At 57.1% G+C, this 57,332-nt stretch carries 54 protein-coding genes and 1 pseudogene (1 of these 55 running past the window's edge); 25 read left to right on the top strand and 30 right to left on the bottom strand.

The features are described 5' to 3' along the window. Positions 1-385, bottom strand: partial view of a hypothetical protein gene (locus HY298_10565; protein MBI3850697.1) — the 5' portion only. The gene continues 155 nt to the left of window position 1, outside the view; 385 of the gene's 540 nt are visible here — the first part of the coding sequence; the start codon lies at positions 383-385; the stop codon falls past the left edge of the window. Between the two features lie 20 nt (positions 386-405). Further along, complete coding sequence (locus tag HY298_10560; protein MBI3850696.1) at positions 406-888, bottom strand: hypothetical protein; 483 nt, start codon at positions 886-888, stop codon at positions 406-408. Positions 889-1,218: 330 nt separating this feature from the next. On the opposite strand from HY298_10560, the gene HY298_10555 reads away from it, so the two are divergent. From HY298_10555 to HY298_10530, 6 genes are all read left to right on the top strand, one after another. Continuing rightward, positions 1,219-1,788: a hypothetical protein gene (locus HY298_10555; GenBank protein ID MBI3850695.1), complete on the top strand. Its 570-nt coding sequence runs from the start codon at positions 1,219-1,221 to the stop codon at positions 1,786-1,788. A gap of 44 nt (positions 1,789-1,832) precedes the next feature. Beyond that, positions 1,833-3,368: a flotillin family protein gene (locus HY298_10550; GenBank protein ID MBI3850694.1), complete on the top strand. Its 1,536-nt coding sequence runs from the start codon at positions 1,833-1,835 to the stop codon at positions 3,366-3,368. Between the two features lie 21 nt (positions 3,369-3,389). Beyond that, on the top strand, positions 3,390-3,626 hold the full coding sequence (locus HY298_10545) for a PLDc N-terminal domain-containing protein (protein MBI3850693.1): 237 nt from the start codon (positions 3,390-3,392) through the stop codon (positions 3,624-3,626). A 687-nt stretch (positions 3,627-4,313) separates the two neighbouring features. Continuing rightward, the gene (locus tag HY298_10540) at positions 4,314-4,544 is read left to right on the top strand and encodes a hypothetical protein (GenBank protein ID MBI3850692.1); all 231 of its coding nucleotides are present in this window, start codon (positions 4,314-4,316) and stop codon (positions 4,542-4,544) included. Beyond that, positions 4,534-4,953 carry a type II toxin-antitoxin system VapC family toxin gene (locus HY298_10535; protein MBI3850691.1) on the top strand — a complete coding sequence of 140 codons (420 nt, stop codon included), beginning with the start codon at positions 4,534-4,536 and terminating at the stop codon, positions 4,951-4,953. Before HY298_10540 ends, HY298_10535 begins: the two co-directional genes overlap by 11 nt. A 4-nt stretch (positions 4,954-4,957) precedes the next feature. Beyond that, positions 4,958-5,191: a hypothetical protein gene (locus HY298_10530; protein ID MBI3850690.1), complete on the top strand. Its 234-nt coding sequence runs from the start codon at positions 4,958-4,960 to the stop codon at positions 5,189-5,191. Positions 5,192-5,240: 49 nt separating this feature from the next. On the opposite strand, the gene HY298_10525 is transcribed toward HY298_10530, so the two are convergent. The 10 genes from HY298_10525 to HY298_10480 form a co-directional block, all read right to left on the bottom strand. Further along, positions 5,241-5,465 carry a hypothetical protein gene (locus HY298_10525; protein ID MBI3850689.1) on the bottom strand — a complete coding sequence of 75 codons (225 nt, stop codon included), beginning with the start codon at positions 5,463-5,465 and terminating at the stop codon, positions 5,241-5,243. Between the two features lie 96 nt (positions 5,466-5,561). Then, positions 5,562-6,425: an S-methyl-5'-thioadenosine phosphorylase gene (gene mtnP / locus HY298_10520; protein MBI3850688.1), complete on the bottom strand. Its 864-nt coding sequence runs from the start codon at positions 6,423-6,425 to the stop codon at positions 5,562-5,564. A gap of 189 nt (positions 6,426-6,614) precedes the next feature. Beyond that, entirely contained in the window at positions 6,615-7,358 is a 744-nt protein-coding gene (locus HY298_10515; GenBank protein MBI3850687.1) for a hypothetical protein, read from the bottom strand. Then, positions 7,355-9,208: a BatD family protein gene (locus HY298_10510; GenBank protein MBI3850686.1), complete on the bottom strand. Its 1,854-nt coding sequence runs from the start codon at positions 9,206-9,208 to the stop codon at positions 7,355-7,357. The genes HY298_10515 and HY298_10510 overlap by 4 nt, the downstream gene beginning before the upstream one ends. 16 nt (positions 9,209-9,224) lie before the next feature. Next, the gene (locus HY298_10505) at positions 9,225-11,243 is read right to left on the bottom strand and encodes a VWA domain-containing protein (protein MBI3850685.1); all 2,019 of its coding nucleotides are present in this window, start codon (positions 11,241-11,243) and stop codon (positions 9,225-9,227) included. 154 nt (positions 11,244-11,397) lie between these two features. Then, positions 11,398-12,438 (bottom strand): VWA domain-containing protein, encoded by a 1,041-nt coding sequence (locus HY298_10500; protein MBI3850684.1) that lies wholly within the window; start codon positions 12,436-12,438, stop codon positions 11,398-11,400. Between the two features lie 48 nt (positions 12,439-12,486). Next, on the bottom strand, positions 12,487-13,026 hold the full coding sequence (locus tag HY298_10495) for a hypothetical protein (GenBank protein MBI3850683.1): 540 nt from the start codon (positions 13,024-13,026) through the stop codon (positions 12,487-12,489). Positions 13,027-13,097: 71 nt separating this feature from the next. Then, positions 13,098-14,057 (bottom strand): DUF58 domain-containing protein, encoded by a 960-nt coding sequence (locus tag HY298_10490; GenBank protein ID MBI3850682.1) that lies wholly within the window; start codon positions 14,055-14,057, stop codon positions 13,098-13,100. A 548-nt stretch (positions 14,058-14,605) separates the two neighbouring features. Then, a complete protein-coding gene (locus HY298_10485) occupies positions 14,606-15,586 on the bottom strand; it encodes a MoxR family ATPase (GenBank protein MBI3850681.1) in 981 nt (326 codons plus the stop codon). A 201-nt stretch (positions 15,587-15,787) separates the two neighbouring features. Further along, complete coding sequence (locus tag HY298_10480; protein ID MBI3850680.1) at positions 15,788-17,017, bottom strand: hypothetical protein; 1,230 nt, start codon at positions 17,015-17,017, stop codon at positions 15,788-15,790. Between the two features lie 141 nt (positions 17,018-17,158). Here HY298_10480 and HY298_10475 point away from each other — a divergent pair, with 141 nt between their 5' ends. Then, positions 17,159-18,403, top strand: a complete 1,245-nt coding sequence (locus HY298_10475) for an MFS transporter (protein MBI3850679.1) — start codon at positions 17,159-17,161, stop codon at positions 18,401-18,403. Positions 18,404-18,407: 4 nt separating this feature from the next. Here the strand turns inward: HY298_10475 and HY298_10470 are convergent, their stop codons facing one another. After that, entirely contained in the window at positions 18,408-19,172 is a 765-nt protein-coding gene (locus HY298_10470; GenBank protein ID MBI3850678.1) for a sugar phosphate isomerase/epimerase, read from the bottom strand. A gap of 257 nt (positions 19,173-19,429) precedes the next feature. Between HY298_10470 and HY298_10465 the strand changes: the two genes are divergently transcribed. The 5 genes and pseudogenes from HY298_10465 (at position 19,430) to HY298_10445 (ending at position 22,236) form a co-directional block, all read left to right on the top strand. Further along, entirely contained in the window at positions 19,430-20,497 is a 1,068-nt protein-coding gene (locus tag HY298_10465) for a phosphoribosylformylglycinamidine cyclo-ligase (GenBank protein MBI3850677.1), read from the top strand. Positions 20,498-20,510: 13 nt separating this feature from the next. Further along, complete coding sequence (locus HY298_10460; protein ID MBI3850676.1) at positions 20,511-21,158, top strand: hypothetical protein; 648 nt, start codon at positions 20,511-20,513, stop codon at positions 21,156-21,158. Positions 21,159-21,238: 80 nt separating this feature from the next. After that, a pseudogene (locus HY298_10455) lies at positions 21,239-21,331 on the top strand (hypothetical protein). A gap of 198 nt (positions 21,332-21,529) precedes the next feature. Next, positions 21,530-21,772: a hypothetical protein gene (locus HY298_10450; GenBank protein ID MBI3850675.1), complete on the top strand. Its 243-nt coding sequence runs from the start codon at positions 21,530-21,532 to the stop codon at positions 21,770-21,772. Beyond that, positions 21,769-22,236, top strand: a complete 468-nt coding sequence (locus tag HY298_10445; protein ID MBI3850674.1) for a type II toxin-antitoxin system VapC family toxin — start codon at positions 21,769-21,771, stop codon at positions 22,234-22,236. The genes HY298_10450 and HY298_10445 overlap by 4 nt, the downstream gene beginning before the upstream one ends. Before the next feature lie 193 nt (positions 22,237-22,429). On the opposite strand, the gene HY298_10440 is transcribed toward HY298_10445, so the two are convergent. Next, entirely contained in the window at positions 22,430-23,278 is an 849-nt protein-coding gene (locus HY298_10440; protein ID MBI3850673.1) for an FKBP-type peptidyl-prolyl cis-trans isomerase, read from the bottom strand. Between the two features lie 128 nt (positions 23,279-23,406). Further along, positions 23,407-25,272: a glutamine--fructose-6-phosphate transaminase (isomerizing) gene (gene glmS, locus HY298_10435; GenBank protein ID MBI3850672.1), complete on the bottom strand. Its 1,866-nt coding sequence runs from the start codon at positions 25,270-25,272 to the stop codon at positions 23,407-23,409. An 87-nt stretch (positions 25,273-25,359) separates the two neighbouring features. Here glmS and HY298_10430 point away from each other — a divergent pair, with 87 nt between their 5' ends. From HY298_10430 to HY298_10375, 12 genes are all read left to right on the top strand, one after another. Then, positions 25,360-26,667, top strand: a complete 1,308-nt coding sequence (locus HY298_10430) for a glucose-1-phosphate adenylyltransferase (GenBank protein MBI3850671.1) — start codon at positions 25,360-25,362, stop codon at positions 26,665-26,667. A 124-nt stretch (positions 26,668-26,791) separates the two neighbouring features. Then, entirely contained in the window at positions 26,792-27,898 is a 1,107-nt protein-coding gene (locus HY298_10425) for a response regulator (GenBank protein ID MBI3850670.1), read from the top strand. A 12-nt stretch (positions 27,899-27,910) separates the two neighbouring features. Continuing rightward, positions 27,911-28,567: a response regulator transcription factor gene (locus tag HY298_10420; GenBank protein MBI3850669.1), complete on the top strand. Its 657-nt coding sequence runs from the start codon at positions 27,911-27,913 to the stop codon at positions 28,565-28,567. A gap of 252 nt (positions 28,568-28,819) precedes the next feature. Further along, positions 28,820-29,404 (top strand): hypothetical protein, encoded by a 585-nt coding sequence (locus HY298_10415; GenBank protein MBI3850668.1) that lies wholly within the window; start codon positions 28,820-28,822, stop codon positions 29,402-29,404. Between the two features lie 533 nt (positions 29,405-29,937). Continuing rightward, positions 29,938-31,983: a hypothetical protein gene (locus HY298_10410; GenBank protein MBI3850667.1), complete on the top strand. Its 2,046-nt coding sequence runs from the start codon at positions 29,938-29,940 to the stop codon at positions 31,981-31,983. Positions 31,984-32,009: 26 nt separating this feature from the next. Next, positions 32,010-32,786: an LPS export ABC transporter ATP-binding protein gene (gene lptB / locus HY298_10405; GenBank protein ID MBI3850666.1), complete on the top strand. Its 777-nt coding sequence runs from the start codon at positions 32,010-32,012 to the stop codon at positions 32,784-32,786. 109 nt (positions 32,787-32,895) lie between these two features. Then, positions 32,896-33,843, top strand: a complete 948-nt coding sequence (gene hprK, locus HY298_10400; GenBank protein MBI3850665.1) for an HPr(Ser) kinase/phosphatase — start codon at positions 32,896-32,898, stop codon at positions 33,841-33,843. Positions 33,844-33,896: 53 nt separating this feature from the next. Further along, on the top strand, positions 33,897-34,190 hold the full coding sequence (locus HY298_10395) for an HPr family phosphocarrier protein (protein ID MBI3850664.1): 294 nt from the start codon (positions 33,897-33,899) through the stop codon (positions 34,188-34,190). A 300-nt stretch (positions 34,191-34,490) separates the two neighbouring features. Further along, positions 34,491-34,778 carry an Asp-tRNA(Asn)/Glu-tRNA(Gln) amidotransferase subunit GatC gene (gene gatC / locus HY298_10390; GenBank protein ID MBI3850663.1) on the top strand — a complete coding sequence of 96 codons (288 nt, stop codon included), beginning with the start codon at positions 34,491-34,493 and terminating at the stop codon, positions 34,776-34,778. Between the two features lie 77 nt (positions 34,779-34,855). Then, on the top strand, positions 34,856-36,316 hold the full coding sequence (gatA, locus tag HY298_10385; protein MBI3850662.1) for an Asp-tRNA(Asn)/Glu-tRNA(Gln) amidotransferase subunit GatA: 1,461 nt from the start codon (positions 34,856-34,858) through the stop codon (positions 36,314-36,316). 135 nt (positions 36,317-36,451) lie between these two features. Further along, positions 36,452-37,063 (top strand): redoxin family protein, encoded by a 612-nt coding sequence (locus HY298_10380; protein ID MBI3850661.1) that lies wholly within the window; start codon positions 36,452-36,454, stop codon positions 37,061-37,063. 42 nt (positions 37,064-37,105) lie between these two features. Then, positions 37,106-38,680, top strand: coding sequence for a cytochrome c (locus HY298_10375; protein MBI3850660.1), 1,575 nt, complete (start codon positions 37,106-37,108; stop codon positions 38,678-38,680). 7 nt (positions 38,681-38,687) lie between these two features. On the opposite strand, the gene HY298_10370 is transcribed toward HY298_10375, so the two are convergent. The 5 genes from HY298_10370 to ilvE all read right to left on the bottom strand — a co-directional run bounded on the left by HY298_10370 (position 38,688) and on the right by ilvE (position 45,405). Beyond that, complete coding sequence (locus HY298_10370) at positions 38,688-40,040, bottom strand: DUF1552 domain-containing protein (protein MBI3850659.1); 1,353 nt, start codon at positions 40,038-40,040, stop codon at positions 38,688-38,690. 100 nt (positions 40,041-40,140) lie between these two features. After that, positions 40,141-42,618, bottom strand: a complete 2,478-nt coding sequence (locus HY298_10365) for an ATP-dependent Clp protease ATP-binding subunit (protein ID MBI3850658.1) — start codon at positions 42,616-42,618, stop codon at positions 40,141-40,143. 283 nt (positions 42,619-42,901) lie between these two features. After that, a complete protein-coding gene (locus HY298_10360; GenBank protein MBI3850657.1) occupies positions 42,902-44,014 on the bottom strand; it encodes a protein arginine kinase in 1,113 nt (370 codons plus the stop codon). A gap of 4 nt (positions 44,015-44,018) precedes the next feature. Continuing rightward, complete coding sequence (locus tag HY298_10355; GenBank protein MBI3850656.1) at positions 44,019-44,528, bottom strand: UvrB/UvrC motif-containing protein; 510 nt, start codon at positions 44,526-44,528, stop codon at positions 44,019-44,021. A gap of 4 nt (positions 44,529-44,532) precedes the next feature. Then, positions 44,533-45,405 carry a branched-chain-amino-acid transaminase gene (gene ilvE, locus HY298_10350; protein ID MBI3850655.1) on the bottom strand — a complete coding sequence of 291 codons (873 nt, stop codon included), beginning with the start codon at positions 45,403-45,405 and terminating at the stop codon, positions 44,533-44,535. Positions 45,406-45,604: 199 nt separating this feature from the next. On the opposite strand from ilvE, the gene HY298_10345 reads away from it, so the two are divergent. Continuing rightward, entirely contained in the window at positions 45,605-47,173 is a 1,569-nt protein-coding gene (locus tag HY298_10345; GenBank protein MBI3850654.1) for an AAA family ATPase, read from the top strand. Positions 47,174-47,477: 304 nt separating this feature from the next. On the opposite strand, the gene HY298_10340 is transcribed toward HY298_10345, so the two are convergent. The 10 genes from HY298_10340 to HY298_10295 all read right to left on the bottom strand — a co-directional run bounded on the left by HY298_10340 (position 47,478) and on the right by HY298_10295 (position 57,142). Beyond that, positions 47,478-48,239 (bottom strand): 2-phosphosulfolactate phosphatase, encoded by a 762-nt coding sequence (locus tag HY298_10340; protein ID MBI3850653.1) that lies wholly within the window; start codon positions 48,237-48,239, stop codon positions 47,478-47,480. Between the two features lie 68 nt (positions 48,240-48,307). Then, on the bottom strand, positions 48,308-49,138 hold the full coding sequence (locus tag HY298_10335) for a hypothetical protein (protein ID MBI3850652.1): 831 nt from the start codon (positions 49,136-49,138) through the stop codon (positions 48,308-48,310). A gap of 76 nt (positions 49,139-49,214) precedes the next feature. Further along, on the bottom strand, positions 49,215-49,763 hold the full coding sequence (locus tag HY298_10330) for an adenine phosphoribosyltransferase (GenBank protein MBI3850651.1): 549 nt from the start codon (positions 49,761-49,763) through the stop codon (positions 49,215-49,217). A 14-nt stretch (positions 49,764-49,777) separates the two neighbouring features. After that, a complete protein-coding gene (locus tag HY298_10325) occupies positions 49,778-50,791 on the bottom strand; it encodes a sigma-70 family RNA polymerase sigma factor (protein ID MBI3850650.1) in 1,014 nt (337 codons plus the stop codon). Between the two features lie 108 nt (positions 50,792-50,899). Beyond that, positions 50,900-51,595, bottom strand: coding sequence for a zinc metallopeptidase (locus tag HY298_10320; GenBank protein MBI3850649.1), 696 nt, complete (start codon positions 51,593-51,595; stop codon positions 50,900-50,902). A gap of 255 nt (positions 51,596-51,850) precedes the next feature. Beyond that, positions 51,851-52,981: a M24 family metallopeptidase gene (locus tag HY298_10315; GenBank protein ID MBI3850648.1), complete on the bottom strand. Its 1,131-nt coding sequence runs from the start codon at positions 52,979-52,981 to the stop codon at positions 51,851-51,853. A 69-nt stretch (positions 52,982-53,050) separates the two neighbouring features. Beyond that, the gene (gene upp / locus HY298_10310; GenBank protein ID MBI3850647.1) at positions 53,051-53,674 is read right to left on the bottom strand and encodes a uracil phosphoribosyltransferase; all 624 of its coding nucleotides are present in this window, start codon (positions 53,672-53,674) and stop codon (positions 53,051-53,053) included. Between the two features lie 2 nt (positions 53,675-53,676). Next, positions 53,677-54,813, bottom strand: coding sequence for a signal peptide peptidase SppA (gene sppA, locus HY298_10305; GenBank protein MBI3850646.1), 1,137 nt, complete (start codon positions 54,811-54,813; stop codon positions 53,677-53,679). Positions 54,814-55,039: 226 nt separating this feature from the next. After that, complete coding sequence (locus HY298_10300; protein ID MBI3850645.1) at positions 55,040-55,888, bottom strand: SMP-30/gluconolactonase/LRE family protein; 849 nt, start codon at positions 55,886-55,888, stop codon at positions 55,040-55,042. A 375-nt stretch (positions 55,889-56,263) separates the two neighbouring features. Then, positions 56,264-57,142, bottom strand: a complete 879-nt coding sequence (locus HY298_10295) for an esterase family protein (GenBank protein MBI3850644.1) — start codon at positions 57,140-57,142, stop codon at positions 56,264-56,266. Positions 57,143-57,332: the final 190 nt, after the last annotated feature.

The raw sequence follows: 57,332 nt of genomic DNA, 5'->3' as shown, positions 1-57,332 counted from the left end.
TGGCCTTGGTGCGTTGGTCAACCGAAAGTGTGACCCTGGCAAGGTTCTGGACGGCGATTGTGACAGGGACATTGCGGGCACGATTTTCATGCGGCGGAGAAATCAGTATGATTTCGTAGTCGCCATTTTCAGGAATGTCCGGTGTGTAAACGAGGCTCACCTCGCCTTTGTTCGCATCGTTGTCTTGCAAAAAGCCAACGCCGAGATGTCGGACATCGTTTGTGGAAACCTCAACCCACGGGCCTCTCCTTTCTCCTTGAGTGTCGTCGAGCACGATGCCTTTCAACCTTTGGGGATCGATGGACGGGCCGGTGACACAGGCGGTGAAGGCGACCAGGCACAAGATTAACCCCGCGAAAAATGTTCTCGCATGAAACCGTCGCATGGCGTCCGCGTCCGAAGCTCTTACCTTGAGTTAAGCGACGGTTGTTTTTCCCGCAGCGGCGCGAAGTTTCCCTGTTCGCAGCAAACAACAAATCCTTCCGTCACGGTTTTCAAGTCCTCCCAGCGTGCGCGGATTTTTTCGGCTTCACTGTTGTTGATCTCATTGTCCGAGGCGGCGGCGGCGATCACGGCCAGCAAATCCGCGAATTCCTGAACGATCTTGTTCGTGGCGGGAATCAGGAACGTGGCGTGCGGCCGACCGGTCTTGGGATTCACGATGAAAAAACCGCCAGCCCGCTGGCAAATCCACTGCACAATCCGCTGATCGTTGCAGGAACGCAGCAGCGCCTCGATGCGGTCAAGCGGGTTGGCCGTGCCGCTGCCGCCGCTCTCGTCCGGCTCGGCCCATTTGTAAATCATCGAGAGCGAAAGGCCCAGGTCGGCGGCAACCTGTTTGGCGCTGCACTGTTGAAAAACTTCGCGCAGGAGTTCATGGGATTGCATGAGCGCGAGGGTAGAACAGGCATTTGGCCTGTCAACAGAATGCTTGTTGATCGCCTCCAGTAACTATTGCGTGTTGTTCAACTGCTACAAACACACGGCCAAATTATAAATGAAACCCGCGCGCGGATGTAGTTTGCTACTCGTGAAGTATGAACCGTCGGGCAACATCCAAATTGTATTCAGATCACTCCGGAGGTTCACAACTATCTTGGTGGTGGGACGTCGGCTGCGGCGTTGTGGAGTTGTTGTTTGACGGCCTGGACGCGCTTTCGGGCTTGCTAGACTTGGCGGATGTCTTTTAACTAACGAGCAACTAACACCGGAGAACTTATGGACCTTTTCTTCATCTACCTCATCTGTTTCGGCGTCGGGTTGCTGTTTACCATCGTTAGCGCTTTCGTGGGTCACGCGTTTGGCGGGCATGATGTCCACGCGGATATGGGCGGTGGCGCGGAGGGTCACGCCGAGGCGGGCTTTGACAGCCAGGACATGCCAGGCTTTTCACCGATCAGCCCGACGACGATTGCAGCGTTCATCACCGCATTTGGCGGTTTCGGTATGATCTTCTCCAAGTTTGGCGCGACCCAGAGTCCGTGGATCAGCGCGCCGCTCGCGACGCTCGGCGGTTTCGGAATTGCGCTTGCGGTGTTTTGGTTGTTTCGCGCGGTGTTCAGCAAAACTCAGAGCAGCAGTGAGTCGCGCGTGGCCACTTTGGTCGGACTTGATGCGACCATTATTTCGCCCATTCCGCAAAATGGCGTGGGGGAAATCGCCTACATCCAGAGTGGGAGCCGGTACACCGCCCCCGCCCGAACCGAAAGCGGCAACGCTGTCCCCAATGGCAAAGTCGTCAAAATCAGCCGCATTGTAGGCACACAATTTTATGTGACGGTCGCCTGATGGATTTGTTTCAACTCACAACCCTGAACCTTCAACTCTAAATCATGATGAATACACTTCCGCTACTCGCTCAACTCAACATCCCCGGTGGCTGGGGCGTCGCCGCAGTTGCCATCGTCGGCATCGTCATTGTCATTTTCATTTTCATCATGGTCTGGGCCAGCCGCTACACGAAGGTCGGCCCGAACGAAGTCCTCGTTGTCTCCGGGCGCAAACACAAGTTCACCGATCCGGACGGTACGGTAAGCGTGCGCGGTTTCCGTATCGTCAAAGGCGGCGGCACGTTTGTGGTCCCGGTCATTGAGAAGGTGGACATCCTTTCACTGGAACTGCTGACCATCGATGTGCAAACGCCGGAAGTTTATACGAGCAAGGGCGTGCCTGTGAAAGTCGATGGAGTGGCGCAGATCAAGGTCAAGGGCGATGACATTTCCATCGCCACCGCGGCCGAGCAATTTCTCAGCAAGGGTGTTGAGGAGATCAAGAACATCGCCATGCAAACGCTCGAAGGCCATTTGCGCGCGATTCTCGGCACGATGACCGTCGAGGAGATTTACCAGAACCGCGACGCCTTCGCCTCCAAGGTCCAGGAAGTCGCCGCCGGCGACATGGCCAACATGGGTCTTGGCATTGTCAGCTTCACGATTCGCGACATCCGCGACACGCAGGGCTATCTCGAAGCGCTCGGCAAACCGCGCATCGCCCAGGTCAAACGCGACGCCCAGATTGGTCAGGCTGAGGCGGACCGTGATTCCATGATCCGTTCAGCCCAGGCGGCGCAGGCCGGGCAGGAAGCCAAGTTTCTGGCGGATACCAAAATTGCCGAAGCGCAACGCGATTATCAATCGAACGTGGCGCAATATCAGGCGACGGTGAACGTGCAAAAGGCGCAAGCCGACCTTGCGTATGATTTGCAGAAGTTCAAGACCGGCCAGCTCGTCAAGGCGGAAGAGGTGCAGGTACAGATCATCGAGAAGCAAAAGCAAATCGAGTTGCAACAACAGGAAATCCTCCGCAAACAACGCGAGCTCGAAGCGATGGTGCAAAAACCCGCCGATGCGGAACGTTACAAAGTCGAGACGCTGGCCAACGCGCGGAAATTCCAACTCGAAACCGAGGCGGCTGGCGCGGCATCGGCGACGAAGGCCACGGGTTTTGCAAGCGCCGACGTGGTCAAAGCGACCGGCATTGCGGAAGCCGACGCGAACAAGGCGCGCGGCTTGGCTGAGGCTGCCGTCATCGAAGCGCAAGGCAAGGCAACCGGCGAAGCCATGCGTGTCAAAGCGGAATCGTTCAAGCAATACAACGAAGCGGCGGTCATCGAGATGATTGTGCGCGTGCTGCCGGAGGTCGCGGGTCGGATCAGCGAACCGCTGTCGAAGACGGAGAAGATGGTCATCATCAATGCCGGCCCCGGCCCTGGCGGTGGCGCGAGCAAGCTGACCGGCGACGTGACCACGATCATCAGCCAATTGCCACCGGTGCTGGAGAGCTTGACCGGTGTGAAATTTGAAAAGCTGTTGGAGCAAGTCCCCGCGCTCAGGAAGGCCATGGGGAAGGGTGAGAAGAGCGACGAATAAACTCTAAACGAAAGGAATAATATGATTGCGGGATTCATGGGTGGATGGGAATTGCTGCTATTGTTTCCGATATTTGTGATTGGTTTGCTCACCACCATTTTTTGGATCTGGATGTTGATTCATGCGTTGACGAACAAAGGTTTGCGAGACATGGAGAAACTGATCTGGGTGGTGGTCATCATCTTCACGCATTTTTTGGGCGCGTTGATTTATTTCTTTGTTGGGAGACCAAAAAAGAGCGACGCGGTCACAACCTAGAGGCGAGCTGAACTCTCCGATTCGACCAGCGCGAGTGTGACGGTACTCTCAGTGTATGGACTTGCAGCTAGAAACTAAAATCTGTCCGATGTGCGCAGAAGTGATTCGCGCTGCAGCCAAGGTTTGTCCTCATTGTCGCCATGTGCAACGTCGGCCGTTACTAACGCCAACACTACAGATGTGGCTGGCTTTCCTACCGCTCTTGCTGATGATCTTTGGCGGGCTGTTTTGGTTGGAAAGTCTTTTCGGGCATGGTCGAGACTTCAGGATTTACCAAAACCAACTCGTGGTGGTGGATTCAAAGATCCATTTTAGTACCTCTACCAACGGCAACTTCATTTCAACAATCGGAACACTCCGAAACGACAGTCCTTACGGTTGGAAGGACGTTCAGTTAGAAGTTCAATACTTCGACCGAGGGGGAAACCTTATTGACACACGGACCGAAAGCCGAGTAAGCGAAGAGTTGCCCGCTGGGGCCGTTCACGCCTTTCGGCTTCGAACACAAGCGGACAGATCTGAATCTGAATATATCAGCCATAAGGTTTTTGTTCGTTCTGCCAAGGACTCGCGGAAATGGCCTTAATTCTTTGATAGGTTCATGCGCCTCTTTGAAGCCATCATTGACACCAATCAACGCTGCGCTGGCTATTTCAGGTTGTCGGAGGTAACCTGTGGCCGAAGTTTATGAGCACCACGGAAGCCATTCGGGAAAAAGTCGCCGCGCTCCCGCCGAAGAAGCAGGAGGAAGTGCTGCATTACGTCGAGTCGCTCAGCGCATCGGCAACGGAAGTTAAAAAGACCGGCGAGCCTTATGAGTGGATGAAAATCGCCATGTCAATGAACTTGGATGGGCCGCCTGACTTGTCGGAGCATCTCGACGACTATCTCTACGGAGATAAAAAGAATGCCTGGTAATCCTTTCTTCCTCGATTCCTCCTACGTGATTGCGCTGGCCCAAGCGAACGATGGACATCACCGCCGGGCGACGGAATTGGCGGTCTCGGTCGAGCATGGGAAGATTGGGGTGGTGACAACACGGGCCGTGTTGCTGGAGGTTGGCAGTGCGCTCGCAAAGACCAGAGTAAGGCGCGACGCCATCCGGTTGATTGATTCGCTTCAGAATTCCACGCGGGTGGAAATAGTGCCGGTGACGGAGGAGATCGCAGCCCAAGGTTGGAGTTTGTTTCGCGAGCGGATCGATAAAGAATGGAGTTGGACGGATTGCATTTCATTTGTCGTGATGAAGGAACGCAGATTGTCGGACGCGCTCACGTCCGACCAGCATTTTGAACAGGCAGGTTTTACTGCGTTGTTGCGCCATTGACGTAATGCGCCTTTTTGAAGCCATCATAGACGCCAATCATCGCGCGCTCGCGGGCGATGAGACCGCCGGTCTGCATCCCGCCGACTTTGCAGATTCCCTGCGGATTATGGCCCTGACTGGCATTGATGCAGGATTGAATCCTTTGATATCGGAAGCGCTCAGCGTGCGGGAGCAGGCGTGCTTCTGGCCGCCCGGACCTGGCCAGCAGGGTGCTCAATGCCGCGCGATCATTCGGTAACTGGTTCCGCCCGGGAGACGCCCAGGCTCTACGTCGGACGGGTAACTCGTCAAGCGGCGGAGAAGCTTGCCCGCTCGGTGTTGCTTGGCTCGCGGAAATCGCTGAGCTTGCCCTTTTTTACGGAACCGTCCTTGAGCTTCAACGTGATTTGCGGCGGCCACCCGGCGTTGGCTTCGATTACGTTTTCCACCACGCCCGTCGTGCGGGAAAGTCGATGGACCATGATTTCGCCGAGATAACCTTCGCCGGTCGCAGGGATTTTGGTTTTGCCCATGTCCGCCAGTGTAGAGGAATTCCCAGCGGGTTCAATGTCCGAATGGAGTTGTCGGGTGAGAAGAGCGATTAACGCTAAGAAGCATGGATTGGTGTTTCAGAGATATTTCCTCAACAGCGGCGCAAGTTCATTCTTCGTTTTTGCCGGCCAGAGCTTCTTGTCAGTCAGGATGGCGTTATGGAGCGCCTCGTGACAGGGCCAGGTGGGTTTCTGCGGAATTCGTGGGATGACGTCCAACACGATGGCCTTGGCGGTGGCGGCGTTGCGCATCAGATTGGCGATGACCATTTCCACGGTCACGTGTGCTTCGTCCACCTTCCAGCAATCGTAATCGGTGATCATTGCCATCGTGGCGTAGGCGATCTCGGCTTCGCGGGCGCACTTGGCCTCGCCGAGGTTCGTCATGCCGATGACGTCGTAGCCCAGCTTGTGGTTGGTGATGGATTCAGCGCGAGTGCTGAAGGCCGGGCCTTCCATGTTCACGTACGTGCCGCCGTCGTGGACACGGGCCTTCTGGGCACGAGCGGATTTCAGGAGCAACTGCCGCAATTCCTCGCAGATCGGGTCGGCGAAAGCGATGTGCCCGACGATACCGCGTCCGAAGAACGTGTGTTCGAAATCGCGCTTGGTTCGGTCGAGGAACTGGTCAATGAGCACGATGTCGCATGGCTTGTATTTCTTCTGGAGCGACCCGACGGCACTGACGCTGATGATCCAGGCGACGCCGAGCTGCTTCATCGCCCAGATGTTGGCGCGGTGATTCAACTCGCTCGGCAGGATGCGATGGCCGCGAGCATGGCGTGGGAGGAAAACAACTTCGCGTCCGCCAAGCGTGCCGGTGAGAAACTCATCCGACGGCGCACCAAATGGAGTTTTGAGCTTCACCCATTTCTGGTTCGTGAAGCCCTCGATGTTGTAAAGCCCGCTGCCGCCGATGATACCGATGCGATGTTTTGCCATGGGCGGGATTCTTAACCGCGAAAGGTATGAAACACACGAATAAATTCTAAGAGGGCTGGATGCTCGCTTTTCCAGTTAGAACGACACCCCCTCACTCCGTCCCTCTCCCCATCGGATGGGGAGAGGGTGGCCGAAGGTCGGGTGAGGGGATGCTTTTTTTCTTTCTTGAAATCCCTTATGGCAATCATTCTATCTCGGACAAACCAGCCCCAACTCTTTTTTCTCCAACCAGCCAGCGCTCCGACTCGTCCGGACAAAGAAGTAATTCCCTCGCTTTCGCACCCAACGCACAGGCTCTCCCGGTGCAAGCTGAGTCAAGGTCTCGGCCTCAAGCGTGGGAGTGAGTCGCAGAGCCACGCCTTTGCCGGTCACAAATCCGAGGTGCGAACGTGTCCAGACGCCGACCTGCACGGGAACGCTGAGGAGCAGCGCCACCAGCCCGGCGGCTGCCAACGCCTGCTGTAAGTTCGTGCGACGTTTTCGCAAAACTCCCGGAACGATAATGATGCCGACGGTAAACCACAGTGCCAGGCTCGCGATCCACGCCCATGCATTCGCGGAGAGCCAGGTTGAGGGCACCTCATACCACGCCAGTTCAGGCGATGCGAGTTGCGCGTTCTTCCGAGCAAACTCCAGGTTTGATTTTGCCGCGCGGTTGGCCGGATCGAGCCAGCGCGCCTGTTCCCAAGCGAGCACTGCCTCGCCCACGTTGCCGTTCTGCCACTGGGCCAGACCGAGATTCTGCAACGCGCCGGCGCCGGGCTGTCGTTGGGCGCACTCACGAAAAGCGCTTGCGGCTGCAATGAAATCTTTGACGCGATACGCCTCAGTGCCACGTTGAAAGCATTCCTCCGGGGACTGACCTGAGCCGTTGAAGAGACCAAGGCCCAGAAGCGTGACTGTGAGAATTGCCATCCGAAGCACGGCGGTCACAACTTCTCCTCCAGTTGGTCGAGCACGCGCTCGATTTCAGTTTGTCCAGCCAGCAGGTCGCTCGAAGCTGCCGGCTTGGTGCTGAATCGGGCCGCGTCCGCTTTATCAAACAGTTCACGGACGGTTGCGCCCGCCCGGCCTTTTTGATCCTTTTCGCTCAGCAACGACAAAACATCCGCGCCAACCAAGGCCCGCGGTTCTGCCGGAAAGTGTGGTGCCACCGCCACACGCATTGCTTTCACGCCGCAACTCGCGATCCCTGCCGCGTCACTTTGGCTGATAGCGTTTCGGAGTTGGCGTCTGGCCCGGCGCAATTCGCGTCGCGCCCGTCGCCGCACCACAATGTCCGGATGCCGTTCAAGAAAACGTCGCCGGCGATCCCATCCCCACAGCGCCAGGAATCCCAGCACGGGAGCGATTTGCAAAAACGGAAACCATTTTCGCAGCGGCAACGGCACAAGGCTAACAGTAGTTGCGCCGGGTTTGGTCGCCAGTTCGCTCAGGCGCAGTTCCTTCTCACGGCGCGCCGGCGGCGCCTCCGCTTGCGCTACGGCCTGAGTATCGGTTGGTTGTTGACTGGGCTTCGCTGTCAGCGGCACGGACGGGATCGTCAGGTCTGCGTAAACGGCGCGGTCGGGGTCGAAGTAGCTGAACGGCATCGGGGGAGTGCCACGCACGTCCACGGAGGTCGGGATCAGTGTGAAGATGAATGTGGCGAAGCCCCGCGCCTGGATCAGTTGCGGGATTGCGTTGTCGCTGCTCGCGGCAAAAAGCTGCCAACCTCCTGACTGCGGTGGCGTGGGTGGCAGCAACCGGGTGAGATTACCCTGGCCGCGAATCGTGACGATCAGCTTGACCGGGTCGCCTGCCCGGACAGCGTTGGAGGCGAGCGTCGGCGGGTCGATGGCAAAACTTCCGATGGCCCCGTTGAATCCCGGCAGTTCACCCTTCCTCGGCAGCGGACGAACCCGCACCGTTACCGGATCGGAGTCAACCAGCGTCAAGGTCGGCGGCAAAGTGGCGACGGTGACCGAACCCGTGATCGTAATTGATCCACCAAACAAATTGTCTGACAGAAAACCCTGCGCAGCGAGCGGAAGTTCCCCGACGGTAATGGGAATGATCTCGGTCTCGTAAATCAAGGTCGCGATGTTTGTGCCGTTCACCGTTCGCGTTTCAATGCGCTGCCGCGTGAGGCTTCGATCCATCATGACCCCGTCCTCCCTGATCTCCATTTGCGACAAACCCTGAACCACACCCGGCGGCATGCCGGCTACCGTCACGCGCACTTTCACCGATTGCCCGACGAAGATGTTGGTGGCCAGGATTTGCAATGCGAGCCGGGGTGAGGTCATTGAACCGATCGTATTTGTGGCCACGACCTGCAATTGGGCGGCGGGAATGCGAACCGGCCGGCCATAGGCTTGAACTGTAAATGCCGGAATCGTAAACGTGCCGGGCTGCTCGCTCCTCGCGCGAAAATTGAAGGCGCTGAACGGTCGCAGAGTTTGGCCGAACACTCGAAAGGTCTGTCCCCGCGCGCTCGGATGCAGTTGTAATCCACCTGAGGCCGGCGTTTTGTCAGGCCAGTCGATGGAGTCGAGCAGCGCGTCCAAAGCCACGCGGTACGTGGCTTCTTCGCCCACCCGAACAAGCGGGGGGTCGAACCTGGCCACCACTTGCGTCGGTGCCGCGGTGATGATCGGAGGTTGTGACTGCATCAGCGTGATCAACGGGTCAGGCGCGTTGGAAAGCTGCGCGCCAGCGCAATGAAAAATGAAAAATGAAAAATGAAAAATGAAAATAGCGCGGGTCCTCCGGCCCGGCATTTTGCATTCTTCATTTTGCATTTTTAATTGGTTGTTGTTACCAGGTTCGCCCCGTTCGGTCTTTCGGCCTGCCCTCAATTCCCTGAGCGATCGGAAGTCGCGCATCGCCGCCCAATTTGAAACCGTCGAGCAGTTGCCCCGCCTGCTCTGGTGAAATCTTCATCTCCTGGCCTTCACGTCCGGGCGGTTCCTGTGTTCCCGGCTTTGGTCCGAATGGCTCATCGTCCTCGTCCTCACCCGGCCCAGGACTTCCGTCCGGGGCCGGCAGCTTGCCCTTAAGCGCCTTCAATGCCTCGCCCAATGCACCACTCTTCTGGGCAAGGCACATCTTCGCAGATTGCAATTCACGCAAACTATCCACGAGTTTAGCGATGTGGCGATCCACGACATCGGCGTTATGCCGGGCATCGGCGTAATCGTTCTTCAACTCGACCGCGCTTTTGAAATCTCCCGAAGCGCGCTGCCATTTCGCCAGAACGTTCCCATGCACTTCCATTGCGCGCCGAACCGCGGCAGTTGCGGCCTTGAGTTCCCGACGCACGCCTCGTCCGCGCCGATACGCTGCCAGCATCTTCTGCAAATCCTGGCTTGCCAGCGCCTCGGTCGCCGCTTGAACCGCTCCGTCGGCGGCGAGCGCCGTCGCCTGCGCCTTCGCAGCGGTCGCTTTACCGGCGGGAGATTTTTTCAACTCGTCCACGCCCAGCGCAAAACGCGCGAGGCCGAGGTTGTAAAGCGTCGGCGGTTGGAGATTTTCCTTCTGGCTCGCCAGGGCCGATTCAAACAACGGCTCTGCATCGCGCCATTGCTCGTCCTTCAGCTTGCGAGTGCCCGCATTGAAGAACTCGCGCCCCGTGGAATAAACAACTCGCGCAGCGGCGTCAGCTTGGAGCCAGGTATTCCACGGGGCAAGCGGCGTAACCGGAATCGTTTGTTTCGCGTCCGCCAACCCCTGCGCGACTGATCGATCGGCGCTCGATTCGGCAAATGAATTTGGTCCGAACGCGGCAAACGCCAATGCCAGGCCAGCCGAAACCACTTTCGTCAATGCACGTCTCCGGGTTCCGATCAACGATTCCATCACGACCAACAACAGCACCGCCGCAACTGGAACATGAAACCGCTCGATGGCAAATCGCCGCGCTCGCGCCGAATCTCCCCTCACGTCCATTGTTTCAATCGCCGAACTCACTTCGATCAATCCTTCGCCCACCGGTCCAAGCGGATGATAGCTTCCTCGCGTGGCTTGGGCAACTGCCCGCAGCGTCGCTTCATCCAAACGGCTGCGCACAATCGCGCCCTTTGAGTCGCGGAGGAACGCGGGCTTGCCTTGCTCGTTCAAGACCTGGATTTGCGCGCCCGCCGGAGTGCCGACGCCGAGCGTGAATACCACGACGCCGTTGGTTGCGAGGTCTTGTGCCGCACGGATGCCGCCCTTCTCCAAATCCTCGCCGTCTGTGATCAGCACCATCACCTTGCGGCGATCGAGCTTTTCCATTCCCTGAAACGCCTCGTTCAGTGCGCGTCCAATGTCCGTGCCCGGCACCGGAATCGTTTTCTCGTCCAATGCAGTCAGCGCGTCCTCGAACGCGCCGTAATCAAACGTCAGCGGGCATTGCAGGAATGCCTGCCCTGCGAATGCCACCAGCCCGACACGCCCGCGCCCTCGGCGCTGCACGAAATCCAGAATGGCCAGCTTCGCGCGCTGCAGCCGATTCGGCGTCACGTCCGCCGCCAACATGCTCTGTGAACAATCCACCACGAACATGATGTCCTCGCCGAGCGATTGTCCGGCGTTTTCCTGTTCGCCCCATTGCGGTCGTGCGAGCGCCAATCCGATGCCCGCCATGGCCAGCACGAGCACTGCGTGCTTGAACGCGCGTCGCGCCGGACTGTGCGACCGCGTCAGGTCACCGAGGAATTTCGGCGCGGCCAGTTGCGCAAGCTGCCGCCGTCGCGCCCAGGCCGAGTAACGATGCAATGCCACAAGCGACAAAGGGCCGAGCACCGCGAGCCAGAGCCAGCGTGGTTCGGCGAGTTGAGGTAGGGCGAAGTTCATGGGAAGAAAATCCGAAATCCGAAGCTCGAAATCCGAAACAAATGCGAATGCCGAAATCCGAATGCTCCAAACCCAGCGCACCTGTTTCCTTCATTTGAAATCCGGAATTGGGATTTGTTTCGGATTTCGGATTTCGGATTTCGGATTTTTATCTTCACGGTACCCTCCGCATTCTGGTGTTGGCCAGCGCCAGTTCCAGCCCGAACAATCCCAGTGCCACCAGCAGCGGCCATTGGAACAGTGGCGTGTAAGTTGTGAAGCGTCGCAGCTTCACCTCCGTGCGTTCAAGCTGATCAATTTCGTCGTAGATGTTTTGCAGCTCGCTCCGGTTTTTGGCCCGATAAGATCGCCCGCGAGCAAGTTTCGCCATTTTGTCGAGCACCGTGTAGTTGGCGGGTTGCAAGGTGAGCGTCGGAATTGCGTTGCCGTTCGGATCGAGTTCCAGTTTTCCCGTGGCGGGATTGAACTTGGGCAACTGACACGGCTCTTCAATTCCGATGCCGATGGTGTAAATCTTTGCCCCCAACGCAGCGGCGAGTTGCGCGGCGGGCACGGGATCAATCTCGCCTTTGTTGTTGTCGCCGTCGGTCAGCAGGATGATAATGCGGCTCTTGCTGTCCTTCACGGATTTGAGCCGCTTGGCCGCTGCGGCAGCGGCGTCGCCGATGGCAGTGCCGAGTTCGCGAATGATTCCCACATGCAACCGATTCAACCCCCGCGCCAGCCAGTCGTGATTGAGCGTCAGCGGGCTGACCACATACGGCACGGCGGAAAAAGCGATCAACCCGATGCGATCATTGGGCCGACGACGAATGAAGTCCTCGATCACGGACGATGCAATGTCAAAGCGTGACACGCGCTCGCCCGGCTTGCCCATGTCGAGCGCCATCATGGACCACGACAAATCGAGCACCAGCATGATGTCCACGCCGCTGACCTGCGTTTCGGTGCGGTCGTTCGCAAAACGCGGTCCAGCCAGCGCGACAATGAGCAAAGCCACCGTTAGCAATCGGAGAAACAACAATAAGCGCCCGGCCGCCGCACGCGCCGCCACACCCGCCGCCCGGGCAATCTCCGCGCCCGGAAATCGCAGCGCCGACAATTTGCCCGCGCTCCCGACAAACAAAGCATAAACCGGCAACAACGCCAGCAACGCCAGCACCCACGGATATTGAAACTGGAAGCTCTCGCTCACGCGCTGCTTAGTTGATGGTTGATAGTCCCAACTATCAACTCTCAACTATCAACTATCAACTTTTCTTCCCGCCCGACGGGCTTCGGCCAATTCAACGAGTTCCAAGGCCCGGGCGGGCGCGCCAATTGTCGCCCCACCAACTGACGGCGCAAACTTGCGCTCATCACAGCGACGCAGAAAATCGCCAGTGGAAGTCGCAAGCTCCGATCCGATTTGTTCATTCGCCGTAATGGCCTGGCAAAACTCCGCAGTGGTGAACTCGCCCGGCGGCAAAGCGAAAGCTGCGGCGAAATAGCGGCGCACAGCTTGCGACACCTTGCTCAAGACCACACCGTCTTCGGTCAGGTTGCGCAGCCCTGCCAACTCGTTTCGCGCCTGAACTTCCGGCGGAACGATGACTGGCGGCTTCGGTCGCAGCGCGAGCCACACTACCAACCCGGCGATCAGGAGCACAGCCAATCCAGCGATGCAGACACCCGCTGTGTGTTGCTCCCAAAACGTCGGTGGGATTTCGGCATGGGGCGGGCGCAGCGGTGGGATGTCGTTGGTGAGTTGAGCGCACGCAACCAAAGGCAGGCTGCATAACATCCGAATTCCAAACCAAGCCGCACGGCGGAGCGGCTTCTGACTTCTGGTTTCTGACGTCTGACCTCCGATGCTCATCCCCTTCTCCTCCCTCGTCGCAGCTCAAAGAAACTTTGCAGTGTTTGAGCAAACGGTTCGGCGGTGTTGAAGCGTAGCGTCTCGACTCCGGCGCGATTCAACGCGCGATCCAGTTCCGCCAGGCGGTCGGCGTTCGTGCGCGCGAACCGTTCGCGCACCGTGGATCGGGCGGAATCAATTTCCAACAACTCGCCCGTCTCCGCGTCTTCAATGGTCAACAGGCCGGCGTCGGGTAACGAGCTTTCGCGTGGGTCGTGCAGGTGCAGACACACGAGATCGTGCCGCGAGTTAGTGAGGCCCAACTCCTGAATCACGTCGCGCTGGGGTTGGAGTTCAAGCTTCAGCTTGTCCGGAAGCACGCTAAAGCGTGAACTCCAACGCTGCGCATCGCCGTAGCTATGCAAGAAATCCGTCAGCAGAAAAACCATGGCGCGGCGACGGACGACGTGATTCAAAAAGGTCAGTGCCGCCGGAATATCTGTGCCGCGCTGGTTCGGCTCGTGGAAAAGCATTTCCCGGATCACCCGGAGTATGTGGCGACGTCCCTTGCGCGGCGGCAGGAACAATTCGATCTGGTTCGTGAACAGCAGCAGCGCGACTTTGTCCCTGCTGCGCGTGGCTGAGATGGCGAGCGTGGCGGCGATCTCGGCGGCGAATTCCCGCTTGCTGCGGCGCAATGATCCGAACGCCGACGACGCCGAGATGTCCAGCGCGAGCACCATCGTGAGTTCGCGTTCCTCGCGGAAACGCTTCACGAACGGCCGCCCCATGCGATTGGTGACGTTCCAGTCAATGTCGCGCACGTCGTCGCCGGGCATGTATTCGCGCAGTTCCTCGAAGTCCATGCCGCGGCCCCTGAAATGGCTGAGGTAAGCGCCGACCATCATGTCGTTCACGATGCGGTTGGTGCGCACCTCCACGCGGCGGACGGATTCAAGCAGTTCGGTGACTGTCATCCTACATCTTGCTAAAAGCTCTTCGATTGTTAGATGGCACTTTCATGACGCTTCTTGCTTCGGGCGGGGAAGAGAACTCCCCCAAGTAAAAATGCTCCGACGAGCATGGCAAAAAAACCGGAGACTGCCGGCCTTGTGTCTGAACGCCCCCCATAACCTACAACTTTCCCGATTGCGTGCTCGAATACGCCCCGGTCACAGGAATCTTGGTGAGTCCCTACCAAGGGTCTGACCACCGCCTCCTTCAAGTCGGCCACAGTATACATGCTCTGATCCGGCAAAGTCACTTGATTCGTCCACACTTGCCAAACCGCGTCGGCGAGTTCCGTTCTGCTGTATGTTTCCTTTATAGGAAATGACTGGAGCTGCTTCTTATAGTAGGACAACGTGGGGGCGTTCGTGAGCGCGCGGGCAAGTGTATCAAGGAGACAAAGACAAATGCCGCCGATTACTAAGGCTAGACTAAATAGCAGACGCATACGATGTGGGTTGCGGGTTAACAGTTCGAGGACAAACAGATTTCATTTTCGTTTTCTTCTTCGTTTATTTTACGGCACGGGCACGGTGTTGAAAACTTTGTTGATGATAGCGTCACTTGTCACCGCCTGCGCCTCGGCTTCGTAGGTGAGGATGATGCGATGCCGCAACACATCCGGGCCGATGCTCTTCACGTCTTCGGGTGTGACATAAGCGCGGCCCTGCAACAACGCCCACGCCTTGGCGGCCAGTGTCAGGTAAATCGTCGCGCGCGGTGACGCGCCGAACTGGATGAAATGTTTCACGTCCAGCTTGTATTGCTCCGGTCGGCGCGTGGCGAACACCAGATGCACGATGTAATCGCGCACCTTCTCGTCCACGTGGATTTGATCCACGACCTTGCGCGTTTGCAAAATCTCGGCGGCAGTGACGACGGGTTTAATCTGGGTTTCCGGCGCCGTGAACGCCATGCGGTCGAGAATTCTTCGCTCTTCATCGAACGACGGATAATCCAGCACCACATTGAACATGAAACGGTCCACCTGCGCTTCGGGCAACGGATATGTGCCTTCCTGGTCGATGGGATTTTCTGTCGCGAGCACGAGGAACGGAGACGGCAGCGGCATCGTGTCGCCTCCTAGCGTGACCTGGCGTTCCTGCATCGCCTCCAGCAATGCCGATTGCACCTTGGCTGGCGCGCGATTGATTTCGTCGGCGAGGACGAAGTTGGCGAAGACCGGACCTTTCGTCGCGTGATATTTTCCGTCCTGCGGATTGTAGATCAGCGTGCCGACGATGTCGGCGGGCAGCAGATCGGGCGTGAACTGGATGCGATGAAACGAGGCCTGAACTGCCGCGGCCAACGTGCGGACGCAAAGGGTTTTCGCGAGACCGGGTACGCCTTCGAGCAGCACGTGCCCATTGGCGAGCAGGCCGACGAGCAGTCGCTCCACCAATTGTTCCTGTCCGACGATGACGCAGCCAATTTCGGCGCGCAAAGTTTTGATCCAGCCCGCCGCAGCCTGCACTTGTTCGTTCAACTCGTTGTTCATGAGGCGGTGAATTTAGGCTCGCCCCGTGGAATAGCAATCCTGACGTGGCGAGTTCCTGAAGCCTTTATTCCACGGGGCTTGCCCCGTGGAATAGCTCGCGTGACTGCCGGAGTTCCCGAAGCGTTTATTCCACGGGGCGAGGCACGGGAGGGAAACAAGTCATCTGAGCGAGGGCGACCATCACGATCGGTTTGCATTCGCTCACGGTGTTCTTGAAGGAGCGGAATTAGTTTCCTGCTGGTAGCGTTTGAAGCCATCTTCGCCCAGAATGGCGAGCAGGGATTTTTCATGGTCGGCGCGCACCGCCTGTAATTGTTCCAGCCGTTGTTCAGCGCTGAGGGTAGGATCGGTACGGATGCGTTGCTGCTCCTGTTCGACGGCTTGGTTGATGCGGTAAAGCGGCAGAACGGCCTCCGGCGGCGTGCCATATTTCTGCGCTGTCGCCTGCGCCTGCTGGAAGCCGGGATCTTTGCTGAGCTGATAGAGTTCGAGGCGGTCGGGACTCAGCGCTTGCTTCATGGCTGCGTCGCGTTGTGCTTCCAATTGTTTGCGTTGTTGCAAGCTGGCGGGGTCGTCGCCGCTGTAATAAAGCGCAATCTGCTGATCGATGGCATCGCGCGCGCGGAAAAGATTGCGGAATTCATCCGGGGTGACATCGAAGCCGCGCAGTTCATTGCGGAGAGTGGCGGCATTGGCGGAATAGCGCAGGAGGAATTCTTCAACCTGTTGCGGCGTCAGGATGCGCGAGAGTTCATCGCGCGTTTGCTGGCGGAGACGTGCCAGTTCTGCGGGATCGGGTGACTTGCCTTCGGCGCGTTGCGCTTCGAGATACGCCTGCGCCCGCTCCGCCGCCCGCGCACTGATGGCTTGCACGGCTTCCTTGGTCTCTGCTGAGAGAGCGCCGAGAACCGGGCCGTTAAGCACCACGCCACTTTTCGAGGGTGGAAGGTTGGTGAAAACACCGGTCAACTCAGGCGGTTCCCAGTTTGGACCCAGCAGGCGGGTCAGGAGCGCGCGCCGCTCCGCTTCGAGGGCGCGAAGTTTGGCGGCCGCCGCTGCCACGAGGTTGGTGTCGGGTTGCGAGCGCCACCATTGCTGGTCGGCGGTCATGATTTCAGTGGCGCGTTTTTGCGCGTAAAGTTGATTGACGTCGGCCACGATGATGTCGCGAATGGTTTGTTCCGGACAACCGATGTCGCGCAGGTTGGCGATGTACGTGGGATAGTCGGACGATTCCACTTCGCGCCACGTGAAGAACTGGCGACGGACGACGATGTTGGTCTTGATTAGATTGGTGGTGGAAGCCGATGATCCGAAAGGGATGCTGATGGAATAGGTGCTCGACGACGGCCGCCCGATGGAAAAATACCAGGCCGCAGCCAAGGCTACGTTCATAGCCGCCGAGATGAGGAAAATCATTCGCCAGCGCATAAGGTTATTTAGTCATAAACTGAGCGCCCCGCAAATTCTAATTTCCAAATTAAGCATTGACCTCGGCGCTTTGAAGCCATTTCGTTATGCCGTTCCAACGAACCACACGATGCACAACCGCCAACAAATCCGAGCCGAAATATGCCAATGACTGAGACTGCAAAAATCGACAAAGCCCAGTGGCTGGTGTTGGTCGCGGCATTTTTAGGGTGGATGTTTGACGGTTTGGAGATGGCGATCTTCCCCGTCGTCGCGCGGCCCGCGTTGCAGGAATTGCTCGGCACCCAGGCCGACCAGCAGGTCGGCCCGTGGATGGGCTACATCACGGCCTTGTTCTTAATGGGCGCAGCGACCGGCGGGCTTCTCTTCGGCTGGCTCGGGGACAAGCTGGGTCGTGTGCGCGCGATGGTGACCAGCATCATCACGTATTCGATCTTTACCGGGGCGTGTTACTTTGCAGGCGCGGCGTGGCAGTTTGGGCTGTTTCGGTTCTTTGCGGCGTTGGGCATGGGTGGAGAGTGGTCGCTCGGAGTGGCGTTGGTGATGGAGTGTTGGCCGGAAGACAAGCGTCCGCTCATGGCCGGAGTCATCGGCGCGGCGGCGAACTTTGGTTACGCGCTGATCGGCCTGATGACCTGGATCATCCCGGTGAAGCCGGATTCGTGGCGCTGGGTGATGCTGGCGGGAGCGGTGCCGGCATTGCTCGCATTATGGATCAGTCTCAAAGTGCCGGAATCGCATCGCTGGAAGGAAGCGGTGAAGACCCGCACGACGCATCCGCTCGCCGAAGTTTTCGGGCGCAACCTGTGGAAGACGACGTTGCTGGCCATCGCTTTCGCGTCCGTGGCCTTGATCGGCACCTGGGGTTCGGTGCAATGGCTGCCGTTGTGGGCGGATAAAATGGCGGGCAAGGCGTTGCCACAAGTCAAAGGTATCACGATGTTCGTTATGTCGGTCGGCGCCATAATCGGTTGTTTCATTGGGCCGGCGATTGGCGCGCGGATGGGGCGGCGACCGGCGTATTTTGCGCTGTGTCTCGGTTCGCTGATCACCTGCGGTGTGCTGTTTCGCGCGGTAAGTGAATTCGGAGCCGCGTTCATCGTCGGCGCATTTTTGGCCGGCGCGTTTACGGCGGCGTTTTATGGCTGGCTCCCGTTGTATTTGCCGGAGTTGTTTCCCACGCGGTCGCGCGCGACGGGTCAGGGACTTTGCTTCAACGCGGGACGGATTCTTGCCGCCGTCGGCGCCATAACGCAAGGCCAGCTTGTGACGCATTACGGCGGCAGTTATGCGCAGGCGGGCGCGGTCGTGACGTTGATTTACGCGTTGGGTTTGTTCCTGATCTGGCTGGCGCCGGAGACCAAAGGAAAACCGCTGCCGGATTAAGCGATCAGAGCAAATTCTGATACGCGAGCCAGAGCGAACGGAAATATCTCATCACCCGCAGCGGATCTTTGCTCTCCGGAATTTCGGCCAGGCAATAACCAGTGAAGCCGTTTTCGTTCAGGCGCGTCAGCAGTTTACGGAACGGATACTCGTCGAGATAAAGATCGCGCATGTGGACGGTGAAAATCTTGTCCTTCACGAGATTGAAGTTATGGTCGAAACCTTCGCCTTCGAGGTCGCTCTGATTGGAGTTCCAGCAAACACCGACGCTTTTGTGGTTGGCCACGTCCATGATGGTCTTGATATTGGGCACGAGCGACGTGGCCTGGCCGTGAACTTCCAGGCGCATTTGCACGCCGTGATTGTCGCCGAAGTCGCCGAGTTCATGCAGCGACTTGCCGATCTGCTCCAGCGTCTTCTCCGGCGGCACTTCTTTGGGCAAACCGTTGGGGCGAACCTTGACGCCGGGAGCGCCGACATCGTGAGCAAGGATGATGTATTGCTTGGTGGCCGCAATCTCCGCGCGCAGCTTGGCCTGGTCGGGAGTATGAAAATCAAACGCGCTGCCGAGGCCCATCAATTCAACCTGCGAATCGCGGAAACGCTGTTTCACTTCCTCACGCTGGTGTGTGTTCAACGTCACCTCCACACCATGCGCATGGGAGGTGCGCAGCTCGACGCCCTGGAATTTCGTTTCGGTGCAGTACTTGATGATCGTCGGGACATCCCAGTCCTTGGCGATGTTGTAGGTGACGGTGCCGAGCTTCATTTTGGATGAGCGAGTAATGAAGCTTGGTTGCTTTGGCGCTTCGGCGGCAAAAGTGGATTGGCCGATCACTCCGATCGTGCCCAGACCCATCCCGGCATTTCTCAAAAATTGGCGGCGATTGGTTTTCATGTTGCGTTGTTGTTGAATGTGCTGAGGAGGTTAATGAATCGCTGGCGCGTCGCAAATCAAAAACCCTCGTGCATTTCCAGACTCGACAGTGGCGAGTTGGCAACGGAATAATCGCGCCGCATTTTACGATGAAACAAAAAGCTTACGCGGCCGCCGGAGTGGACATCGATTTAGGCAACCGTCTCAAAGCCACTCTACCAGAGCTCCTCGCCTCCACGCATCGCCCGGAAGTGCTCGGCAAAGTGGGCGGGTTTGGCGGGCTGTTCGCGTTGAACGTAAAGAAGTTCAAGCAGCCCGTGCTCGTTTCGAGCGTCGATGGCGTCGGCACGAAATTGAAAATCGCCTTCGCGATGGACCGGCACGACACCATTGGCCACGATCTCGTCAACCATTGCGTCAACGACATAGCGGTGCTGGGCGCGGAGCCGCTCTTCTTTCTCGACTATCTCGGCACCGGAAAGTTGAAGCCGCACGTCTTCCAGCAGATCATCACGGGCTTCGTCCGTGGTTGCGTGGAGAATCACTGCGCACTGGTTGGTGGTGAGACGGCGCAGATGTCTGACTTTTACGCGCCGGGCGAATATGATGTGAGCGGCACGATCGTTGGCGTTGTGGAGAAATCCAAAATGCTCAACGGCCAGAAAACGGTGAGGGCAGGGGACGTCGTCATCGGAATCGCGTCGAGCGGACTGCACACCAACGGCTACTCACTGGCGCGGAAAATCTTTTTCGAACAGATGAAGCTCAAGCCGGAGGGCTACGTGGCGGAGTTGAAGAATACGATCGGCGCTGAGTTGCTTAAAGTCCATGTCAGCTACGGCCCGCTCGTGCAAAAGTTGTTGCGGCGTTTCAACGCTCAACGCTCAACATCCAACGTTCAATATTCAATCAGAGCATTTGCCCACATCACGGGCGGTGGTTTTGTCGACAACATACCGCGCGTGTTGCCGAAGAATTGCGACGTCGTCATCCGCAAAGGCTCGTGGGACATGTTGCGAATCTTCCAGATCATCGTAGAAAAGAGCGGTGTGCCGGACGATGAATTGTATCAAGTCTTCAACATGGGCATCGGCATGGTCGCCATTGTGTCGGCGGACAAGGCAGATACCGTGCTGAGATTTATCCGCGTGGGAAAGCACAAAGCCTGGCTCATCGGCGAAGTGGTGAAGGGCAAAGGCGAGGCGCGCGTGAGTTAGCAACGATGCAGACATGGATTATCTCCTGCAAAACGGCAAGAAACTTTGCCCTATCAAGATAAAGTCGCAGAGCGGCAGGGTTCGGCCAAATCCGAGTTATTCGGTTTCATTCCCGAAAACAATCAGTTTTTGTTGTGTCGAACGACCGCTCCCAGATGAAGCATACGAGCTTAAGCTGAGAGGCGCTGGGGTCGCTGCGCTCCGAATTAAATCGGTAGGCGGGGTGAATGCTCCCTTTTACGTCACGGCAGATGTGCTGGCTTCCGAGAAGACATCCGATACGCGCGTCAGCCGCATCATCTCACGAAATCGGAGAATCCCAGGCAGAGCTACGGGGAACCTGGCCTTCGTACTGAAATGGCCGAGCGGTAGCGCGACCTGCCCATTTGCCACCAGCTTTCATAATGCGAATCGTTTGTTCACGGAGCGACTCCGCCTCGTTCCTCTCGCAGAACGTGATTCAGTGACTGCGCACTTTGACGCTGAGGTTCGCAAGGCTGGCGGCGGTGTCAGACGAATTAAACTCGCAACATGGATAGGCACAGAGCCGCTGCCCAATTTCTTCCGTGCGGCGCGGCTTGCATTGCGATATTTGCCAAAGGAGGCTGATGACCAAAAGAAAACCGCGCCCGTCGAGTTTAGCAGCCTTCCATTCAAATAGGTCATGAATGGGGATCATTTCAGTTGGAAATTCGACTTTCTAAAAGCACGCCATCTGCGTAATCTGCGGAAAAGCCTTTCATGAAGCTCCTCGTCATCGGTTCAGGTGGGCGCGAGCACTCGCCGATTTGGAAACTGGCGCAGTCGCCCGGCACGCACTCGCTGTTAGCCCCGTCAGGGGCGTCATCTTTGTAGAACCCGCCCGAAACAATTTCCAAGCGCCATCAGGAGTGACATTTGCCTTAAGCCGCTCCCAAGGGAACCAAATTCAGTGTTGGTGTTGGTCCGACAAAGTCTTCGCGCCTACGGCGCCAGGATTCGAAGCGCAGTCGATGCTTGACTAAATCGGCCAGCGCCGACATATTGTCCGACATGAAGACTTTCACTGTGCGACAACTTGACCGCGAGCCAGCAACGGTGCTGGATGCCTGCGACCGCGAGGGCGTGGTGCAGGTCAAGCGCCGCGACGGCCGCATTTATTCCATCCAATCGGAGGCGTCCGCCCGCAAGACCATCACGTTGCCGGATTTTGCCGCGCGCCGGCGGGCGATTTTTCCCAAGATGATTCCTGCCGCCCAAGTTCGCAAGGTGGACAAACTCATTCGCGGCGAATGACTCCCTACGCCGACACCAACTTTTTCACCCGCACGTACCTGGAACTGCCGGACAGTACCGAAGCTGACCGCTTGGTGGCGCGAGCGGAGCGAGGTGCGACCGGTCCGCTACCGGTGACATGGCTGCATCGTTTGGAAGTCATCAACGCGTTTCAACTTCACGTTTTCTTCGGCCGTTCGCCGGGACAACATTTTGTCACAGCGGAGCAGGCGGCGCTGGCGCAGGCAAATTTCCGAGACGACCTGACGAAGGAGAGCTTTATCCGCAACGCGGTTGTACCCATCGGCAATCTGGAGCGGCAATTCGAGGAACTCGCATTGCGCCACACCGCGCGGCATGGCTTCCGCACCTACGATTTGCTTCACGTTGCCTCAGCGCTCGCGCTCAAGTGCGACACTTTTTGGAGCTTTGATCCCAAGGCGTCAAAACTCGCCGCGCTTGAGGGACTGAAAGTTCGCTGTTGATGCAATGAAGCTGCTGGTCATCGGTTCAGGCGGACGCCACTTTGAAATTCACGCGTGCGCGAAAGTAGAATGATGCGCGGTTGATTGGCGAAATTGCGAAACGCGTGAGAATAGCGCGTGTCGTCCCCCCGAGTTGTTCCAAGCAGGGTCTTCTACGGCTACAAACGAACTAACTTTTCTGGTCGGGAAGCCCTTACTTCGGCTTCGCGTCTTCCGGCTTGGCCGGCTTGGCTTCTTCGGCTTTCGCTTTGTTGACATCTTCCGGCTTGATCACTTCGATCTTCGCGCCGGCTTTGAGTTCCTCGGCTGACGGCACCTTGATGATGTCGCTGGTGGTTGGTTGCGGTGACTTGGTGGAAACCAGTTCGACCTCGAAAATCAACGTCGAGCCGGGTTCAATCTTGGCACCCTGCCCGCGATCGCCATAAGCCAGACTGGCCGGAATATACAATTCCTGTTTGGAGCCGGTCTTCATCATGAGCAACGCTTCGGTCCAGCCCTTGATGACGCCGTTCACGTTGAAGGTTGCTGGCTGCCCCCGTTTGTAGGAGCTGTCGAATTCCGTTCCATCGATCAACGTGCCTTTGTAATTCACGGTCACAGTGTCGCCGTTTTTGGGAACGTCGCCCGTGCCTTCGGTGATCACCTTGTATTGCAACCCACTGGGCAGGGTAACGACGCCGGGTTTCTTGGCGTTGGCGGCCAGAAAATCCTCGCCGGCCTTTTTATTCTTTTCCGCGAGTTGTTTGTTTTTCTCCTCCTGCTTGGCGCGCAATTCCTTCTGATAACTCATGATGGCTTCCTGCGCCTGTTGTTCGGTCAACAGAGTGGTGTTGCTGCTGAGAACGTCCTTGATGCCCTTCGCGATCAAATCGACCTCCACATCGTAGGACTGACGTTTGAGGTTGCTGCCGATGTTCATGCCGATGCCGTAACTGACCTTCTCCTTCTCGGTTTTCAAGGCGGACTGGTCGTCAGCGTGAACCAGACTGGCGCACAACGCAAAACCCAGAAGGGTGATCAAATGCCGTTTTGTTTCCATTTTCATATTCTGCTTACTTGTTTATTTTCAAAGATTGAGTGTCGAGATTTCTTCCTTTTTACAGCATTGGGCCGGGAAGTCTAGCGGGAAAAATCAGCCCTCAAATCAGGCAGGACATCACCCGTCGTTCATTCCACGGTCACGCTCTTGGCAAGATTGCGCGGTTTGTCCACGTCACAGCCGCGCGCCACGGCGATGTGGTAGGCGAGCAGTTGCAAGGGAACAACGGCGAGCAAGGGTGAAATCTGTTCCATGGCCGCCGGCAGGTAAATGATTTCATCCACTTGTTTGGCGAGGCGGTTGTTGCCTTCCGTGGCGAGCGCGATGAGCGGACCGTGCCGCGCTTTGATCTCCTGCAAGTTGCTCAGGACTTTCTCGTAGAGCGCATCCGACGGAATGAGGACCACGCTCGGAGTCTTTTCATCAATCAGGGCGATGGGCCCGTGTTTCAACTCCGCCGCGGGATAACCGGCGGCGTGGATGTAGGAAATCTCCTTCAGCTTGAGCGCGCCTTCCAGGGCCACCGGAAAATTATATTGTCGCCCGATGAAAAAGAAATCTCCGGCCTGGGAATAATTCAAGGCGATGCGTTTGATATGATCGTTTTGTGCGAGGACGCTCTCGATCTGTTGCGGCAGGGCTTCCAAGGCGCGAATCAGTTGCCTGCCACGACTGGAGGACAACATCCGGATGCGTCCCATGAACAGCGCCAGCAGCGTCAGCGCCGACACTTGCGACGTGAACGCTTTCGTGGACGCCACGCCAATCTCCGGCCCGGCGTGCAGATAAATACCGCCGTCGGCTTCGCGCGCGATGGTGCTGCCGACGACATTGCAGATGGCCAGCGCTTTGTGCCCGCGCCGCTTCGCTTCGCGCAACGCGGCAAGGGTATCGGCCGTTTCGCCTGACTGCGTGATGGCCAGCACCAGTGTGTTTTTCTCCAACGGCGCGTTGCGATAGCGGAATTCGCTGGCATATTCAACCTCGACCGGGATATGCGCCAGTTCCTCGATCAAATACTCGCCGACGAGCGCGGCGTGCCAGCTTGTGCCGCAGGCGGTGAGCACCAGGCGATCCACCGCGCGCAACTCCGTCGTGGACAGGTTTAATCCGCCAAACCTGGCGGTGGCTTCCTCATGGTCAATGCGTCCACGAATGGCGTTTTCCACTGTTCGCGGCTGCTCGAAGATTTCCTTGAGCATGAAATGCGGAAACGCGCCGCGTTCGACGGCTTCGGGGCTGAATTCGAGCTGGCTGATCTGCACTTTCGCCGTGTCCGCGCCTAGATTGGTGACGTGAAATTGGTCGGCGGTGATTTCTGCCACGTCATAATCGTTCAGATAAACCACCTTGCGCGTGTGTGCGATAATCGCGTTGGCGTCGCTGGCGAGGAAGTTCTCCTTGTCACCGACTCCGATGAGGAGCGGCGACCCGCGTCGCGCGCCGACGATCAAGCCCGGATGGTCCGCGCTGACGACGGCGATGCCATAGGTGCCGATGACTTCCTTGAGGGCGTTGATGATGGAAAGGGTGAGTGGGTGGTGAGTCCGTTCATTGTTGGGCCGGCCTTTTGTCTTTTCATAATGTTCGCCGATCAAATGTGCCAGCACTTCGGTATCGGTGGAGGAGTGGAATTGATGCCCGTCCTGGAGCAGCCGTTCCTTGATGCGGTCGTAGTTTTCGATGACCCCATTGTGGACGACGGCGATCTTGCCGCTTTGATCCAGGTGTGGATGCGAGTTGTCATCCGAGGGCGGGCCGTGCGTGGCCCAACGCGTGTGGCCGACGCCGATCTGGCCGCTCACCGTGCTCGCTTCGAGGAGTTTGGCGAGACCCTCGTCAATTTTCCCCTTTTTCCTGCGCGTTTGCAGTGCGCCATCGCACAGCACGGAAAGCCCGGCGCTGTCGTAGCCGCGATATTCCAATCGTCGCAGTCCTTCGAGAATGATGGGAACTGCGTCGTGCCTGCCGACGTAGCCGACGATGCCGCACATAGGAAAAGTTAATTGACCGTTTTGATTTACTTTTGCCGACCGGAACGTTATAAATCCGCATGACCATTCACAAGTAAGGATTTCATTATGGCTCAAACCAGCCGGCAAACCGCGAACACGAGCAATGTGCTTTCTGTCATCATGGGCGGCGGGCAGGGGAAGCGGTTGTTTCCACTGACCAAAGAGCGCGCCAAACCGGCCGTTCCGCTGGCGGGAAAATATCGGCTGGTCGATATTCCCATCTCCAACTGCATCAATTCGGGGCTGCGGCGCATTTATCTGTTGACCCAATTCAATTCCGCTTCGTTGCATCGCCACATTTCGCAGTCCTATAAGTTCGACCATTTTTCCGGCGGGTTCGTGGAACTGCTGGCCGCCGAGCAAACCTTTTCGGACGCTTCCTGGTATCAAGGCACGGCCGACGCCGTGCGCAAGAATTTGATTCACTTGCTGAATCACGAATTTGAATACGCGCTGATTCTCAGCGGTGACCAATTGTACCGCATGGATTTCCGCCCCATCATCAACCAGCATGCCGAGACGAATGCTGATTTGACCATTGCCACCATTCCGGTCGCGCGCGGCGAGGCCCAATCGCTGGGCATCATGCAGATCGACCAGGACCGGCGCATCACGCGCTTTGTCGAAAAGCCGAAAGACGTGGGGGTGCTGGATTCGCTGAAGTTGGACAAGGCGTGGTATCCACAACTTGGCATTGAAGGCGACGGTGAATTGTTCATGGCGTCGATGGGCATCTATGTTTTCAACAGGGACGTCCTGCTGAAGTTGCTGGACAACACGATGACCGATTTCGGCAAGCACATCATTCCGGGCGCGATTCAAACGCATCGCGTTTTTTCGTATGTGTTCCAGGGTTACTGGGAGGACATCGGCACCATCCGTTCCTTTTTTGAGGCCAACCTCGATGTGACTTCCGAGCTGCCGCGGTTTAATTTCTTTGACATGGCGACGCCGATTTTCAGCCGGCCCCGCTTTCTGCCGGCGTCCAAAATCAACGGGGCGCAGATCGACCACGCCGTGATTTCCGACGGATGTATCATCAACCACGCCAAAATCATTCAGAGCATCGTCGGCATCCGCAGCATCGTGGGCGCCGGCAGCGAATTGAAGCGGGTCATCTTGCTCGGGTGCGATTATTACGAGTCGTACAACTCCATTCTGGAATATGAGGCGGCGGGCGTGCCGCGGATCGGCGTCGGCCAGAACACCCGCATCGAAAATGCCATCATTGATAAGAATGCCCGTATCGGTGACAACGTCACGATTTCGCCAGCGGGCAAACCGCAGAATGTCGATCATCCGCTTTATTTCATTCGCGACGGCATCGTGGTCATTCCCAAGAATGGGATCATACCGCATGGGACGGTGATTTGAAATTGATAGTCCAAGAGCAGAAGTTTGTCGCGGTTGAGGACTCGATCAAGACCTCTGGTTTTCGCTCGACCCGCAGGGGCAGCGGAGTTAAAAACCAGACAGAAACCCGAACACTCCATCGCGCATGAACAAGGAACTGGACATCGTCATCATCGAAGACATCGCGCGCGACGCGGAGGCGATGGAGGCGGCGTTGCGCGACGAGGAGATTTCGTTCAAAACCCGGCGGATTCAAACCCGTGAAGAGTTTCGCGCCGTCCTCGAAACCGCGCCGCCCGACATCGTGCTCTCGGACTTCACGCTGCCGGAATTTGATGCGCTGGAGGCGTTGCATCTGCTGCAGGCGAAACGCCCCGACATCCCTTTCATCCTGGTCACCGGCAATCGCTCGGAAGAAGTCGCCGTCGCCTGCATCAAGGAAGGCGCGGACGATTACATCCTCAAGGCCAGCCTGCGGCGGCTGCCGTCCTCCGTGCTCAGCGCGCTGCGCAAAAAGGCGGTCGAGCGTGAGAAGGCGGCCGCGGAGGCGAAACTGCGCGAATTGCCCCGGTTGATTCTGCACGCGCAGGAAGCGGAACGCCGCCGGGTCGCACGCGAATTGCACGATAGTGTCAACCAACTTCTCTCCTCCGTGAAGTTCCGCATCCAATCCGTTGAGGCGCGCCTGCCAAAGGAGGACAATGCGTTGAGCGCCGAGGTGGAGAAAACTCGAGCCTTACTGGACAAGGCCATGCTGGAAGTGCGCCGCATCTCCCGCAATCTTCGCCCGAGTGAACTGGATGACCTCGGCCTGGTGGCGGCGCTGCGCAGCTTGTGCACAGAATTTGGGGAACGTACCGGCATCGTGGTTGAACTGGTGTGCCCCGACACGCCGCAAAAGCTCCCCGCCGACATTGAGTTGAGCATCTACCGCATCGCGCAGGAGGCCCTGACGAACGTGGAAAAGCACGCCGGCGCGCGCCGGGTGACGGTGGAACTCGCGTGCGACGATGGCGGTCTCCGGTTTCGCGTGCGTGATGATGGACGCGGGTTTGATCAGAGCGTGTTGAGCCTCGGCGCTGCGAAAGATGCGGGCATGGGGTTGATGGACATTGAGGAACGCGTCCGGCTGGTCGGCGGGATTTGCTCGGTGGAATCCTCTCCCGGCGCGGGCACGCAACTGGTCGTGGAGTTGACGCCGCAAACGCGCCGCGTCACACCCGCGGGCCGCCTTCCCGTGCTTTCCAGCTAACCTTTTCCTATTATGGCCGCTCGAAAAATTCGCCTGTTACTTGTGGACGATCACCCATTCGTGCGCGAGGGCATCAAGTCCCACCTGGCTACGGAAGCCGGGATTGCGATTGTCGGCGAAGCCGGCAACGGCGAAGAAGCCCTGCGGCAGGCGGCGCGGTTGAAGCCCGAGGTCGTGCTCATGGACATCAGCATGCCGGGCATGAGCGGACTGGAAGCCATCTCGCGCTTGCGGAAAAAAGCGCCCCGAGCCCGCGTCTTGGTGCTCACCATGCACGACAATCGCGAATACATCACGCAAGTTTTCCGGCTCGGTGCGCGCGGCTTCGTGCGGAAGGACAGTTCGCCCGATGAACTGGTGCGCGCCATTCGCGCCGTAAGCGCGGGTGAGGTCTTTTGCGGTCCTGGAGTGTCGAGCGTTCTGGTGGAGGAACTCGCTCAGGGCAGCCCCGGTGACGCCCGCCCCGCCCACGCGTTCGCCCTGTCCGACCGTGAACGCGAGGTGTTGGTGCACGTGGCTGAAGGGCTTAGCAACAAGGATATCGCCCGCCGACTTGGGGTCGGGGTGCGCACCGTGGAGACCCACCGCGAGCATATCATGCACAAGCTCGACATCCACACCGTCGCCGGCCTGACGAGGTTTGCGGTCGCGCAGGGCATGGTTCAGTGAATTCTGCGCCGGCTGACGACGTCCTGCTTTCGCCGTCCGCATCCGTAATCCGTCCGAGGTGCAATATCCGTAACCGTTCGCGTTGTGATGCACGCCAGAGCGATCAGACTGGTGACAGTCGCCATGAAGCCAACGCGCCACACCTGCCGGTCCGCTTTTCCAACGACTTCGCCAAAAGGAGGTCTGATGAATACGGTGGCGCGAGGGATTGCGACGAGGTCTCTTGATCCGTCCCTTAACCTGAACATGCCTATGAGCGCCAGTTCGCTGGAAGTCATTCCTGAAACCGTTCGTTGGGAACCGAAGTTTCCCTTCCACCTCGTGGTTGCTTACGAGGACGAACTCACGCATGGCCGTGCTATTGCGTTGTACGACACGCTCGTCAAAAACCTGCGCGACGACCATGACATGCGGTACTCCTGGTGGAAATTTCACTTCCTGTATGATCCCGCCTTGCTTGACCGGGCCATCGCCGCCGCCATGGAGGCCGATATGATCATCGTGGCGCTCCGCGACGCGAAGGAGCCGCCCTGGATCGCTCGCAACTGGATTGAAAAATGGCGTGCAGCCAAGGAGGGTCACGATTCCGCCCTGGTCGCGCTGGTGGAAGGCACCCCTTCCGACCGGGTGGAGGATTGCCTGATGTTCGGCTATTTGAACGGCGTCGCGCTCCAGGCGGAGATGAACTTTTTCCCGCACGTGTTTCCTGCCGCGCCGTCGCATGTTCTCCTTCCGCTTGCGGGCATTTCTGCCCACGCGACGGATGTGACTCCGTTGGTGGAAGACCGCCTCCGATCTCCCACCAACGCTCCGCTTTGGGGTATTAACGAGTACTGACACACTGATGATTGCGAAACGCGCAATCGGCACGTCCCCGCAAGAGCTTCCTGCTCATGTTTAACCCACAAAACAGAGCGGTTCTTCAACGGCGTTTACATTCCCGCGCGCCGCTCTTCAGAATCCTCTGTGACGGTTGGCAGTGCACGGAGGTAAACAAGCTGGCCACCCGGTCGGCGGCGTCGGCCAGAACGCGCGAATCGAAAACGCCAGCGCCGGCGAACGCGGGCGCAACCGCTTCACGGTAGCGATTTCTTCGGCAGGCAGACCGGAAATCGTGGCGCGCGCGCCTGGCGACATTTGCAGCGGCATCAATGTTAGCCTTAAGGAAGGCACCACCTCCACGCGATGTTGAATTGTGAATTCAAGCGTGACGGACTGCAGCATTCTGCAGATGTATCCCGGTGAAAACACCTTCCATTGCGAATTACGTTTTACGTTTCCGGGCGTGACTGGTAGAACCACGGCGTGCCGAACGACACCGCTGCCAATCTGAAATCTTCGACTGCGCCTTCTGCCTGTCGCGCCTGGCTATGACGCAGCGCGCAGTTCAAACCGGGAGATGGGCTCTGATCGGCGGGCTGCTTGCCGCTTTTGTTCTGTTGGTGGTCACATTGCATGGACAGCAGCGCGGAGTCGTCATCAGTAAATTTCGATTCGCTGAACCCTACGATCCACCATTGCAGAATCAGACAAAATATTTGCTGATGGGCGCGGAAGGTCGCGCGCTCGGCGAAGGCAAGGTTTTGCTCAAAGAGTTCAGGATGGAAACTTTTGCACGAAACGGCGACCGCCAGACAATCAGTTCTGCGCCCGAGTGCGTCTATGACACGATTAACCGCACGGTCAGTTCCGCCGGGCCGATGCAGATGCAGACGGCGGATGGAAAATTCTTCATACAAGGCGAAGGATTTCTATTACGGCAGACGAATCTCAGTCTGGTCATTTCGAACAAAGTCGAAACTACCATCCACAAGGAATTACTCGCGTCCCCGACCTCTCAACTCAAACCGGCGGGTGAGGCGACGACGAATTCAGCCGGCGTTCCTGTCCCAACCCTCGTGGCCACCAATGCCGTCCTCGACACAAACCAATTCGTCAAAATCTTTTCCCAACACGCCGATTTCAGTTCCGTTTCCAATCTGGCGGTTTATTCGGGCAACGTCCGAGCGGTCGATCCAAAGATGGAACTGACGTGCGCAATTGCGACGGCTCATTTTTCCACCAACGGTTCAGTGGAAAATGTCCTGGCGGAAACAAATGTGGTGATCACAGGCAGGCAGGACAACAGTCGCGCCACCGGCGAATCGGCGGTTTACTTGGTGAACGCGGAACAGGAGAGGATTGAGTTGATGGGCAATGCGCATTGGCAGGATGACCAGCGCGCGGCGAAAGCGGACAAATTCATTTTCGACAGGCAAGACAACACGGTTCGGGCTGAACCGAATGCTTATTTGAAATTGCCGCGTGCGGCTTTGAGTTTGTCGGGGCCACTGTCGGCGAACTCGTCCACGCCGGCGGCCGATCACGCCGGCACAAATGAAATCATCGAAATCACCTCCAAGCTCTTGACGATGCAGTTACCGACGACCAATCGGCCGGCTCGTGTCATCATCGCTCGCACCAACGTTTTGATCTTCAACCCCAATGATCAGAGCCGCGCCACCGGCGACGAAGCGATTTACACGGAAGCGGACGGCACAGTCAGATTAAGCGGCAAAGCAAACTGGTCTTCCAACCAACGAGTTGTGAGCGGCGACACGCTGACCTTCGACCAGACCAACCAGGTTTTTACCGCGCACGGCGATGGTTACCTCAAGCTGCCGCTGGCGGCGTTGGGCAAATCGTCCATGTTGTCGTCTGGTGCCGCCGATTCAACCAACCGCGTGGCGAAGACCAACCAATTCGTTGAAGTCTTCTCTGACGATTACGATTATCGGAACAACCTCCTGAGCTTTCGCGAGAACGTCCGGGCAAACCTGCTCGAAGGCGACGTGATGAATGGGTGGATGACTTGTGGTTTATTGACGGTTGAATTCACGAACAATCAGATGAAGACCGTCGTGGCCCGGCGCAACGTGGCCGTCGGACAAGTCCCCGGCCCTGCCGACACTGCCCGGAAAGTGTATAAGAAATTGAACTGCGAAATCCTCACGATCAACCTTTCGACGAACGGTCAGGCAGAGAGTTTTTTGGCCGAGGAAAAGGTCGTGGCCGTTCAGGATGAAGTGCGCCCCGGCACCAATGATGTTCACACCACGCTGAGGGCGGAGGTGGTGACGGGTTATTTTTTTGCGACGACCAATCAGCTTGAAAAAATGATCGCGGAACGAAACGTGTACCTCGAACAAGGCGAGCGCAGCGCCAAAGGGGCACAGGCAGTTTACACGGCCACCAATAATCTCGTGGAGTTGACCGGCGAACCGACGGCGACACTGCCTGGCAGCCGTATCAGCAAAGCGGATTCGTTGATTTGGGATCGCGCGGATGGAAAACTGACTGCGAGGGGGATACACAAATCCGAATGGAGACGTCCGCCCGCCAACACCAACCAAACGAACTTGCCCTTTCCCAGATAGCCGGGGCATGCTGATGCCGCCACGACATGAGCCAGACCGCAACCAAAGCATTCGATTCGACAGCAACGATGGAGTCCGTTGACAAACTGTTGGCGACCGAGAATCTGGTGAAGAAATATAGTCAGCGGCGCGTGGTCAACGGCGTGTCCATTACCGTCGCGCCTGGCGAGATCGTGGGTCTGCTCGGCCCAAACGGTGCGGGCAAGACGACGACATTCAACATTGTGGTGGGTTTGATCAAGCCCGACGACGGGGCCGTCACATTCCAAGGACGGACCATCACGTCGTTGCCGATGCATCTGCGCGCCCGCTTGGGGATTGGTTATCTGACACAGGAACCGTCGGTCTTTCGCAAACTGACGGTGGAGCAAAACATCCTCGCCATCCTGGAAACCTGCAAGATGAGTTCCCAGGAGCGGCGCGTGCGCCTCAAGTATCTGCTCGACGAACTGGATATGTCATCGCTGGCCAAGAACATGGCCTACACGTTGAGCGGAGGCGAAAAGCGGCGGCTCGAAATCACCCGGGCGCTGGTGACCAGTCCGAAGCTCCTGCTGTTGGACGAACCGTTCAGCGGAATCGATCCCATCGCCGTCTATGAAGTCCAAAAGATTGTGCGCCGGTTGAAGGAGCGCGGCCTGGGGATATTGATCACCGATCACAATGTGCGGGAAACCTTGAAGCTGGTGGATCGCGCCTACTTGATCCATAAAGGCGAAGTTGTGTGCGAAGGCACCGGTGAGTTTCTGGTGAACGATTCCAAGGCGCGCGAGATTTATCTCGGCCCAGAATTTAATTTATGAAACAGAGCGCGGACCAATTGGAGTGTTGGAGTGCTGGAGTGTTGGAGTGCTGGAATTTCGGTTTCCCAATACTCCACAACTCCATTACTCCATTGCCCCATTTCTCGTTATGGAACACGATGTAATCACAGTCGAACGGTTTTACACAGAGCACGCCGGCGCTTTGGGCCTGACGTTGGTGGCCGGTGCCAGCGGCCTGAAGAGAATCATCCGCGAGCCGACCGTCAATCGTCCCGGCCTGGCTTTGGCTGGCTTCACGAAATATTTTGCCAGCAAGCGTTTGCAGGTCATCGGCAGCGCGGAAGCAACCTTCCTCAAATCGCTTTCGCCGGAGGAACGTCAATCTCGCTACGACGTTTTGTTTTCCCACAAAATTCCCTGCGTCGTCTTCAGCCGAAATCTCAAACCCGACAAACTGTTTCTGAAAAGCGCTGAAGCGGCCAAGGTACCCATCTTCCAATGTCCGCTGATCACGATGAAGTTCATCAACCTGGCAACGCTGGCTCTGGAGATGATGTTCGCACCGCGCGGCACCGAGATGGGCAGCATGGTGGACATTCTGGGCGTGGGCGTAATCATTCGCGGCGAAAGCGGCATCGGCAAGAGCGAGTGTGTGCTGGCTTTGATTGAACGCGGCTACAGCCTGGTTTCCGACGATATCACGCGGCTGACGTTGATCGACGGTCGTGAAGTGATGGGCACCAGCGCCGAGCTGACGCGCAATCACATGGAAGTGCGCGGCATCGGCATCATCAATGTCGCCGCCATGTTCGGCGTCAAATGCATCCGGCGGGAAAAGAGGGTGGATCTCGTCGTCACGTTGAAAACCTGGAATGAAGTTTCGGATGTGGATCGGGTCGGCATCGAACAGGAGTTTGTCAAAGTCCTGGGTGTGGACATTCCGCATTATACGATTCCTGTGCGACCGGGCCGCGATTTGGCCAGATTGATCGAGGTGGCGGCGTTCCACACCAAGCTGAAGACCGCCGGTCATAATCCAGCCAAGGAATTAAATGACCGACTGATTGCCCAAATGGCCGGCAAAACCCACCTGTAAACTAATAGCTGGCAAAAATGACCAACTCGGCGCACACTAAACACACGGAACGGATGAGCGCCAAAAAGATACCGGACAAACCCTGGTTCAAGGAACTGGTGGTGACGAACAAGCTGGGCATTCACGCCCGGCCAGCGGCAATGTTCGTGAAAACCGCCAGCCGATTTACTTGCGAGATCTTCGTCGAAAAGGACGGTGAACGCATCAACGGGAAAAGCATCATGGGCCTGATGATGCTGGCGGCCGGCCCCGGCAGCAAATTGACCGTCCATGCCGAGGGTGGCGACGCGCCGCAGGCGTTGCTCGAATTGGAAGCCTTGGTCAAACGCAAGTTTGATGAGGAGTAAGGGCCGATTGCCATGCGAATCTATTTGGCAATTTTCACTCTGATATTTTTTCCATTAGCGCTTTTTGGGCTTTTCAAGTCCCTCAAAACTGGGACCATCCACATCAGAGGTTATAAAAGGCCTTTTGTAAGGAAAGATACCCCGCGCGACTTTTGGTTTGTTTGGTCAACCGTGCGTTTCATTTTTCTAGTTCTTGCGTTTCTCTTTACTACTTCATTTCTTTTTTAGCTCGGTTTTGCTCCTTCCTCGTTATTCAACTTTGAACTTTGAACTTTGGAGTTTGAACTTTAATCTCCGTCCATGTCCGCAACCGAAATTGATGTCAAATACGTCGCGCACCTGGCGCGGCTCTCACTTTCGCCTGCCGAAGAGCAAAAGCTCGGCGCGCAACTCAACCACATCCTCGGTTACATCGAAAAGCTGAAGGAACTGGACGTGAGCCAAGTCGAGCCGACCGCCCACGCTGTCCCCCTCGTGAATGTGACACGACCCGATGTAATCTGTCCGTCCATTTCCAACGAGGAGGCCTTGCGCAACGCGCCCTCCAAAGCCAACGGACTCTTCATCGTGCCCAAGATTGTGGAATGACGACACGAATTTCACGAATGCTCACGAGTTGTGAACTCGAATTCGCAAGGATGGTTGAAATGTATGAATAGTTTTTCATGCTGAATCAACTCACAATTTCACAACTCACTGCTCACCTCGCCAAACGCGAAGTCTCCGCGCGCGAAGCCATGCAGTCCTGCCTCGACCGAATCCAGCGTGTCGATGGGCAGATCAAAGCTTTCATCAGCTACGATGCCGCCGATGCACTTGCCCAAGCGGATGCTGCCGACAAAGCCGGCATAGAGCATGAGCAGCGCCGATTGCTGGGCATACCCATCGCCATCAAGGATGTTTTAGCGGTAAAAAACCAGCCGCTGAACTGCGGTTCAAAAATTCTCGGCAAATTTATTTCGCCCTACGACGCAACGGTCATCGAGAAACTGAAAGCCGCCGGTGCCATTGTTTTTGGCCGGCTCAACATGGACGAGTTTGCCATGGGCAGTTCTACTGAGAACTCGGCATTCCAACTCACCTTGAACCCGTGGGACACGACGCGCATTCCCGGCGGTTCTTCCGGCGGTTCAGCGGCGGCGGTTGCGGCGGATGAAGTCATCGCCACGCTTGGTTCGGACACGGGCGGTTCGATTCGCCAGCCTGCTGCGCTTTGCGGTTGTGTCGGGTTGAAACCTACTTACGGCCGCGTTTCGCGCTATGGACTTGTCGCCTTCGCGTCATCGCTCGATCAGATTGGATCGTTTACCAAAGATGTGCGCGATGCCGCTACGATGCTGAGTGTCATCAGCGGTCAGGACCCGCGCGATTCGACGAGTGTTCCTGAACCTGTGCCCAACTTTGTCGCCGCCCTCGACGGCAACATCAAAGGACTGAAACTGGGCTTGCCGAAGGAATACATGATCGGTGGGCTGGACGCGGAAGTGAAGAGCGCTGTCGATGCTGCGGTTCAGCGATTGCAGAAGCTCGGCGCGGAAGTCGAGGAGATTTCCCTTCCGCACACCGATTATGCCGCTGCGACGTATTACATCATCGCGCCCGCCGAGGCCAGCGCCAACCTCGCCCGCTTCGACGGCATCCGTTACGGCCTGCGCGTGGACGGTGCAGACCCAATCGAGCTGTACAGCAAGACGCGCGGTGCCGGGTTTGGCGCGGAAGTCAAACGCCGTATCATCCTGGGCACTTATGTGCTGAGCAGTGGTTACTATGACGCCTATTATCTCCGCGCCCAAAAAGTCCGCACCCTCATCCGCCAGGATTTCTTGAAGGCATTCGACCAAGTCGATGCCATCGTCACCCCGACGACGCCGACAGCCGCGTTCAAGGTCGGCGAAAAATCCGACGACCCGTTGCAGATGTATCTCTCGGACATCTTCACGATCTCCTGCAACCTCGCAGGCATCTGCGGCATCAGCATTCCCTGCGGCTTCACGAAATCGCCGAAATTGCCGATCGGCTTGCAACTACTCGGCAAACCGTTTGGCGAGGAAACGATGTTGAAAATCGCGCATGCTTACGAACAAAGCACTGATTGGCATAAAGTCAGGCCGGTGTTGAAAGGGTGATGGCACGCGAAATCAACTGAATTTGGATCGAGGTCTAATTTTCGCCCACCTTGGACCGTAACCAACCTGTTGAACAATCCGTTATCAACATGTATTCACATGCTGGCAATGCGGTTTTCAGACCAAAATGTTGTGATGATCAGAATGAGGAGACAGACGACCTTGCTTCTGCTTCTCAGCTTATTCTCGTTGTGCACTTCGTCCATCGGTGCAGAGACGAAGGATAAGACGCGCGTGGACAGCGTTTCGCTTTCCATCAAGGATGTAAAAGGCGTTGCGCAGACTCCGTTTGATCTGAAGGGAGCGGTCGCATCGGTTTTGATTTTTGTCATGCACGACTGTCCCATCTCCAACGCTTACGCCCGGGAACTCGAACGCCTCCGTCGCGATTACGGTCCGAAGAGAATCCGGTTTCAATTGGTCTTTGTCGATTCCGACCTCACAGTCGCGGCGCTCGAAAAGCATAACTCGGAGTACGGGCTTACCAATCACACAACCATTCTGGATTCCACTCATGCCCTGGTAAAAGCCACCGGCGCGACCGTCACCCCAGAAGCGGTCGTGGTGGGCGCCAATGGGAAAATTCTCTATCGAGGCCGCATCGACAATCTCTACAGCGCGTGGGGCAAATCCCGCGGTCAGGCCACCGAGAAGGACTTGCGACAGGCGCTGGATGCTGTCGTAAAAGGGAAAGCTGTCACCAACTCGCGAACGAAAGCTATCGGTTGTTACATTCCCACGAATTGATGGAAACTTTGCTCGCGCGAATTAAACCACAAGAAAATGATTATGAGAAAATACTCCAAAGACCTGGCCGCCGGTTTTCTGGCGGGTTTGATGCTCGTTCCGCTTGCGCATGCACAATCGCCGACCGAAGCGCCGGCTGAAGCGCCGGCCAAATCGCGACCGAAAGCGGCGCGGATCGCCGACATCAAGTACACGCCGAAGCCGAAAGGCACGCTGACGTTCACCGAACACATTGCACCGATTGTTTTCAATAACTGTGCTTCGTGCCATCGACCGGGTGAAGCGGCGCCGTTCGCATTGCTCACCTATGCCGACGTGAAGAAACGGGCCAGGTTGATCGCGGAAGTCACTGGAGAAACATTTATGCCGCCGTGGCACGCTGAGCCGGGTTACTGCGAGTTTGCCAATGAACGTCGCATCTCGGACGAGCAAATCGGGATGCTGCGACAGTGGTATGCTGAGGGCGCGATCGAGGGCGATGCCGCCAAACTGCCCGCGTTGCCAAAATTTCCAGAAGGCTGGCAACTTGGCAAACCGGACCTCGTTGTAAAAATGTCCGAGGCCTACACGGTGCGGGCGGAGGGTCAAGATATTTACCGCTACTTTGCCGTTCCGTTGAATCTTACGGAGGATAAGTGGGTGAAGGCGATTGAGTTTCGGCCCAGCGCCAGAACGGTGGTTCATCACTGTTTGTTTTTCCTCGATACCACCGGGACCGCCCGCAAGTTGGACGAAGCCGATCCAGAACCTGGCTACAACGGTGGTGGTGGCGGACGGGGCAGGGGACTCCAGATGAGCGGCGGGCTTGGCGGTTGGGCTGTGGGCGGAAATCCGCGCCCTTTGCCCGAAGGTCTGGCCTGGCACATTCCGAAGGGTGCCGACCTGGTGTTGCAAACTCATTTTCATCCGTCGGGTAAAGTGGAGCAGGAACAATCGGTGATCGGGTTTTATTTTGCCGACGGGCCGCCCAAGAAGACCTTTGCCGGCATTCAACTGCCGCCCATTTTTGGCGCCATTGCCGGGATCGATATCCCGGCTGGGGAAAAACATTATGTCATCAAGGATTCCTTTGTGCTGCCCGTGGATGTCGAAGCGTTTGCCGTCAACGGACATGCCCACCAGTTGGCCAAGGAGATGAAGATGATCGCCACCATGCCGGATGGGCACGAAAAGTGGCTCATGAAAATCGGCGATTGGGACTTTGCGTGGCAGGAACAATACACCTACAAGCAACCTTTCACGCTGCCCAAAGGCACGCGGATTGATTCGGAAATCAGCTACGATAACTCCGCCGACAACCCCAAGAACCCGACAATTCCGCCCGTGCGAGTGCGGTGGGGACGCATGTCATCAGACGAAATGGGCAGCGTGACCCTGCAAGTGGTCGCGGCGAAGGAGGAAGAAATGCCCCAGTTGCGGGCGTCGCTCAAACGTCACATGGCCGATTCATTCATCGACCGGGCGATGGCCGAATCAAAGAAAGAGACCGGACGCGGCGGGTTTGTGGCTGGCATCATCAAACGCTTTGATAAGGACGGCGATGGCAAACTCAGCGACGAGGAGCGCGCGCAAGCACGGGAATTTATTCAGCAGCAACGCGAACTGGCCGAGGAGTAAATCGCGATCACGATAGCTCGCGCAATTTGCCGGTGCTATCGCCGATGCGATCCACCGGCGCGCCCAACCGATCGAGCATCGACACAAAGAGGTTGGTCATCGGCGTCTCTTTCTCGAAACGGATGTGCCGGCCGGGTTGGATCGTGCCCCCGGCTTTGCCCGCGAGGAGCACGGGCAGATGATCGTGGGCATGAGCATTTCCGTCGGCCAAGCCACTGCCATAGACGATCATGCTGTTGTCCAGCAACGTACCTTCGCCTTCCTTGATCGACTTTAGCTTCTCGAGAAAGTAAGCGAATTGGGTCGTGTGGAACCGATTGATCTTCGCGATCTTCTGCTTCTTCGTTTCGTCATTGCCATGATGTGAAAGGTCGTGATGGCCCTCGGTGACGCCGATGAAGGGATACGGCCGGTTGCTGCCGTCATGCGCTATGACGAAAGTCGAGATTCGCGTTGTGTCCGTTTGAAAGGCGAGCGCAAGCAAGTCATACATCAATCGGATATGTTGCTCAAATTCCTTGGGGATGCCCGTCGGGCGTGTGTTCCCCGGCAACTCGGCTGCATATTTCTCGGCGCGTTCGATGCGCGTTTCCATTTCGCGGACAGCGGTAAGGTATTCGTCGAGCTTGCGCCGGTCCGTATAGCCCAGGTTGGATTTCAATCGGTTTGCGTCTTCCAGCACGAAATCCAAAATGCTCTTTTCGTAAAGCTCCCGCCTGGCCCGCGCCTCTTTCGTTTCGCCGGGCTTCCCGTTGCTGAAAAGCCGGTCGAACACCGAGCGCGGATCCACTTCCGGCGGCATCGGCGTAGCGTCCGTCTTCCAGGAAATGTTGTACGAATAGGCGCAACTGTAACCCGAATCACAATTGCCCGCCAACTGGCTGCGGTCGCATCCCAGTTCCAAGGACGCAAAGCGCGTTTGCTTCCCGACTTTCGACGCGGCGACTTGATCCACTGAGACTCCCACCTTGATATCGACGCCGTGAGTTTTGCGCGGCTGACAGCCGGTCAGATAACTGGCCGACGCGCGCGCATGATCGCCCGCGCCGTCGCCATTGGCGCGCCCTTTGTCGTGGGCCAGGCCGCTGAGAACAAGGAAATCTCTTTGATGCGCTTTGAGCGGCTCCAAAATGGCCGGCAGCTCAAAGTCCGCGCCCACAGTTTTTGGCGTCCAATCCGCCATGTTCTGGCCGTTCGGCACGTAAATGAACGCCATTCGCTTGGGGAAACCTTTGGGCGCTCCAGCGCTGGAGGCAGCAAAGGATACCGCCGGCGCCATGGCTTCTAGCATCGGCAACGCGACCGCCGTGCCCAATCCTTTCAGAAACGTCCGTCTTGGTATCTGCCATTTATGATTCATAGGCGCGCGCTGTTGGGTTACTTGCTCTGACTATAGGCTGAAGCGATCTGAAAAACAAGTCCGGTTTTTGGAATCGCCGCAACCCCGGACCATTTGATGCTCAACTGGAAAGCGCGCCCGCCGTGGGAGTTCTCTGCACAAAGTTCAGCTTGTCCTGCTCGACACTGACTTGAATGGGGTCGTTGTCGTGCAGATTGCCCTTGAGAATCTCTTCAGCCAGCGGGTCTTCCAAAAACTTTTCAACGGCGCGGCGCATGGGTCGCGCTCCGTAGGTCGGATCGTAACCTTTTTCGACCAGGAAATCCTTTGCCTTGTCATCGAGCTGCAATTGAATGTTCTTGTTTCTGAGGCGCTCCGTGACTTTGCTGATTTCCAAATCCAGGATTTGAATGAGGTCGGGCTTGGTCAACGAGCGGAAAACGATCACGTCATCCAAACGGTTCAGGAACTCCGGTTTGAACGTGCGCTTGGCCTCGTCCATGATTTTCTCGCGCATTTTCTCGTAACTGTTTTCGTCGTTGATCGGCGAGAAACCCATCGTCGTTTGTTTCTTGATGGTTTCCGAGCCGACATTCGAAGTCATCAGGATGATGGTGTTACGGAAATTGATCACGCGCCCGACGTTGTCGGTCAATTTGCCCTCTTCGAGAATCTGCAGGAGCATGTTCATCACGTCGGGGTGCGCTTTTTCGATTTCGTCAAACAAAACCACAGAGTAGGGCTTACGACGCACCTGCTCGGTCAATTGTCCGCCTTCTTCGTAACCGACATAACCCGGCGGCGAGCCGACCATGCGCGAGGAATTGTGCCGCTCCATGTATTCGGACATGTCGAGTTGAATGAGCGATTTGGCGTCGCCAAACATCGCTTCGGCCATGGATTTGGCCAGCAAGGTTTTGCCGACACCCGTCGGGCCGAGCAACGCGAACGTGCCGATGGGGCGTTTCGGATCTTTCAAATCGGCGCGCGAACGGCGCAGCGCCTTGCAAATGGCGGCCACGGCCTCTTTCTGACCGACGACGACTTTGGCCATTTCCTGCTCCATGTTCAGCAAGCGTCTCGTTTCGCTTTCTTCCATGCGTTGCAGCGGCACGCCCGTCCATTTGGAAACCACGTGCATGATGTCCTCTTCGTCCACCTTCACGCGCTTTTCTTCGCGGGAGGCTTTCCAGGCATTGATGACGGCTTCCAGTTTTTCCTTGGCCTGTTTCTCCTTGTCGCGCATGGCCGCGGCGCCTTCGAAATCCTGCCCTTTGATGGCGCGTTCTTTGCGGGCTTTGATTTCTTCGATTTCAGCTTCCAGCGCTTTAACTTCGGGCGGACGCGTCATCGAGCCAATACGCGCGCGCGAGCCGGCTTCGTCCATCAGATCGATGCCTTTGTCGGGCAGATAACGATCGGTGATGTAACGATCGGACAATTTAACCGAGGCTTCGATGGCTTTGTCGGTGAACTCCGCTTTGTGGTGTTCCTCGTATTTGGGGCGGAGGCCTTTCAAAATCAAAATGGCTTCTTCGACAGACGGGGCTTCAACTTTGACGCTCTGGAAGCGTCGTTCCAGCGCTGCGTCCTTCTCGATGTATTTGCGATACTCATTGAGCGTGGTGGCGCCGATGCACTGCATCTCGCCGCGACTCAGGGCGGGCTTGATGATGTTGGAGGCGTCCATGGTGCCCTCGGCGGAGCCGGCGCCCACAATGGTGTGCAATTCGTCAATAAACAGGATGATGTTTTTCGCGCGGCGAATCTCGTCCATCACGGCTTTGATGCGCTCTTCGAATTGGCCGCGGTATTTGGTGCCGGCGACCATGAGCGCGAGGTCGAGCGTGATGACACGCTTGTCGCGCAACAATTCAGGGACGTTACCCTTGGCGATTTCCTGCGCCAGACCTTCGACGATGGCGGTCTTGCCGACGCCGGCTTCACCGAGCAACACCGGATTATTCTTTGTTCGTCGGCAAAGGATTTGAATGACCCGCTCAATCTCGTTCTTGCGGCCAATGACCGGGTCCATCTCCCCTTTGCGGGCGATTTCGGTGAGGTCGCGGCCGAAGGCTTTCAACGCGGGAGTTTTGACCTCGCCCTTTTTCTCCACGGGTTTCTCCGAGCTTTCGCCGGTGGATTGCTCGTCCTGAGCGGCAAAGTTGGGGTCCAATTCTTTCAATATCTCCTGGCGCGTTTGCTCGATATCCACGTCCAGATTTTTCAGCACGCGCGCCGCCACGCCGTCGCCTTCACGCAGCAAGCCCAGCAAAATATGTTCAGTGCCGACGTAAGTGTGGTTTAAGGCCTTCGCTTCCTTCTGCGCAAGCGCGAGGACTTTTTTGACGCGGGGCGTGTACGGAATGTTGCCGATCATTTTCTGATCGGGACCCGTGCCCACTTCCTTTTCGACTGCGAGCCGGACGGTTTCGAGGTCAAGGCCGAGTTTTTGCAGCACATTGACGGCGACGCCCTGGCCCAGCTTGATCAAACCCAAAAGAATATGTTCGGTGCCGACGAAATTATGGTTGAAACGGTCGGCTTCCTTGCGCGCCAGCGCCAAGACCTGTTGGGCGCGGGGCGTGAAATTGCTCATGGTTTCATCGCTCATAGTTCAAACATGCGCTTGATTTTTGGATCTGTCCACTCTTGTTCCTGCAACGCCCCATCGTTACCGGTTGGTCGCCAAGTCTCAGATGATCTCTCATCAAAGCAAATCGTGTTCGTTGAAGAAAGTTTAACCGGAGTTGCAGTTAAATCCACTGAAAACTTATCGTCGCGAATCCGAGGACGATACTGAGTGCCGCTGCGCGAGAGTAACGCGGCATCCTGCGGCTGGTACCAGCTTGCTCGCCCGGCTGGGCGACAAGCCTGTGGAATCAGTTGGTCGCCCTGGGCGACTTGCCGCCGGCGGCACCGGGAGCGGTGGTGACAGGCCGGCTGACATTCTGCAGGCGAGCGCGCACCATGTCGGCGCGCAGCAAATCCCGCTCTTCGGCCGTAAGTTTCTCGGAATGCAGCTTCTGCAAATGGGCCGGTTGGGTCAGGATGAACAACTCATCCGGCAGCGATCGTTCGACGCCGGGGAACAGTCCCAAATCGACGCCCAACCGCATCAACGAGAGGAGGTTCATCGTTTCTTTGGAGGATACGCTGTGCGCGTTGGCGAGAATGCCGTAGGCCCGGCCGATGTGGTTATAAACCATCTTGGGCTTCTTCTCCAGCAACGTGGCACGGGAATTCTCCTCATGCTCGATGATTTGCAAAAGGACTTTTTCCAAACGGTCCACGATGGCGATTTCCGTTTCGCCGAGGGTCATCTGATTGGAAACCTGGAAAACATTACCCAAAGCCTCCGTGCCTTCGCCATACAGACCGCGAACGGCCAACCCCAGTTTGTTGACGGATTGAATGATTTGATTGATCTGCTCCGCCAAGACCAATCCCGGCAAATGCAGCATGGCGCTGACGCGGATGCCCGTGCCAAGGTTGGTGGGGCACGCCGTCAGGTAACCAAGTTCGGGGCTGAATGCGTAATCGAGATTCTTTTCCAACGCGGAATCAATCTGGTCGATGGCCTGCCAAGCCTGCTTGGTTTGCAACCCTGGCCGCAAGGCCTGCATTCGAAGATGGTCCTCCTCATTGATCATCACGCAAAAGGATTCATCGCGATTCAAGACCAGGCCGCTGCCGGCGCTCTTGGCGGCGTGTTCACGGCTGATCAAATGGCGCTCGACGAGAATCTGCTTGTCCAGACTCGAGAGATTGTCCATCGATTCAGAAAACGCGTCGGCCATATCTGGCAGGGCTTGGATGGCCGGACGAAGCACCTCCAAGGTTTTGATCCGCTCCGGCTTTTTGGCCCAGCCGGGAAACGCCGCGCCTTTGAGATTGCGCGCCAGCCGCACGCGACTGGACATGACGATGCGGTCGTGCGGGCCGCGTCGGCGCGCGGATTCGGCGGGGGGAATGAGAAACTCATGAATATCCATGGAATCAAATCGCTGCCAGTTCAGTCAGTTTGTCGCTGGTTTGCCGGATCTCATCGCGCAACTGGGCCGCCTGTTCGAAATTCTCGTCCGCGACCGCCTTGGCGAGTTTCTTCTGCAAGTTCTTCAGGCGGTCAGACAAATCACGACTCTGCTGCAAGGCGCGCGGAACCTTGCCCATGTGTCGCGTGCCTTTGTGCATCGTCTTGAGCAACCCTTCCAAGCCTTCGGCAAACGTTTTGTAACAATCCGGGCAGCCGAGCCGTCCGGCCTTCTTGAAATCAGCCTGCGTAAAACCGCACGTGGGACATTTGATCTCGACGCCCCCGCCAGATTGCTCGATCTCCTGCGACGCTCCCAGGCCCAGCAACAAGTCCGCGAGCGAAAAACCGGCCGGGTCATTGACACCCTTCTGTTTGGCACAGTCCTCGCACAAATCGACTTTTTGCATCTTTTCCCCGGCGATCTGGGTCAAGTGCACCGTCGCTTCTTTTTCTTTACAAACGCAGCAAAGCATAAACCTAGTCGTATATCGGCTCGCCGGAGACTTTAGTCAAGGCGGCGTATTTGGCCACCAACCGCGCCGTCACCGGTCCTGGCTTGCCGTTGCCGATGATGCGCCCATCAATCTTGACCACGGGAATCAATTCCGCGCCCGTGCCAGTGAGGAAACATTCATCGGCATTGAAAAGATCGTAACGCGTCAGGTTGGGTTCACCCACGGTCAAGCCGGATTCCTTGGCTAATTCCATCACCACACTGCGTGTGATGCCATACAAAGCGCCTGCCGAGAGCGGCGGCGTGAGCAAGTGGCCGGCCTTGACGATGAAGACGTTGTCGCCGGTGCACTCGGATACAAACCCTTCGGCGTTCAACATGATCGCTTCTTCGCAACCGCCGTTGTTGGCTTCGATTTTGGCCAGCACGTTGTTCAAGTAATTGAGCGACTTGATTGCCGGATTCAGCGCGCTGTGCAAATTTCGCACCGTCGGCACGGTAATTATCTCCAAGCCGTTCTTGTAATAGCCATGCGGGTAAAGTTGTATTTTATCCGCAATGATGATGACCGACGGATTCTTGCAACTTTTCGGATTCAGTCCGAGCGAGCCGATGCCGCGAGTAACCACCAAGCGGATGTAGCCGTCGTGGAGTTTGTTTCGCCGGCAGGTTTCCACGACTGCGCGCATGATCTGGCTGTGCGACAATGGCAGCGTGAGCAGAATGGCTTTGGCCGAATAGAACAACCGGTCAACGTGCTCCTTCAATTTGAAGACCCGCCCATTGTAAGCGCGAATGCCTTCAAAAATGCCGTCGCCATACAGCAAGCCGTGATCGAACACGGAAATTGTCGCGTTCTTCTCGTCGTAGTATTTGCCGTCGATATAAACTTTCATGTCACAAGCGCGGCAAAGCTACGGCAAAGCATCCCATCAAGCAATAGGGGAGTTTGACCACGCCGCAAATGGCGATTGGTTTCTGTGGTTTGCGCGAGAGGAAACCCGCTTGGCATTGCGGTCAAGGCAATCACACATTAGGCTGAGGTAATCGTTTCCAAGACCGAACGAAACATCTTGGGGACGGTCGAATCAAGTCATGACTCATCTAAATTCAAGTGGACCGCCTTCGCCGGAGGAATTCCAACGGCAATTGTCGGAGCTGTTGCGCCAGCAATTTCAAACCAGCCAGGCCCCAAGTCAGGAACAATCGGTGCCCGCAGGCTCGCCGGAAGGTCCGGAGACAACTCCTCCGGAGGACGAGTTTGTTTTCGATTACAAGCCGCGCGATGTGAAGGCATACCTCGACCGCTTCGTCATCAAGCAGGAGGAGGCGAAAAAAGTTTTGAGCGTGGCGTTGTGCGACCATTACAACCATGTGCGCGCAGCCATGACTGGGAAAGACCAACCCAACTATGCCAAGCAGAACATCATTCTCATCGGCCCGACCGGCGTGGGCAAAACCTACCTGATCCGCAGCATGGCGGATTTGATCGGGGTGCCGTTTGTGAAAGGGGATGCCAGCAAATTTTCCGAGACGGGCTACGTCGGCGGTGACGTGGAGGATTTGGTGCGTGAACTGGTGCGGCGCGCGGACGGCGACGCGGGGCGCGCTCAATACGGCATCATCTACATTGATGAGATCGATAAAATCGCGACGGTCAACAATGCCACGGGCCGCGACGTGAGCGGCCGCGGTGTGCAGACCAACCTGCTCAAGTTGATGGAGGAAACCGATGTTCCCGCGCATTCGCCCAACGATATCGCCGGGCAGATTCAGGCCATGATGGACATGACCCAACGGGGCAAGAAAGCGCCCGCCGCCATCAACACGAAACACATTCTGTTCATCGTCAGCGGCGCGTTCGGCGGGTTGGAAAAAATCGTCCGCCGCCGTTTGCGCGAGGCGACCATCGGCTTTGCCGCCCGGGATTCAACCGCAGAACTCGGCGAACAAGTCCTGGAACAAACCCAGACGCGCGACTTCATCGATTTCGGTTTTGAACCGGAATTTATCGGACGTTTGCCGGTGCGCGTGGTGTGCCAGACGTTGAGTGTCGATGACCTGTTCGCCGTTTTGAAAACGTCGGAGGGCAGCTTGATTCGCCAATACGAACAGTCCTTTGCGGCTTACGGCATCGAAGTCCTTTTTCAGGATGAGGGACTTCGTCGCATCGCGGAACTGGCGGGCGACGAACAGACCGGCGCGCGCGGCCTGATGACGGTTTGCGAGCGAATCTTTCGCGACATCAAATTCGAACTGCCGTCCACAAGCGTGAAGCGCTTCATCGTCACGCGTGAAATGGTGGACCATCCGGCGGCTGCCTTGCAAAAACTCCTGGCCGAGCAGCAACACGAGGAGCGGTTGGTGGCGCGCCAGTTGGTGCAGGAGTTTGAGCAGAAGTTTCAGGACAATCACGGGCTGGAAATCCGCTTCACGGAAGCGGCGGCTGACTTGCTGGTTTGCCAGGCGTTGGAAAATTCTAAATCGATTCGCGACTGGTGCGCCGAGCGGTTCAAGGATTATCAGTTCGGCCTTAAACTGATTTCACAAAATACCGGCCAGCGGCAGTTCGCCATCGACGTTGAGGCCGTGCGAACGCCGGACAAGGTGCTTAGTGACTGGGTTGTGGCCAGCTATCGGAAAGAGCAGAGGCCCTCGGGATAAACGCCCTCACGACTGCCGATTCAAGGTTCATGGGCAGTTTTCACCTCCAACATCGGACGTGCATCGGGGCCTTGAACCCGGGCCTCCCAAACTTTGTCGCATATGCGACAAAGTTTGGGAGATGATTCCGGTCGGACTGATGGAAAGCTCCGACGATTTGAAAATCGCGCATTGTGACATGATGCGCGCTCGAGGTAGCGCAGGCGTCCCCGCCCCGTGCCGGACGGCCTGCGCTACGCAATTCATGGAAAGAGATGTGAGCGGCAATTCAGAGGAATGAAAATCTATACGCCAGACGGGAAGATTACCCCATTTTCTTCACCCTGCCGTCCTGGCACAACTCCGCGACCAAATTGAGGGTTTCGCGCTGAACGCAGGCGCGCACGTCATCGCGCAACGCCGGGTTGGCGAGTAAACGCTGTCCGTTGCGTGAGTGTCGCATGGCGCCAAAGAGGTCGCTTTGGAGCAAAGGATAAATCCGTCGCGCGATTTCCGCCGAGTCCGCGACCTGTCCCAGCGCGTAATGCGGCCAGATTTTTTCGCACAACGCTCCGGCTGCAAGGGTATCTTCCAGCGCGGCCTGTTCGTAAGTGCCGCTGCAGACCAGCAACAAGCGGGGCGGGGATTGGTCGCGAATCCAGGTGGCAACCGATCGCAAATTCAGGAATGAACCGATCAAGACTTTTTTCGCCGACGCACAGGCTCGGAGCGCGCGCGTGCCGTTGGTGGTGGCGATGACAATGGTTTTGCCTTCCACGCGTTCCCGGATGAACTCACGTGGAGAATTGCCGAAATCGAAATCGATGCTGCCGGTCTGGGACGCGCGAATGCGCACGCCATCGCGTTCCCCGGCCAGCAATACCGCCGGTTGTCGATCGCGGATGGCCAGCGCCTCCGGAATTTCCGCCACGGGGATGATGGCGGTGGCGCCATTGGCCAGCGCGGTGACCATCGTGCTGGTGGCGCGCAGGATGTCGAAGACGACGCAAACGGTGTCGCTCAGGTCGCGCTGGGCGAGCGCATTGTATTCAGCCGGCGTGAACAAGACTTCGAGCGATTTGGACATGGTCTTTAGGTTGAACTACTGTCCGTTCATCTGCGTGATGGGTAGGCGGCAGTGATTCTTCCGATGGCTCACCGCCCAACCCGCACGCGCCGGTAGTGAAACAGATATTGCTGGGCATAGCCAGCATTCTTACCGAAGTGAGTGGTCGCGAAATGCTGCAACTTTGACAAACCAACCCGCCGACGGGGGAAATAAAGTTCGCGGAGGGCCTTTGTCATCCATACATCCACCGGGAAGGCCATTGGAAGGCCATAAGCAAACAACAAAACGCAATCGGCAATTTTTCGGCCCACCCCGGGCAACGTCAGCAATTCCACTCTGGCTTCTTCTAACGATAGACTTTTCAACCGGTCGAGCTGGAGTTGTCCACTGGCGATAATGCGCGCCGTGGCCAACAAGTAGGCAGCGCGAAACCCCATTTTGCAATCGCGCAACTCGCCTTCAGTCCGATCTGCCAGGCTGGCAGGTGTTGGGAACGTGAAAGCGGGGACGCACGCGCGCGCGACTCTCAACGGTTTCCCGAAGCGTTGGCTGAGCAGCGCGATGATCTGTTGGATTTGAACGATTTGCTTGCTGGAGGAGAGGATAAAGGAGGCCAGACATTCCCAAGGATCCTGCCGCAATAACCGCAAGCCCGGAGAAGCGGCCACGGCGGCGCGCATCGGTTCGTCATCCGGAAAACTTGCCAGCACCGCATCCAAGTCTTGCTCGATTTGTAAATAGTCAGCGAGCCAAACCCAGCGGGCCACAGGTTCAGCGGTTTCGGCGATGATTGAATTGTTGCCTGACCGGAGTCGCACCCAATGATCACCGATCACTCCCGACCACGAATCGTTTTCCCGTTGCCAACGAAACGTCTGACCAGAGGTCAAGGTGGCGGCCAGATCATAATTCCGCACCTGGAATATTTTTCGAAGCTCAAGGGAATGCTTGGGAGGATGGTCCAAAACTGGATGAGGCAACGCGTTTTCCAAATCAATAAACCACGAGTGAACGGACAGGATATTGTTTCAGTTTTTCGCGTCCGTGCAGGAAGCTCAATTCGATCAGGAAGGAAATCTCCAGAATCTGCGCGCCAATTCTTTGCAGCAGGGCGGCGGCAGCGGCGGCGGTGCCACCGGTGGCGAGCAGGTCATCGATCAGGAGAACGCGGCTGCCCGGCGTGACCGCGTCCACGTGAATGGCGATCGTGTTGGTGCCGTATTCCAGAGCGTAGTCCTGCTCGTGAATCTGGTAGGGCAGTTTGCCTTTCTTGCGCACGGGAACAAATCCCGCCTGAAGCCGGAGGGCGGCAGCGGCGGCGAAAATGAAACCACGCGCATCGATACCCACCACCGCATCAACCATCCCAGGTTTGAAGTGTGCGGTGAGCAAGTCGATGCTACCGGAAAAAAGGCGGGCATCCGCGAGCAGGGGCGTGATGTCTTTGAACTGAATGCCCGGCTTGGGAAAGTCGGGAATGTTGCGGATACTGCGCTCAATGTCGAGAGGCGTCGGCCTTGGCGGATTCAGGGTGGACAGCATAGATTAGATCGGCGTCACTGTGGTTCGGCCTCCAGTTTGGTGATCATCTTGCGGAGCTTGCGCAACGCGATGTTTTGGATCTGGCGCACGCGTTCGCGGGTCACGCCAAATTTTTCTCCGACTTCTTCAAGGGTTTTTTCCGTGCCGCCGTCCAGGCCGAAACGATACCGGAGAATGGTGGCTTCGCGCGGATCGAGGGTCTTGACCATTTCCTGAAGCATGCTGGTCACGGTTTTTTCTTCAAGGTGTTGGTATGGGGTGTCGGCGGCTTCGTCCTGGACCACTTCACCATAATTGTTGGAATCCTCGTCGCCGATCGGCGCGTCCAGTGAGGCCGGGCGGATCGCGGCGGTGCGCATTTGCATCACGCGCGTGGTCGGCACTCCCATCTCCGCCGCCAGTTCCTCATCGGTCGGCTCGCGGCCCAGAATTTCCTGAAGTTTCATGGCGGTGCGGCCCATTTTGGAAATCTTATCCACCAGATGAACGGGCAGCCGGATGGTTTTGGACTGGTTGGCCAGGGCGCGTTTGATGGATTGCTTGATCCACCACGAACCGTAGGTCGAAAGTTTGGCGCCCTTGGATGGATCAAAGCGTTCGACAGCTTTCATCAATCCGATGTTGCCTTCGCTGATAAGGTCCAGCAGCGGCAGGCCAATCCCTTCATAGTCGTGGGCGATCTTGACGACCAGCCGCAGGTTGGCCTTGATCATTTGTTCCCGCGCTTTCTTGCTCCCTTTTTTGATCTTGGCGGCCAATTCGATTTCTTGTTGAGGTGTCAGCAATTTCACCTGCCCAATCTCGCGCAGGTATAACTTGATGGCGGTATCCCCGTCGTACGAACCGCGTTCCCGGTCGGTGGGCGCGATGGCAACATCGTCACGCGGTACGACCGGCAGCTCGGTTGATTCAACTGCTTTTTCGACGGATGATTTTGTGCGGCGCGGTGCTGGGAATGAATTGGCTGGGTTGCGGTGCCGAGAGGCTTTCCCGCGGTTGGACTTCCATCGCTTGTTCTTCACAGCCATAGGCAGAGGGAAAAATTAGAGATTCAGACTTTGTCCGCAAGCAAATTAACCATGTTGATCAGCCGTAATCTCCCTGGTTGTACGGTGAGTCAATCGCCTGCCAGTTCTTCAGTTGCGATCATTTCCACGAGCGATCAGGATCAAGTGAAGCAGCGATAGGACAGCGCCCACCATCGCGGCCACATAGGTCATGGCCGCGGCATTCAACACTTTGGCCACCGCTGCGCTTTCCTGGTTTCGGATAAGTCCAATTTTCAGCAATTGTGCTTTGGCCCGGCGGCTGGCGTCAAACTCCACAGGCAAGGTAATCACCTGAAATAACGTGATGACCGCAAAGACACCGATCGCTATCCCAATGAACTTGGCAAAAAATGCGCCACCCAGTATCCAGCCCAAAAAAATGATTCCCGCCCAGGCATGGCTGGCAAACTGGAAGGCGGGTACCAGTGTCATCCGGAAATTAAACGGCGCGTAGGCGGCCTTCTGTTGCAACGCGTGGCCGGCCTCGTGCGCCGCCACACCGATGGCCGAAAGCGATTGCCCGTGAAAATTCTCCGACGAGAGGAACAATGCTTTCTTGACCGGATCATAGTGGTCGGTCAGATGTCCTCCGATTTCTGCCACGGGCACATGCTCCAGATCGGCGTCGTCCAGGATTTCCCGGGCCGCCTGGGCTCCGGTCAGCCCCGACTCTGACCCCACTTGCAGGAATTTTCGATACGTGGACGACACCTTGATCTCGGCGTAGAGGCCGAGAATTAACCCGGGTAAGATCAGCCACCACCATTGGTCAAGAATCAACATAGTTTTTTGCTTTCAGTCTGAGTGAGCCGTTCGCATCGGAGCGCTCTGCTCCGCATCACGCCTCCGACCAGCTTCATCACGATTAATCGACCCGTCAATTTCCGTTGTGTTCAATAATTCCAGCCGGATGCGTGCCAAGGGAAGGGCTGCCCGGATCGGTTGACTTGTCAGTGGTCAAAGCGAAAGCACTGCGACAAATGGGCGACAAGGCGTCTCATTTCGAGGATGAGTGACGGCGTCGCGTCACAATGGGTTTCACACTTCCAGCACTTTTTCGAACTGGGTCAGGTTGCGTGGGCCGTTGCTGGTGATCAGGGCCACATCCTCCAATCGCACTCCGCCCAGTTCCGGATAGTAAAGTCCCGGTTCGACGGTCACGACGTGGCCCGTCTTCAACACACCCGTCGAATGCGCCCCCAGGCGCGGCGCTTCGTGAATCTCCAAACCCAGCCCGTGGCCGGTGCCATGGAAGAAACCTTGCATGCGGCCGTTCTCCTTTCCCGTCTTGTAACCTTCCCGTTTGAACAATGTCTGAACGGCCTTGTGAACGTCGGCCGTGCGCGTGTTGCGATACAATTCTCCGAAGGCAAGTTCCTGGCCGCGCTTCACCGTGTCGTAAAGTTTGCGGACTGCTTCACTGGCGCGGCCCTTCACGACCGTGCGGGTGATGTCACCGAAGTAGCCGGTCTTTTGGGATCGCGGGAAAACATCCAGGATGATCGGTTCGCGCGCGTGGAGATTGCCGTGTCCTTGTTCATGGGGATCGCAGCCCTGTTTGCCGCCCGCGACGATGGTGTGACAGGCCTGGCCGTTCGCCTGGATGATGGCGGTGTTGATGATGGAGCGCAATTTTTCTGAAGTCAGGGGGACGTTATGATAGATCAACCGGCGGTTTCGGCCGATTTTGGCGGATTTGAGCGCCTGGATGGCTTCGGCCAAGCCAACCTCGGCCATGACGAGGGCCGCGCTGATTTTCTTCACCTCGGCTGCGGATTTTTGTTCGCGTTGCGGGAAGAATCCGCCCGGTCTGACTTTAACTTTGATGTTGAGGCGACACAATTCATTGGCCAGCCCATGCGGAAAATTCTCCGGAACAAAGACCCGTCCGATTTGTTCTTCGCGCAATAGCAACCGTATGATCTGGGCAAAGCTCGTGCGCCGGACGCCCTGACGCCGGAGGGTCTTCTGGCATTCGCTGAGAGAAAGAACGCGGCAATGCGCGGCCTGGTCGCGGGCGCGGTCAAGTTCCAGATCACTCATCACCACCATGTCCCGCCCGCGAATCCGCAGATAAATGAACGGGTCGGGCACGAACATTTTGACCGCGTAAAGCATGTTGGCGTCATGCTCGCTGTCCGCTACGATCAATAGGTTTCCGCGTTTCATCGCGCTCGGTGAAATTGTTGGTTGACCAATAAGTTGGGTGACCAATAAGAAGTCGGTTTGAATCGTCTGTCAAACGCCAAAGAGCCGGTCTCCCGCATCACCCAGGCCGGGAACGATGAACCCTCTCTGGTTCAGCCTGCGATCGACGGCCGCAGTGAAGATGGGCACATCCGGATAATGCGCCCGCACGCGTTGAATGCCCGCCGTGGCGGCCACGAGGTTTACCACTCGCACGCGCCTGGCGCCGGAGTCGGACAGCAGATTCAAGGCGGCGACGGCGCTCCCGCCGGTGGCCAGCATGGGATCAATCAGGAACACTTCGAACTGGCGCAAATCCGCCGGCAAACTTTTATGGTAAGCCACCGCTTGCAAACTTGTTTCCTCACGTTTCAATCCGATGAAGCCAACGCGGGCATGGGGAATCAGTTGCAAAATGGAATCCAACATCCCCAGACCGGCGCGCAAAATGGGAACCAAAATCACTTCATGCCGCAGGGTGAATCCACGCGCCCGGGTCAAAGGCGTGATGACGGAGACCGATTCAACTTCCAAAGAACGAGTCGCTTCGTAAATCATCAAGGCGGCCACTTCGCTCAACACCCGCCGGAACTCCTGCGACCCGGTTCGTTCGTCCCGCAACCGCGTCAAGTTGTGCTGCACCAACGGGTGCGTGATGACAGTCACGCCCTTCACATTCAGTGCAATACCGTCGGCGAAATGAAATAGAGCTGTCCCGCCTGCAATTTGGGAAAATCCATGCCGACGTCCACTTTGAGCGTGGTGCGCGCATCGGTTGACCCAAACAACTGAAAGAAATCCGCCAGATCAAATCGTTGTTGATACTGGATTAAATTGGCCCGGCCGACTCCGGCGATTCTTTTTGCCGCCTCGACGGCAGTTTCAAAATCGCCCAACTCATCCACGAAACCCAGTTTTTCGGCTTCCTTGCCCGAGAGGACGCGGCCATCGGCGTAATCTTCCCAGTCCGCACTCAAAGCGTTGCCTTTCTCCCGGTTTTTCGCCTTGGCGTTTTTGCGGCCTTCCGCCACCACACTCTTGAATTTGCCGAACGTCTCATCAATCAACGCCTGCACCATTTGTCGTTCTTCAGCCGGAATGTCCTCGTCGTTGCGGTCGCCGCTCAACATGTCCTTGAACTTGCCGCTTTTGTAAACCTCCGGTCGCAGTCCGATTTTGTTCATCAGCCCGCGATAGTTGTAGCCGTGCATGATGACGCCGATGCTGCCGGTGATGGTCAGTTCGTTGGCCACGATCCATCGGCAGGGCGCGGAAACATAGTAACCGCCGGACGCGGCCAGACTGCCCATCGAAGCGACGACGGGTTTGTGCGCCTCCGTCTGAAACTTGGCGATCAAACGGTAAATTTCATCCGAGGCCAGCACTTCGCCGCCCGGCGAATTGACTCTGAGCAGCACCGCTCTGACTTTGCGATCTTCCTCCGCGCGGCTCAACTGCTCCTTGATCAGATCGACAAGGCTGACCCCGCCGCGATCAATCACCTGCCCGGTAATGATGCCTTCCACGTCCACGACCGCAATTTTATTGGCGGAATCGTTGTCCTTGAGAATCACTTCCTCCAATTTAGGGCCGGCATAGTGGGCACTTCTGACTTTGACTCCCGCCAGGCCGCTCGTCAAATGACTCAAGTTGGCGAACAGGCTCAGCACCAACAGCACCAATAAAATGATGGCAAAAATTTTCCAGCCCCGACTCTTGCGCGGCGGTCGGGAAGCGGGCGGCAGCGTGATGATCGGCGGCGGATTCATCGTCGGCCCTTTGTATTCGGGCGCAGGTGGCAAATTACTTTCCATGGCGCGACCTTATCGCAAAACGGCCAGACGAGCAAGCCCGATTCAACTCGGATTCAGAGTGAGCCGGCGGGGTGTTGGATTTCACGCTTCAGCGTGTTCAGAAACCATCACGCAAGATCCGGCAAGCTGAAGCTTGAACTCCAACCCCACGCTGGCCGTCCATCGGCCGACTACTTCGAATAACGCCCGAACGCTTCAACCTATCTTGGCAGTATTTCCTCTGTCGTCACCTCTTTACGGGTGACCCAAGCATCGCCGGTTGAAAAAACAGAGCGCCCCTGGCCTGGGTTTTGCGCCGATAAACCTTGTCCGAGCAGGCCACGTAAAGGTATTCGAGATTCTGCCCGGCGAATGCGACGCTCACCGCACCCTTGTTCTGTGGCTTCGCAATAACGCCGCCCATCCGTCCCGTCGGATCGAACATCTGAATCCCGACGTGGCTCGTGATGTAGTAGCGGCCAGCCGAATCCGTCGTCGAACCGTCGCCGCCGCTGTCGGCCTTGCCGTTCGGTGTGCGCAATGTCACGTAACGCTCGCCGTGAGTGAGGCTGCCGTCGGACTCGACGCGGAACGCCCATGCGTTCGTGCCGGAGTATTCGGACACGACGAGCGTGCCTTGATCGGCTGAGAGCGTGATGCCGTTGGGCGCTTTGATGCCGGTGGCACCGACACGCACATTGCCCTTCGCATCGACAATCGTGACTTGTCCCTTGCCCGTCTCGGTGAAATAGACGAAGCCCTTGTGTGACACGACCAGATCATTGGGTTGCACATTGTCCGCGAGCACGGTCATCTCCTTCGACGGCAGCCTGAAGGCAACGACCTGTTTCTTCGGCCCTTGCGTGCAGGCGTAGAGGCGTCCATCCGGACCGAACTTGAGGCCGCTGATCTTCGGTCCATTTTCCAGAAACGGCGTGACCTTGCCGTCCGCGGAAACGCGATGCACAACGGACTTGGGCAAATCGCTGAAATAAAAATTCCCCTCAGCATCGGAGCAAGCGGCGTCAGTGAAGCCGTAACCTTCGCCGACCAGTTGCCAGCCTTCGCCGTCAATCAAAACTGTTGAAAGCGGCATATCCTGGCTTGAAGCTCGAAACACGAAGGACACACTGGCCAAAACCACTGCCAAAGAATTCAAATTCTTCATCTTGATCATGGTTAACGCGATTACTAATCACATAACTTTACTGGACCCCTCACCCGACCAGAGGCCACCCTCTCCCCATCGCATGGGGAGAAGGCAGGGTGAGAATTCCCCGAAAGAAAGTTCCGCGCATTGCATCCCTGAACCCACCCCTTGCCCCTCCCAGGAGGGGAGCGACGCGCGGTAGATTGTTCCCCTCTTGGGAGGGGTCAGGGGTGGGTTGGTTTGGCAGCAGGTTCATGGTGCGGGAAGCGCCTTTGAGAGAGGTGTCGGAGTTGGCAAACAGGGCGATGTTTCCTTCACGTTTCATTTCGCATAATCCTGCCAGAGCCATTTCAACGATTCCGGCAAAATCGCGCCGCCATGTTTTCCGTTGTGACCACCGTCGCCGAATTCAAACTTGTAATCATACTTGGCAAATTTCAGCGCCGCGGCCATTTCCTGGTTCGCCAACGGCCAGTTGCCGTGAAGATTGTCGAGATCACCGGAGCCGTCCTGCAGAAAAACGCGGATCGGTTTCTTTTCCGTCTTGCGAATCAACGCGGGATAAACGTGCCCGCCGCGGATGTTCGTGAAACTGCCGACGTGGCTCAGCACCTTCCGAAACGCCTCGGGCCGTTCCCACGCCACCGTCCACGCGCAAATGCCGCCGGAACTGATGCCGCAAATGGCGCGGCCTTCCGGGTCTTTGGTCAGATTATATTTCTTGCCGACTTCAGGCAGGATTTCTTCCAACAGAAAGCGGGCGTATTGATCGCTCAACGAGTCGTATTCAAAACTCCGATTGCTGCGCGGTTTTTGCCCGGCTTCAGCAGCGGGAACTTCACCGGGATTGATGAAGATGCCGATGGTGACGGGCATTTCTTTTTTCGCGATCAGATTGTCGAAGACAGTCGGGACGCGGTACTGGCCGTTGGTGCTCACGTAACCACCGCCATCCTGAAACACCATCACGCAAGCCGGCTTGGCCGCGTCGTATTGTTTGGGCACATAGACCCAATAATCGCGCACCGTGCCCTCGAAGATTTTGCTTTCCCATTTGTGTTTGGTCACCTCGCCTTGCGGCACGCCCTCCTGCGGCATCGACTCCGGGCCGAGCTTGTAATCATCGGCGGCGCGGGCGACAAAACTCGAAAGCGCGAGAATCAAAATAGAGCAAAAGCGAACTGAACGATTGGGTTTCATGCGCGGCATTGTGCCGAAACTTGCGAAGCTGTCAAAACATCCCCATATCAGTGTCGTGTAGCAAACAAAGTTGGAAAAGAGTGTGCGATCAAAGTTGGAATGGATTCAGAACACTGGGCAATGGAGCAGAACGATGGGTTTGGCTTCTGGGTCTGGAGCGTGGCGGAGGTAGTAAATGTCTCCATCGGGG

The sequence above is a fragment of the Verrucomicrobiota bacterium genome (genome assembly GCA_016200005.1).
In the GTDB taxonomy this organism is placed as follows: domain Bacteria; phylum Verrucomicrobiota; class Verrucomicrobiia; order Limisphaerales; family PALSA-1396; genus PALSA-1396.
This window is presented reverse-complemented; position numbering and strand designations above follow the sequence as displayed.

Coding starts and splice junctions, on each gene's coding strand:
- HY298_10345 (MBI3850654.1), top strand. CDS start 45,605: ATGACTCATCTAAATTCAAGTGGACCGCCTTCGCCGGAGGAATTCCAA.
- HY298_10525 (MBI3850689.1), bottom strand. CDS start 5,465: ATGGGCAAAACCAAAATCCCTGCGACCGGCGAAGGTTATCTCGGCGAA.
- ilvE (MBI3850655.1), bottom strand. CDS start 45,405: ATGAAAGTTTATATCGACGGCAAATACTACGACGAGAAGAACGCGACA.
- mtnP (MBI3850688.1), bottom strand. CDS start 6,425: ATGGCAAAACATCGCATCGGTATCATCGGCGGCAGCGGGCTTTACAAC.
- gatA (MBI3850662.1), top strand. CDS start 34,856: ATGCTGAATCAACTCACAATTTCACAACTCACTGCTCACCTCGCCAAA.
- HY298_10340 (MBI3850653.1), bottom strand. CDS start 48,239: ATGTCCAAATCGCTCGAAGTCTTGTTCACGCCGGCTGAATACAATGCG.
- HY298_10480 (MBI3850680.1), bottom strand. CDS start 17,017: ATGCGCTGGCGAATGATTTTCCTCATCTCGGCGGCTATGAACGTAGCC.
- HY298_10330 (MBI3850651.1), bottom strand. CDS start 49,763: ATGCTGTCCACCCTGAATCCGCCAAGGCCGACGCCTCTCGACATTGAG.
- HY298_10550 (MBI3850694.1), top strand. CDS start 1,833: ATGATGAATACACTTCCGCTACTCGCTCAACTCAACATCCCCGGTGGC.
- HY298_10510 (MBI3850686.1), bottom strand. CDS start 9,208: ATGCAAAATGAAGAATGCAAAATGCCGGGCCGGAGGACCCGCGCTATT.
- HY298_10530 (MBI3850690.1), top strand. CDS start 4,958: ATGCGCCTTTTTGAAGCCATCATAGACGCCAATCATCGCGCGCTCGCG.
- glmS (MBI3850672.1), bottom strand. CDS start 25,272: ATGTGCGGCATCGTCGGCTACGTCGGCAGGCACGACGCAGTTCCCATC.
- lptB (MBI3850666.1), top strand. CDS start 32,010: ATGAGCCAGACCGCAACCAAAGCATTCGATTCGACAGCAACGATGGAG.
- HY298_10540 (MBI3850692.1), top strand. CDS start 4,314: ATGAGCACCACGGAAGCCATTCGGGAAAAAGTCGCCGCGCTCCCGCCG.
- HY298_10505 (MBI3850685.1), bottom strand. CDS start 11,243: ATGAACTTCGCCCTACCTCAACTCGCCGAACCACGCTGGCTCTGGCTC.
- HY298_10470 (MBI3850678.1), bottom strand. CDS start 19,172: ATGAAGCTCGGCACCGTCACCTACAACATCGCCAAGGACTGGGATGTC.
- HY298_10445 (MBI3850674.1), top strand. CDS start 21,769: ATGACTCCCTACGCCGACACCAACTTTTTCACCCGCACGTACCTGGAA.
- HY298_10395 (MBI3850664.1), top strand. CDS start 33,897: ATGAGCGCCAAAAAGATACCGGACAAACCCTGGTTCAAGGAACTGGTG.
- HY298_10370 (MBI3850659.1), bottom strand. CDS start 40,040: ATGAATCATAAATGGCAGATACCAAGACGGACGTTTCTGAAAGGATTG.
- HY298_10320 (MBI3850649.1), bottom strand. CDS start 51,595: ATGTTGATTCTTGACCAATGGTGGTGGCTGATCTTACCCGGGTTAATT.
- HY298_10380 (MBI3850661.1), top strand. CDS start 36,452: ATGATCAGAATGAGGAGACAGACGACCTTGCTTCTGCTTCTCAGCTTA.
- HY298_10360 (MBI3850657.1), bottom strand. CDS start 44,014: ATGGATATTCATGAGTTTCTCATTCCCCCCGCCGAATCCGCGCGCCGA.
- sppA (MBI3850646.1), bottom strand. CDS start 54,813: ATGGAAAGTAATTTGCCACCTGCGCCCGAATACAAAGGGCCGACGATG.
- HY298_10420 (MBI3850669.1), top strand. CDS start 27,911: ATGGCCGCTCGAAAAATTCGCCTGTTACTTGTGGACGATCACCCATTC.
- HY298_10430 (MBI3850671.1), top strand. CDS start 25,360: ATGGCTCAAACCAGCCGGCAAACCGCGAACACGAGCAATGTGCTTTCT.
- HY298_10560 (MBI3850696.1), bottom strand. CDS start 888: ATGCAATCCCATGAACTCCTGCGCGAAGTTTTTCAACAGTGCAGCGCC.
- HY298_10365 (MBI3850658.1), bottom strand. CDS start 42,618: ATGAGCAATTTCACGCCCCGCGCCCAACAGGTCTTGGCGCTGGCGCGC.
- HY298_10410 (MBI3850667.1), top strand. CDS start 29,938: ATGACGCAGCGCGCAGTTCAAACCGGGAGATGGGCTCTGATCGGCGGG.
- HY298_10555 (MBI3850695.1), top strand. CDS start 1,219: ATGGACCTTTTCTTCATCTACCTCATCTGTTTCGGCGTCGGGTTGCTG.
- gatC (MBI3850663.1), top strand. CDS start 34,491: ATGTCCGCAACCGAAATTGATGTCAAATACGTCGCGCACCTGGCGCGG.
- HY298_10490 (MBI3850682.1), bottom strand. CDS start 14,057: ATGACAGTCACCGAACTGCTTGAATCCGTCCGCCGCGTGGAGGTGCGC.
- HY298_10545 (MBI3850693.1), top strand. CDS start 3,390: ATGATTGCGGGATTCATGGGTGGATGGGAATTGCTGCTATTGTTTCCG.
- HY298_10535 (MBI3850691.1), top strand. CDS start 4,534: ATGCCTGGTAATCCTTTCTTCCTCGATTCCTCCTACGTGATTGCGCTG.
- HY298_10315 (MBI3850648.1), bottom strand. CDS start 52,981: ATGAAACGCGGAAACCTATTGATCGTAGCGGACAGCGAGCATGACGCC.
- HY298_10495 (MBI3850683.1), bottom strand. CDS start 13,026: ATGTTATGCAGCCTGCCTTTGGTTGCGTGCGCTCAACTCACCAACGAC.
- HY298_10325 (MBI3850650.1), bottom strand. CDS start 50,791: ATGGCTGTGAAGAACAAGCGATGGAAGTCCAACCGCGGGAAAGCCTCT.
- HY298_10460 (MBI3850676.1), top strand. CDS start 20,511: ATGGATTATCTCCTGCAAAACGGCAAGAAACTTTGCCCTATCAAGATA.
- HY298_10375 (MBI3850660.1), top strand. CDS start 37,106: ATGAGAAAATACTCCAAAGACCTGGCCGCCGGTTTTCTGGCGGGTTTG.
- HY298_10465 (MBI3850677.1), top strand. CDS start 19,430: ATGAAACAAAAAGCTTACGCGGCCGCCGGAGTGGACATCGATTTAGGC.
- HY298_10440 (MBI3850673.1), bottom strand. CDS start 23,278: ATGGAAACAAAACGGCATTTGATCACCCTTCTGGGTTTTGCGTTGTGC.
- HY298_10300 (MBI3850645.1), bottom strand. CDS start 55,888: ATGCCGCTTTCAACAGTTTTGATTGACGGCGAAGGCTGGCAACTGGTC.
- hprK (MBI3850665.1), top strand. CDS start 32,896: ATGGAACACGATGTAATCACAGTCGAACGGTTTTACACAGAGCACGCC.
- HY298_10295 (MBI3850644.1), bottom strand. CDS start 57,142: ATGAAACCCAATCGTTCAGTTCGCTTTTGCTCTATTTTGATTCTCGCG.
- HY298_10425 (MBI3850670.1), top strand. CDS start 26,792: ATGAACAAGGAACTGGACATCGTCATCATCGAAGACATCGCGCGCGAC.
- HY298_10415 (MBI3850668.1), top strand. CDS start 28,820: ATGAGCGCCAGTTCGCTGGAAGTCATTCCTGAAACCGTTCGTTGGGAA.
- HY298_10450 (MBI3850675.1), top strand. CDS start 21,530: ATGAAGACTTTCACTGTGCGACAACTTGACCGCGAGCCAGCAACGGTG.
- HY298_10475 (MBI3850679.1), top strand. CDS start 17,159: ATGCCAATGACTGAGACTGCAAAAATCGACAAAGCCCAGTGGCTGGTG.
- HY298_10355 (MBI3850656.1), bottom strand. CDS start 44,528: ATGCTTTGCTGCGTTTGTAAAGAAAAAGAAGCGACGGTGCACTTGACC.
- HY298_10485 (MBI3850681.1), bottom strand. CDS start 15,586: ATGAACAACGAGTTGAACGAACAAGTGCAGGCTGCGGCGGGCTGGATC.